Source organism: Curtobacterium pusillum (genome assembly GCF_007673235.1).
In the GTDB taxonomy this organism is placed as follows: Bacteria; Actinomycetota; Actinomycetes; order Actinomycetales; family Microbacteriaceae; genus Curtobacterium; species Curtobacterium pusillum_C.
This window is the reverse complement of the sequence record NZ_VDZH01000002.1, coordinates 1-56,056: the sequence shown is the minus strand read 5'-3', so window position 1 is coordinate 56,056 and position 56,056 is coordinate 1. Positions and strand designations below refer to the sequence as shown.

At 69.2% G+C, this 56,056-nt stretch carries 58 protein-coding genes and 1 rRNA gene (1 of these 59 cut by a window edge); 25 read left to right on the top strand and 34 right to left on the bottom strand.

The window, feature by feature from the left end; translation table 11 throughout:
- Both FS532_RS04895 and FS532_RS04890 read left to right on the top strand, forming a co-directional pair.
- Positions 1–174, top strand: partial view of a nucleotidyltransferase family protein gene (locus FS532_RS04895; RefSeq protein ID WP_144750977.1) — the 3' portion only. The gene continues 138 nt to the left of window position 1, outside the view; the window shows 174 of its 312 coding nt (coding positions 139–312); its start codon lies off the left edge, out of view; it ends in the stop codon at positions 172–174.
- A gap of 49 nt (positions 175–223) precedes the next feature.
- Positions 224–508 carry a HepT-like ribonuclease domain-containing protein gene (locus tag FS532_RS04890; protein ID WP_222121939.1) on the top strand — a complete coding sequence of 95 codons (285 nt, stop codon included), beginning with the start codon at positions 224–226 and terminating at the stop codon, positions 506–508.
- A gap of 69 nt (positions 509–577) precedes the next feature.
- Here FS532_RS04890 and FS532_RS04885 read toward each other — a convergent pair whose 3' ends face one another.
- From FS532_RS04885 to FS532_RS04870, 4 genes are read right to left on the bottom strand one after another with little or no spacing between them, the layout of a single operon-like run.
- Positions 578–2,512: a beta-L-arabinofuranosidase domain-containing protein gene (locus tag FS532_RS04885; protein ID WP_144750975.1), complete on the bottom strand. Its 1,935-nt coding sequence runs from the start codon at positions 2,510–2,512 to the stop codon at positions 578–580.
- On the bottom strand, positions 2,509–3,492 hold the full coding sequence (locus FS532_RS04880; RefSeq protein ID WP_144750973.1) for a carbohydrate ABC transporter permease: 984 nt from the start codon (positions 3,490–3,492) through the stop codon (positions 2,509–2,511). Before FS532_RS04880 ends, FS532_RS04885 begins: the two co-directional genes overlap by 4 nt.
- Positions 3,489–4,439 carry a carbohydrate ABC transporter permease gene (locus FS532_RS04875; RefSeq protein ID WP_144750971.1) on the bottom strand — a complete coding sequence of 317 codons (951 nt, stop codon included), beginning with the start codon at positions 4,437–4,439 and terminating at the stop codon, positions 3,489–3,491. The genes FS532_RS04880 and FS532_RS04875 overlap by 4 nt, the downstream gene beginning before the upstream one ends.
- Positions 4,436–5,731, bottom strand: coding sequence for an ABC transporter substrate-binding protein (locus FS532_RS04870; protein WP_186321917.1), 1,296 nt, complete (start codon positions 5,729–5,731; stop codon positions 4,436–4,438). Before FS532_RS04870 ends, FS532_RS04875 begins: the two co-directional genes overlap by 4 nt.
- Before the next feature lie 159 nt (positions 5,732–5,890).
- Here FS532_RS04870 and FS532_RS04865 point away from each other — a divergent pair, with 159 nt between their 5' ends.
- Together FS532_RS04865 and FS532_RS04860 are read left to right on the top strand one after the other, a co-directional pair.
- Positions 5,891–6,889: a LacI family DNA-binding transcriptional regulator gene (locus FS532_RS04865; protein WP_186321916.1), complete on the top strand. Its 999-nt coding sequence runs from the start codon at positions 5,891–5,893 to the stop codon at positions 6,887–6,889.
- A complete protein-coding gene (locus FS532_RS04860) occupies positions 6,859–7,803 on the top strand; it encodes a phosphotransferase family protein (RefSeq protein ID WP_144750965.1) in 945 nt (314 codons plus the stop codon). The genes FS532_RS04865 and FS532_RS04860 overlap by 31 nt, the downstream gene beginning before the upstream one ends.
- Here FS532_RS04860 and FS532_RS04855 read toward each other — a convergent pair.
- Entirely contained in the window at positions 7,781–8,548 is a 768-nt protein-coding gene (locus tag FS532_RS04855) for a serine hydrolase domain-containing protein (protein WP_186321915.1), read from the bottom strand. The genes FS532_RS04860 and FS532_RS04855 overlap by 23 nt on opposite strands.
- Before the next feature lie 144 nt (positions 8,549–8,692).
- Here FS532_RS04855 and FS532_RS04850 point away from each other — a divergent pair, with 144 nt between their 5' ends.
- From FS532_RS04850 to FS532_RS04840, 4 genes are all read left to right on the top strand, one after another.
- A complete protein-coding gene (locus FS532_RS04850; protein ID WP_186321914.1) occupies positions 8,693–9,046 on the top strand; it encodes an SdpI family protein in 354 nt (117 codons plus the stop codon).
- A gap of 285 nt (positions 9,047–9,331) precedes the next feature.
- The gene (locus FS532_RS18625; RefSeq protein ID WP_186321913.1) at positions 9,332–9,493 is read left to right on the top strand and encodes a hypothetical protein; all 162 of its coding nucleotides are present in this window, start codon (positions 9,332–9,334) and stop codon (positions 9,491–9,493) included.
- Positions 9,494–9,739: 246 nt separating this feature from the next.
- The gene (locus FS532_RS04845; protein ID WP_144750959.1) at positions 9,740–10,366 is read left to right on the top strand and encodes a hypothetical protein; all 627 of its coding nucleotides are present in this window, start codon (positions 9,740–9,742) and stop codon (positions 10,364–10,366) included.
- A gap of 27 nt (positions 10,367–10,393) precedes the next feature.
- On the top strand, positions 10,394–10,612 hold the full coding sequence (locus FS532_RS04840) for a hypothetical protein (protein ID WP_144750957.1): 219 nt from the start codon (positions 10,394–10,396) through the stop codon (positions 10,610–10,612).
- A gap of 81 nt (positions 10,613–10,693) precedes the next feature.
- On the opposite strand, the gene FS532_RS04835 is transcribed toward FS532_RS04840, so the two are convergent.
- The gene (locus FS532_RS04835; RefSeq protein ID WP_144750955.1) at positions 10,694–11,083 is read right to left on the bottom strand and encodes a GNAT family N-acetyltransferase; all 390 of its coding nucleotides are present in this window, start codon (positions 11,081–11,083) and stop codon (positions 10,694–10,696) included.
- 138 nt (positions 11,084–11,221) lie between these two features.
- Here FS532_RS04835 and FS532_RS04830 point away from each other — a divergent pair, with 138 nt between their 5' ends.
- Both FS532_RS04830 and FS532_RS04825 read left to right on the top strand, forming a co-directional pair.
- Complete coding sequence (locus tag FS532_RS04830) at positions 11,222–11,680, top strand: MerR family transcriptional regulator (protein WP_144750953.1); 459 nt, start codon at positions 11,222–11,224, stop codon at positions 11,678–11,680.
- The gene (locus FS532_RS04825; RefSeq protein WP_186321960.1) at positions 11,598–12,068 is read left to right on the top strand and encodes a VOC family protein; all 471 of its coding nucleotides are present in this window, start codon (positions 11,598–11,600) and stop codon (positions 12,066–12,068) included. The genes FS532_RS04830 and FS532_RS04825 overlap by 83 nt, the downstream gene beginning before the upstream one ends.
- Before the next feature lie 48 nt (positions 12,069–12,116).
- Here the strand turns inward: FS532_RS04825 and FS532_RS04820 are convergent, their stop codons facing one another.
- The 3 genes from FS532_RS04820 to FS532_RS04810 form a co-directional block, all read right to left on the bottom strand.
- The gene (locus FS532_RS04820; RefSeq protein ID WP_144750949.1) at positions 12,117–12,587 is read right to left on the bottom strand and encodes a GNAT family N-acetyltransferase; all 471 of its coding nucleotides are present in this window, start codon (positions 12,585–12,587) and stop codon (positions 12,117–12,119) included.
- Positions 12,588–12,692: 105 nt separating this feature from the next.
- Positions 12,693–13,322: a DUF1345 domain-containing protein gene (locus FS532_RS04815; RefSeq protein WP_144750948.1), complete on the bottom strand. Its 630-nt coding sequence runs from the start codon at positions 13,320–13,322 to the stop codon at positions 12,693–12,695.
- A gap of 41 nt (positions 13,323–13,363) precedes the next feature.
- A complete protein-coding gene (locus FS532_RS04810) occupies positions 13,364–14,308 on the bottom strand; it encodes a helix-turn-helix transcriptional regulator (RefSeq protein ID WP_144750946.1) in 945 nt (314 codons plus the stop codon).
- A 227-nt stretch (positions 14,309–14,535) separates the two neighbouring features.
- Here FS532_RS04810 and FS532_RS04805 point away from each other — a divergent pair, with 227 nt between their 5' ends.
- From FS532_RS04805 to FS532_RS04795, 3 genes are read left to right on the top strand one after another with little or no spacing between them, the layout of a single operon-like run.
- Positions 14,536–15,687, top strand: a complete 1,152-nt coding sequence (locus FS532_RS04805) for a glutathione-independent formaldehyde dehydrogenase (protein ID WP_144750944.1) — start codon at positions 14,536–14,538, stop codon at positions 15,685–15,687.
- A gap of 2 nt (positions 15,688–15,689) precedes the next feature.
- Positions 15,690–16,166, top strand: coding sequence for a hypothetical protein (locus FS532_RS04800; RefSeq protein ID WP_144750943.1), 477 nt, complete (start codon positions 15,690–15,692; stop codon positions 16,164–16,166).
- Positions 16,163–17,332, top strand: a complete 1,170-nt coding sequence (locus FS532_RS04795; protein ID WP_144750941.1) for a zinc-dependent alcohol dehydrogenase — start codon at positions 16,163–16,165, stop codon at positions 17,330–17,332. Before FS532_RS04800 ends, FS532_RS04795 begins: the two co-directional genes overlap by 4 nt.
- Positions 17,333–17,529: 197 nt before the next feature.
- Here FS532_RS04795 and FS532_RS04790 read toward each other — a convergent pair whose 3' ends face one another.
- The 6 genes from FS532_RS04790 to nrdH all read right to left on the bottom strand — a co-directional run bounded on the left by FS532_RS04790 (position 17,530) and on the right by nrdH (position 23,661).
- Entirely contained in the window at positions 17,530–18,309 is a 780-nt protein-coding gene (locus tag FS532_RS04790; protein WP_144750939.1) for an aminotransferase class IV, read from the bottom strand.
- A gap of 369 nt (positions 18,310–18,678) precedes the next feature.
- Positions 18,679–19,146, bottom strand: a complete 468-nt coding sequence (locus tag FS532_RS04785; protein ID WP_144750937.1) for a hypothetical protein — start codon at positions 19,144–19,146, stop codon at positions 18,679–18,681.
- A 546-nt stretch (positions 19,147–19,692) separates the two neighbouring features.
- A complete protein-coding gene (nrdF, locus tag FS532_RS04780) occupies positions 19,693–20,667 on the bottom strand; it encodes a class 1b ribonucleoside-diphosphate reductase subunit beta (protein ID WP_079237121.1) in 975 nt (324 codons plus the stop codon).
- A gap of 111 nt (positions 20,668–20,778) precedes the next feature.
- Positions 20,779–22,884, bottom strand: coding sequence for a class 1b ribonucleoside-diphosphate reductase subunit alpha (gene nrdE / locus FS532_RS04775; RefSeq protein ID WP_144750935.1), 2,106 nt, complete (start codon positions 22,882–22,884; stop codon positions 20,779–20,781).
- Between the two features lie 17 nt (positions 22,885–22,901).
- The gene (gene nrdI / locus FS532_RS04770) at positions 22,902–23,318 is read right to left on the bottom strand and encodes a class Ib ribonucleoside-diphosphate reductase assembly flavoprotein NrdI (protein ID WP_144750933.1); all 417 of its coding nucleotides are present in this window, start codon (positions 23,316–23,318) and stop codon (positions 22,902–22,904) included.
- Between the two features lie 109 nt (positions 23,319–23,427).
- Positions 23,428–23,661, bottom strand: a complete 234-nt coding sequence (nrdH, locus tag FS532_RS04765; RefSeq protein WP_017886897.1) for a glutaredoxin-like protein NrdH — start codon at positions 23,659–23,661, stop codon at positions 23,428–23,430.
- A 378-nt stretch (positions 23,662–24,039) separates the two neighbouring features.
- Between nrdH and FS532_RS04760 the strand changes: the two genes are divergently transcribed.
- Together FS532_RS04760 and FS532_RS04755 are read left to right on the top strand one after the other, a co-directional pair.
- Positions 24,040–25,245, top strand: coding sequence for an MFS transporter (locus FS532_RS04760; RefSeq protein WP_144750931.1), 1,206 nt, complete (start codon positions 24,040–24,042; stop codon positions 25,243–25,245).
- 127 nt (positions 25,246–25,372) lie between these two features.
- Entirely contained in the window at positions 25,373–26,191 is an 819-nt protein-coding gene (locus tag FS532_RS04755) for an aldo/keto reductase (RefSeq protein ID WP_144750929.1), read from the top strand.
- A gap of 7 nt (positions 26,192–26,198) precedes the next feature.
- Here the strand turns inward: FS532_RS04755 and FS532_RS04750 are convergent, their stop codons facing one another.
- Positions 26,199–26,399: a hypothetical protein gene (locus tag FS532_RS04750; protein WP_079237127.1), complete on the bottom strand. Its 201-nt coding sequence runs from the start codon at positions 26,397–26,399 to the stop codon at positions 26,199–26,201.
- 95 nt (positions 26,400–26,494) lie between these two features.
- On the opposite strand from FS532_RS04750, the gene FS532_RS04745 reads away from it, so the two are divergent.
- From FS532_RS04745 to FS532_RS04735, 3 genes are all read left to right on the top strand, one after another.
- Positions 26,495–27,340: a hypothetical protein gene (locus tag FS532_RS04745; protein WP_144750928.1), complete on the top strand. Its 846-nt coding sequence runs from the start codon at positions 26,495–26,497 to the stop codon at positions 27,338–27,340.
- 65 nt (positions 27,341–27,405) lie between these two features.
- Positions 27,406–27,927 carry a ribonuclease H family protein gene (locus FS532_RS04740; RefSeq protein ID WP_144750926.1) on the top strand — a complete coding sequence of 174 codons (522 nt, stop codon included), beginning with the start codon at positions 27,406–27,408 and terminating at the stop codon, positions 27,925–27,927.
- Positions 27,928–28,046: 119 nt separating this feature from the next.
- Positions 28,047–29,126: a hypothetical protein gene (locus FS532_RS04735; RefSeq protein WP_144750924.1), complete on the top strand. Its 1,080-nt coding sequence runs from the start codon at positions 28,047–28,049 to the stop codon at positions 29,124–29,126.
- Between the two features lie 201 nt (positions 29,127–29,327).
- Here FS532_RS04735 and FS532_RS04730 read toward each other — a convergent pair whose 3' ends face one another.
- Positions 29,328–31,907 (bottom strand): DEAD/DEAH box helicase, encoded by a 2,580-nt coding sequence (locus FS532_RS04730; protein ID WP_144750922.1) that lies wholly within the window; start codon positions 31,905–31,907, stop codon positions 29,328–29,330.
- A gap of 109 nt (positions 31,908–32,016) precedes the next feature.
- Between FS532_RS04730 and FS532_RS04725 the strand changes: the two genes are divergently transcribed.
- A complete protein-coding gene (locus FS532_RS04725) occupies positions 32,017–33,051 on the top strand; it encodes an LLM class flavin-dependent oxidoreductase (protein WP_144750920.1) in 1,035 nt (344 codons plus the stop codon).
- A 439-nt stretch (positions 33,052–33,490) separates the two neighbouring features.
- Here the strand turns inward: FS532_RS04725 and FS532_RS04720 are convergent, their stop codons facing one another.
- A complete protein-coding gene (locus FS532_RS04720; RefSeq protein ID WP_440130702.1) occupies positions 33,491–35,962 on the bottom strand; it encodes a glycoside hydrolase family 3 protein in 2,472 nt (823 codons plus the stop codon).
- 31 nt (positions 35,963–35,993) lie between these two features.
- Positions 35,994–37,262, bottom strand: coding sequence for an MFS transporter (locus tag FS532_RS04715; protein ID WP_260852569.1), 1,269 nt, complete (start codon positions 37,260–37,262; stop codon positions 35,994–35,996).
- A 130-nt stretch (positions 37,263–37,392) separates the two neighbouring features.
- Between FS532_RS04715 and FS532_RS04710 the strand changes: the two genes are divergently transcribed.
- Positions 37,393–37,983: a TetR/AcrR family transcriptional regulator gene (locus FS532_RS04710; RefSeq protein ID WP_144750916.1), complete on the top strand. Its 591-nt coding sequence runs from the start codon at positions 37,393–37,395 to the stop codon at positions 37,981–37,983.
- A gap of 106 nt (positions 37,984–38,089) precedes the next feature.
- Positions 38,090–38,953, top strand: coding sequence for an NAD-dependent epimerase/dehydratase family protein (locus FS532_RS04705; protein WP_144750914.1), 864 nt, complete (start codon positions 38,090–38,092; stop codon positions 38,951–38,953).
- A 3-nt stretch (positions 38,954–38,956) separates the two neighbouring features.
- On the opposite strand, the gene FS532_RS04700 is transcribed toward FS532_RS04705, so the two are convergent.
- Both FS532_RS04700 and FS532_RS04695 read right to left on the bottom strand, forming a co-directional pair.
- Positions 38,957–40,537, bottom strand: a complete 1,581-nt coding sequence (locus FS532_RS04700) for a DUF7059 domain-containing protein (protein ID WP_260852568.1) — start codon at positions 40,535–40,537, stop codon at positions 38,957–38,959.
- Positions 40,534–40,899, bottom strand: a complete 366-nt coding sequence (locus FS532_RS04695; protein ID WP_144750912.1) for an ArsR/SmtB family transcription factor — start codon at positions 40,897–40,899, stop codon at positions 40,534–40,536. Before FS532_RS04695 ends, FS532_RS04700 begins: the two co-directional genes overlap by 4 nt.
- A 111-nt stretch (positions 40,900–41,010) precedes the next feature.
- Here FS532_RS04695 and FS532_RS04690 point away from each other — a divergent pair, with 111 nt between their 5' ends.
- A complete protein-coding gene (locus tag FS532_RS04690) occupies positions 41,011–42,267 on the top strand; it encodes an MFS transporter (RefSeq protein ID WP_144750910.1) in 1,257 nt (418 codons plus the stop codon).
- A gap of 78 nt (positions 42,268–42,345) precedes the next feature.
- On the opposite strand, the gene FS532_RS04685 is transcribed toward FS532_RS04690, so the two are convergent.
- Both FS532_RS04685 and FS532_RS04680 read right to left on the bottom strand, forming a co-directional pair.
- Positions 42,346–42,777 (bottom strand): TIGR02611 family protein, encoded by a 432-nt coding sequence (locus FS532_RS04685; protein ID WP_144750908.1) that lies wholly within the window; start codon positions 42,775–42,777, stop codon positions 42,346–42,348.
- A gap of 151 nt (positions 42,778–42,928) precedes the next feature.
- A complete protein-coding gene (locus tag FS532_RS04680; protein ID WP_144750906.1) occupies positions 42,929–43,261 on the bottom strand; it encodes a TraR/DksA family transcriptional regulator in 333 nt (110 codons plus the stop codon).
- Positions 43,262–43,317: 56 nt separating this feature from the next.
- Here FS532_RS04680 and FS532_RS04675 point away from each other — a divergent pair, with 56 nt between their 5' ends.
- Both FS532_RS04675 and FS532_RS04670 read left to right on the top strand, forming a co-directional pair.
- Positions 43,318–44,349, top strand: a complete 1,032-nt coding sequence (locus FS532_RS04675) for an LLM class flavin-dependent oxidoreductase (RefSeq protein WP_440130701.1) — start codon at positions 43,318–43,320, stop codon at positions 44,347–44,349.
- A 110-nt stretch (positions 44,350–44,459) separates the two neighbouring features.
- Positions 44,460–44,906: a DUF2510 domain-containing protein gene (locus FS532_RS04670; RefSeq protein WP_144750902.1), complete on the top strand. Its 447-nt coding sequence runs from the start codon at positions 44,460–44,462 to the stop codon at positions 44,904–44,906.
- Between the two features lie 101 nt (positions 44,907–45,007).
- On the opposite strand, the gene FS532_RS04665 is transcribed toward FS532_RS04670, so the two are convergent.
- The 10 genes from FS532_RS04665 to FS532_RS19000 form a co-directional block, all read right to left on the bottom strand.
- A complete protein-coding gene (locus FS532_RS04665; protein WP_144750900.1) occupies positions 45,008–46,003 on the bottom strand; it encodes a site-specific tyrosine recombinase XerD in 996 nt (331 codons plus the stop codon).
- 31 nt (positions 46,004–46,034) lie between these two features.
- A complete protein-coding gene (locus FS532_RS04660; RefSeq protein WP_144750898.1) occupies positions 46,035–46,616 on the bottom strand; it encodes a DUF1349 domain-containing protein in 582 nt (193 codons plus the stop codon).
- Positions 46,613–47,188, bottom strand: a complete 576-nt coding sequence (locus FS532_RS04655) for an NUDIX domain-containing protein (protein WP_144750896.1) — start codon at positions 47,186–47,188, stop codon at positions 46,613–46,615. Before FS532_RS04655 ends, FS532_RS04660 begins: the two co-directional genes overlap by 4 nt.
- 94 nt (positions 47,189–47,282) lie before the next feature.
- Positions 47,283–48,998: a CTP synthase gene (locus tag FS532_RS04650; RefSeq protein ID WP_144750894.1), complete on the bottom strand. Its 1,716-nt coding sequence runs from the start codon at positions 48,996–48,998 to the stop codon at positions 47,283–47,285.
- Between the two features lie 82 nt (positions 48,999–49,080).
- Positions 49,081–50,775 carry a DNA repair protein RecN gene (recN, locus tag FS532_RS04645; RefSeq protein ID WP_144750892.1) on the bottom strand — a complete coding sequence of 565 codons (1,695 nt, stop codon included), beginning with the start codon at positions 50,773–50,775 and terminating at the stop codon, positions 49,081–49,083.
- Positions 50,772–51,698: an NAD kinase gene (locus tag FS532_RS04640; RefSeq protein WP_144750891.1), complete on the bottom strand. Its 927-nt coding sequence runs from the start codon at positions 51,696–51,698 to the stop codon at positions 50,772–50,774. The genes recN and FS532_RS04640 overlap by 4 nt, the downstream gene beginning before the upstream one ends.
- Complete coding sequence (locus tag FS532_RS04635) at positions 51,695–52,528, bottom strand: TlyA family RNA methyltransferase (protein ID WP_260852567.1); 834 nt, start codon at positions 52,526–52,528, stop codon at positions 51,695–51,697. The genes FS532_RS04640 and FS532_RS04635 overlap by 4 nt, the downstream gene beginning before the upstream one ends.
- Positions 52,521–52,670, bottom strand: coding sequence for a hypothetical protein (locus tag FS532_RS18620; RefSeq protein WP_186321912.1), 150 nt, complete (start codon positions 52,668–52,670; stop codon positions 52,521–52,523). The genes FS532_RS04635 and FS532_RS18620 overlap by 8 nt, the downstream gene beginning before the upstream one ends.
- 10 nt (positions 52,671–52,680) lie before the next feature.
- Positions 52,681–53,682, bottom strand: coding sequence for an HAD-IIA family hydrolase (locus tag FS532_RS04630; RefSeq protein WP_260852566.1), 1,002 nt, complete (start codon positions 53,680–53,682; stop codon positions 52,681–52,683).
- 1 nt (position 53,683) lies between these two features.
- Complete coding sequence (locus FS532_RS19000; protein ID WP_260852565.1) at positions 53,684–54,451, bottom strand: hypothetical protein; 768 nt, start codon at positions 54,449–54,451, stop codon at positions 53,684–53,686.
- On the opposite strand from FS532_RS19000, the gene FS532_RS18615 reads away from it, so the two are divergent.
- Positions 54,440–55,591, top strand: coding sequence for a hypothetical protein (locus tag FS532_RS18615; protein ID WP_186321911.1), 1,152 nt, complete (start codon positions 54,440–54,442; stop codon positions 55,589–55,591). The two genes, FS532_RS19000 and FS532_RS18615, sit on opposite strands and share 12 nt — an antisense overlap.
- A gap of 153 nt (positions 55,592–55,744) precedes the next feature.
- On the opposite strand, the gene rrf is transcribed toward FS532_RS18615, so the two are convergent.
- Positions 55,745–55,861 (bottom strand): 5S ribosomal RNA (gene rrf / locus FS532_RS04625).
- Positions 55,862–56,056 lie beyond the last annotated feature (195 nt).

The following is a 56,056-nucleotide window of genomic DNA, read 5'->3' as shown; positions in this document are numbered from 1 at the left end:
GACCTCGACATCATCGTCGATCTCGACCCGGGTGCGGGCAACGATCTCCTCCGCGTCTCCGGAATCGGCGAAGAGTTCCGCCGCGAGCTGCACATGGACGTCGACGTGGTCGCCGAATCCCTCCTCCGGGACGCAGTCTCATCGTCAGCAGCCAGGGACGCGACCGCGCTGTGAGTCGTTCGGCGGCAGATCGCCGTGAGGACATCCTCGCTGCCATCCAGCGATGTGCGTCGTACCGCCACACCTCGACGCAGATGACGAGGCGCTCGCGGCGATGGCCTACGATGCGATCCTCCGGAACCTCGCAGTCATCGGCGAGGCGGTCAAGGCACTCCCCGAAGCGGTCACCGCGGGCAAGCCCGGCGTCCCGTGGGCGGCGATCGCGGGGCTTCGCAACGTCGTGATCCACGAGTACTTCCGGGTGCGCTCGGACATCGTGGTCGACGTCGTCGACAACGAGCTGGCCAAGCTCGCTGCGACGCTTGCCGGGACAGATCTGGCCGGTTGAGCACGCCTCCGGTGTGAGCAGAGGTCTGGAGGCGCGGTGCCAGCTGGCACCGCGCCTCCAGTCCGTCGCTCAGCGGCCCGTTGGCTCGTCGACGTCGTCGACGTCGCGCCAGTTCCCGATGACCGGGAACTCGGTGACCCGCAGCCGGGCGGAACCGTACGGCACCAGCCGCAGGTCGTCGTCGGGCCCGTGGTCGAGCACCGGGCTGGGCGGCGGGACCTCCGCCTGCGCACCGGCCATCCGCCACTCGGTCGCCCGCGCTCCCGGAGCGTGCAGCACGACCGCCGCGCTCTCCCGGTCCCGCAGCGACCACGGCGCCGCGGGCACGGCACCACGGGTGACCCGCCAGTCGGCGGCGTCGCGCAGGTCGGACAGCGCCCAGTTCCAGGACTGCCGCGCGTGCACCTCCCACTCGCCGATGCCCGGAGCCCCGTCGTGCGACACCCACCGCTCGCCAGGCGAGTAGACCATCGTCAACGGGCCGAGCCGCACCGCTGCCGCCTGGCGTTCGCGTCGGACCACCCGAGCACGCATCGGCAGCACGAGGACCACGTCACCGGCGGACGACCAGTCCCGCGACAGCGTCACGTACCCGTCGACCGCGGTGTCCAGTGCGACGGCCACTCCCCCGACGGTCAGCGTCGCTTCGGTCGCCCACGACGGGATCCGGACCCGCAGGGCGAAGGGATCCGTCCGTTCGGTCGCCACCCGGATCGTTACGGTCTCGTCGAACGGGTACTCGGTGTCGACCGTGATCGCCACCGGGTCCTCCCCGACGGACGTCGACACCTCGGAGGGTGCGTACGCGACCACCCGCAGCCCGTCGTCGTCGCGCAACCACAGGTGCGACACGAACTTCGGCCACCCCTGGTGCAGGTTCGCCGTGCAGCACCCGAAGTGCGGTTCGAGGCCGAAGATCCCGGCGTCGTCGGACGAGAAGCTCCACTCCCGACGGGCCACCGACACCTCGACCTGGTTCGCCTGCTGGTGGTACTGGTGTCCGCGCATCTCAGGGTCGCTCGACGCCGGCAGCAGGTTGTACGCCAGGTTCTCGAGCCGGTCCCCGTCGATCGCCCGGCCGTACACCTGCGCGTGGACCTCCTGCGTGAACATCATCTCGACGACCTGGCACGTCTCGACCCCCGCCGTCGCGGCCGGTCCGCCGAGCCACTCGTCGCCGGAGAACCACCCGTGTGCCTGTCCGTGCCACCGGTCGAGGTTCCCGAACGCCGACTCCGTGCGGGCCGCGTGTCCGGCGAGGGCGCGGTCGCGGAGCGCGTCGACGGCGCCGGTCTTCAGCCCCATCGCGACGTTCGGTCCGTGCGTCCGGTGCGAGAACACCCGCGCGGCTCCCGTGATGAGGTCGCCGGTCAGGTAGTCGTCCCACCGGATCGTCTGCGCTGCGAGCACGTCGACGAGGTCGAGCAGCCACGCATCCCCGGTCTGCTCGTACAGCCACCAGACCGACAGCGCGTTGTCGGCGCCGCGGGCTCGACCCCAGGACGTCAGCGGACGCCCCGGCAGCGCGTCGAGCTGATGCCGGAAGTACCGTTCCAGGAACGGCTCGACCCGCTCGTCACCCGTCGCGTCCGCGTGCTGCGTGAGGACCTTCAGGGCGACCATCCGCGGCCACCAGTCGTCGTTGCCCGCCGGGCCGAAGAACCCGTCCTCGCGCTGCGACCCGAGGATCCACTCGATCCACGGCGTCGCGAGGTCGAGCAACCGCTGGTCGTGCAGCACGTGCGCGAGCGGCACCAGGCCGTCGAGGTAGTACGGCCCGCGCTCCCAGTTCTCGCCCGGCCCGCCGCGCCAACCGCTGTCCGGGCCGACGTCGGGCCAGAGCGCCTCGAGCTGCCCGGTGATGTTGTCCGCCTGCAAGCGGAGCTGGTCGAGCAGCCAGCCGCGGGGTCCGATGCTCCCGAGCGGCAGGGGCCGGTGCGGCCGACCGCCGGGTGCGGGAGCGTCGGCAGCGGTGCCGGTGGTCGGGGTGTCCGTGATGGTCATTTGATGGATCCTCCGATGAGACCTCTGGTGTAGTACCGCTGCAGTGCGAGGAACAGCACGACCACCGGCACGGTCGCCACGCAGGCGACGGCGGTGAGGAGCCCCGGGTCGATCACCGGGACACCGGGGATCTTGAAGGACGTGCTGATGCTCGACAGCGCGAGCGGGAGTGTGTACTTGCTGTCGGTCGACAGGAACGTGACCGAGCTGAGCAGGTCGTTCCAGCCGGCCATGAAGCCGAACAGTGCGGTGGTGACGAGTCCCGGCCACGCAAGCGGCAGCATCACCGAGCGCAGGATCCGCCCGGTGCCGGCGCCGTCGATGGCGGCCGCGTCCTCGAGCTCCGAGGGGATGCCGTCGAACGTGTTCCGCATGACGAACACCGAGAACGGCAGCTGGAGCGTCACGAGCACCAGCACCACGCCGGCGAGCGAGTCGAGCAGCCCGAGCTTGCCGAGCACGATCGACAGCGGCGTGAGCAGCCCTTGGAACGGCACGACGAGCGGCGCCAGCAGGAGCACGAACACGATCGTCGAGCCACGGAACCGGATCTTCGACAGCGCGTACGCGGCGAGCGTCGACACGATCGCGACGAGCACGGCGACCGAGATCGCGACCACGAACGAGTTGACGATGTTCTGCCGCAGGTCCACCGACGGGTCGAAGACCTTCGTGTAGTTCCGGAGCGTCAGCGTCGCGATCGACTCGAACCCGATCCCCCGTGCGTCGGCGTCCGCCGGCAGGAACGACCGGAACAGGATGTACAGGACCGGTGCGATGAAGAGGAGTGCGAGCACCGTGCCCACGACGACGTACGCGACGCCGCTCGCGTGCACCCGACGACGACGCGGCGGGGTCACGCCCGGCACGTCGGTCCGGCCCGGTCCCCCTGGCGCCTCCGGCGCATCCGGCCTGGAGGCGCGGCTCGCGTTCCGTCGCGACGCTGCGGTCGTCCGTCTGGTCACGTCGGTGGCGCTCATCGTTCGTCCTCCTGTCCGGTGGAGCGCAGGGCCCGCAGCTGGACGATCGCGATGACGAGGATGATCACGGTGAGGATCATCGACAGGGCGGCGCCGTAGCCGAGGTCGTAGCGGACGAACGACTGCTGGTACGTGTACATGACGGTCGTCGTGGTCGAGCCGCTCGGGCCGCCCTTGGTCAGGACGTAGAACTGGTCGAACACCAGGATCGAGCCGGACACCGCGAGCAGCATGCACAGCGCGAACTGCCGTCGGACGAGCGGGAAGACCACCGAGCCCTCACGGCGCCGCCACCCGGCACCGTCGATCTTCGCCGCCTCGATCACCTCGGTCGGCACGGCCTGCATGCCCGCCATCAGCAGGATCATCGCGACGCCCATCGACTTCCACACCGTCAGGACGATGACCGCCCAGAACGCCGTGTCGGGCGACGTGAACCACGCCGTGTCGCCGTTGGTCAGGCCGACCGAACGCAGCAGGACGTTGATCACGCCGGTCCCCGGCACGAGGAGCACGTTCGCCATGTACGCCGCGGCGGTGAACCCGATCACGACGGGCATGAAGAACGCCGTCCGGACGAAGGAGACGAGTCGACCCTCGCCACGGACCATCGTCGCGGCGGCGTAGCTCGCAGCCATCCCGAGCGGCACCGACACCACCGTGAAGAGCAGTGAGAAGCCGAGGGAGCGCCAGAACGCGGTGTCCTGGAACGCCTGCGCGTAGTTCGCGACGCCGGCGACGCTGACCTTGCCGAGCAGCGGCCAGTTCGAGAACGACATCCCGACGAGCAGCACCATCGGCACGACGAAGAACACGACCGCGAGGACGAGCGCCGGCGCCACGAGCACCCACGCAAGCGTCTGCCGACGACGACTCGCGGAACGCGGACGGGAGCGCTTCGCCCCGTCCGCGACCCCGGCGAGCGCCGAGGAGGTGACGGCTGTCACTGCCCGACCTGGCTGTAGGCCTGCTCGATGAGGGAGTTGGCCTGCTTCTCGGCGCTCGCGAGGGCCGTCTCCGCGTCGGCTCCCTGGAAGATGACCTTCTGGGACTGCTGCGCCCACGGGCCGTTCGGGTCGTTGATGACCGCGTTGTAGGCGATGCTCTTCGGGAGCTTGCCGATCGCGAGCGTGTCGACGATGTCCTTGGACCAGTCGTCCGTCGCCAGGCTCTTCGCCACCGTGAGGTCCGGTGCGATCCAGCCCTGGGAGAGGTCGATCTCGGCGGCCTTCTTCGAGCTGACGAGCCACTTCATGAGCGACCACGCGCCGTCTGCGTTCTTCGCACCCGCGGTCATGCCGATCTCGTCACCGCCGAGGAACGACCCGGAGCCGCCGTCCACGCCGGGGATCCCGACGGCGCTGCCGAAGTCGGCCTTCTTCGCGGTGAGTGTGTTCGCGCCGCCGAAGACGATGCCGACCTTGCCGTTCAGGGCGTTCTCCTGCCCGACGTTGCCCGGGTCCTGGTTCGGCTCGTCGGTCTTCTGCATGAGCCCGGACTTCCACATGTCCTGATACCAGTCGACCATCCCGACGAGGTTGTCGCTCGTGAACTCCGCCTTCTGGCTCTTGCCCGCCGCCGTCAGGACGCTGCCGCTCTTCGCCCAGGAGCTCGGGAACCCGGTCCACGCCTGCCCGACACCGCCGAGGGTCGAGAACCCGGTGACCCCGCCGCCGAGTGCCTGGATCTTCTCCGCCGCAGCCTTCACCTCGGCGAGGGACGTCGGCGGCTTGGTCGGGTCGAGGCCCGCCTTCTCGAACAGGGACTTGTTCCAGAACATCTGGGATCCGGTGAGCGCCACGGGCAGGGCGTAGTTCTTGCCGTCGAGGGTGCCGATCTCGACACCGGCCGGCGCGAGGTCGCCCTTGTTCGACAGGCTCTTCACCTTGTCGGTGACGTCCGCCAGCAACCCCTGGGTCGCGAGGAGCGGGGTGTTGACGATGTCGTAGCTGACGAGGTCCGGGACCGATCCCGCACGGGCGGAGTTCGCGAGCTTCGTGAGGTACTGGTCGGCCTGGATCGTGGAGAGCTTGACCTGCACGTCCGGGTTCGCCTTCTCGTAGGCCTTCACCTGGTCGGTCAGGTCGACGCCGCCGTCACGCTGCCAGAGCGTCACCGTGCCCTTCGCGGTACCGCCGCTGTCGGCGGTCCCGCTCGAGGAGCACCCGGCCAACCCGAGTGCGGCGATCGTCAGTGCGGCTGCCGCGATCGCGGACCGCCGGATCGTGGATGTCTTCATCGTCATCTCCCGCTGTGCAGCTCGCCGCATCGTTGCGGCAATGTTTGCTGTAGTTGCCGAAGGTAGAACGGGACGAAAGCCGTGTCAATGCTTGACGTCCGAATCGTGATGCGGCAAGGTTTGCCGAGTGCCGTACGCTCGCATCGCAAGGAGGACGCCGTGGTCAACCGACGTGAGGTGACGCTCGCCGACGTCGCCGCCCAGACCGGCGTCTCCGTCGGGACCGTCTCCAAGGTCCTCAACGGGCGCGGGCAGATCGCCGAGGGGACGCGGCAACGCGTCGCTGCAGCGGCGACCGAGCTGGGACTGAGCGTGCGCGCCGAGACGCGAGTCGTGCCTCCAGGCCGGTCCTTCCTGGTCGGGGTGCTCTCCACCGACGCCTACGGACGGTTCACCATCCCGATCCTCACCGGAGCCGAGGACACCTTCGGGCCGGGCGAGGTGTCGATGCTGCTCGCCGAGAGCCGAGGCGACCCCATCCGCGAGGCGCACTACGTGCAGACGTTCCTGAACCAGCGCGTCGACGGCATCGTCGTGACCGGTCGCTCGAGCGACCCGCGGCCCTCGATCACCGGACTGCTCGGGGTGCCCGCGGTCTACGCACTGTCGCCGTCCCTCGACCCGTCCGACGTCTCGATCGTGCCGGGCGACGAAGCAGGCGCCGCGCGCGCGATCGACCACCTGATCGGCTCCGGCCGTCGTTCCATCGCGGTCATCTCGGGCGCCCGTCGGCACACCGCCAGCTCGCACCGCGTCGAGAGCGCCAAGCGCGCGATCGCCGCCGCGGGGGCGACACTCGCCGGTGGGGACGCCCTGTACGGCGAGTGGAGCGAGCGGTGGGGGTACGAAGCCGCCACGCGACTGCTCGGCACCGAGTTCGACGGGGTGTTCTGCACGAGCGACCAGATCGCCCGCGGGGTCGTCGACTGCCTGCGCGAAGCGGGGATCGCCGTGCCGACGCAGGTCGGGGTCGTCGGGGTCGACAACTGGAGCGTCATCACCGATGCTGCGCGGCCGTCGATCACGTCGGTCGACCTCAACCTGCGCGAGGTCGGGCGGCAGGCGGCTGACCTGCTCATGCGGAAGATCGCCGGGGAGGTCGTCGAGGGCGGGGTCCGGACGGCGGAGTGCTTCCTCGTGCCGCGGCAGTCGACGTGATCTCGCTTGATGGCGTGCTCGCTGCTGCTGGTCTGCCGGCCGATGGGCACTACGAGGCGAAGGGCGGGTGGGTCAGTCGGGCGTGGGTGGGGTCGTCGTACGTCGTGCGGACGGGTCCGCTTTCTGCCGCGGGGGCCTATGAGCACGAAGCTTCCGTCGTGGCACTGCTCGAGGGGACGGACGTGCCGCACGCTCGGCACATCGCGCACGGGACCTCGGCTGAGGGTGCCTGGTACGTCTCCTCGCGGTTGCCAGGTCGAACGCTGCACGACACGTGGCCGACCGCCTCGGTCACCGAGCGTCGGTCGATCCTCCACTCGCTCGGGGACGCGTTGCGGGCGCTCCACGGAGTGCCGGCGCCGGCTGCTCTGATGCCGCCGTGGCTCCGTGATGCCCTGGCCGGAGGCTCCTGGCCGGCGTACCACCCGCCGATTGTTGGTGCGGCGATGGCGCTCGTCGAGGATGCCGGATCGTCCGCTTCTGTCCGCTCTTGGGTTTCCTCACACTTGCCGCTGTTCGACGCCGATCCGCACGTGCTCGTCCACGGGGATCTGCACGGGTCGAACATCATGGTCTACGACGGGAAGGTCACGGGGCTGATCGACTTCGCCGAGGCCGTGGCACAGCCGGCGGACGTCGAGCTCGACACGATCCTGCGGTGGTGTGCACGGCCGGAGGAGTTCCCGCCGACGCCGTCGTCGCGGGGGCTCGATGTGGCGTCGTTGGCTCCGGTGCGGGGGTGGTTGGAGGAGGCGTACCCGGAGTTGTTCGCGCGGCCGTCGCTCCCGGATCGGCTGGCGTTCTACGACCTGTGGGTGGAGTTGGCGATCTTCGGGCACCATCCGGATGCGGCGGTGCGGGCGGTGGCGGAGGGGCGGATCCGGCGGACGGTCAGCGGGTCAGTTCCTGCTTGATGAGTGCGGTGGCGATCTTGTCGGCGGCGTGAGGTGGTTTCGCGAGGGCGTGGACGACGGCGGTGACTCCGTCGGCTTCTGCTATCACCGCACCGGCCGCTCGTACCTCGCCGTTGATCCAGGTCGTCGCACCCTCGCGCTGCCAGCTCACTCGCCGTGCTGCTGGGGCGTCGTCCGCGAGGGCCCACTCGGCGTAGCGACAGAGGTCCTCGAAGGTCGACCACACGCCACCGGCTGCGGCGTACGGCGAGCCGGTCAGTGCCCACGGCGTGATGGTCTTCCTGAAGACCAACCTCGCGAGCACACGCTGGTCCGGATCGGGGTCGGTCGTCGCCGTGCGGATGTCCGCCGGCTCGAGGACGTGCTGGCGGACGGCTCCGAACCAGTCGCCGTGCACATGGTCGAGCACCTCACCGAGGAGCGCGTAGCCGAGGTTCGAGTAGACGTACGCGCCGCGGGGTGTGGCCGGGACCATCGCCGCGTGGTCGAGCGGTTGGCCGACCGTCGCCCGGTAGGGGTCGCCGAGCGGATTGTCGCCCATGCCACTCGGGAGGCGTGGGAGACCCGAGGTGTGGTGGACGAGGTCAGCGATCGTGATGCGCTTGTCGGGGAGCTGCGGGAGGAAGTCAGCGACGAGACGGTCGGCGTCGAGCGTCAGGTGGGCCGTGGTGCCGACGAGGCCCTTCGTGATGCTGCCCCACTCGACGAGGGAGCCGGTCGAGTAGGGGCCGTGGGCGTCGCGCACCGATCTCCAAGCCCCTTTCGTCCGGAGGCTGGCGCGCCACCGCCCCGATGTCTTCCGCGGATGCCGCACGCCCCGCCCCTTTCTCGAAAGCCGTCAGATCCAGAATATTGCCGTTCCTCCCGTCGGGGCGCTAGCGTTGGCCGCGTGGGTGGAGCAATGGTGTTCGCATTGGCATCCGAGATCGGTGCAGCAGTTCTCGTGACCTGGCTGACCTGGAGGGCCGCCAGCGGAACCTTGGCCCGGAACGACCTCGCCGGGGTGCGGACGCGGATCACGATGTCCAGCGATGCCGCGTGGCAGATCGGACATCGTGCAGCGCTGCGTCCGACGGTCATCGCCGGGGCGGTCACCGTGTTGTGGTGCTCCGTGAGCATCGGCGTTGCACAGCTCCGCACCCCGGTCTCCGTGATCGTTGCCGCCGTGGTGCTCGTCGGCGGCGCGCTCCTCTCCATCACGGTCGCCCATCGCGCGGTGCGCCGAGCATCACCCGATGGATGAGTAGCCCCGCCCGTCGGCGGCGCCACGCCACATTCAACCCGCCCGGTCGCAGTCGTTGGGATCCGACAACGCGCCGAGCCGTAAAGCAACGCAGACACACCGAAAGTGATCATCGACGTCCCCTGGCTGCTCACCGTGTGGCTCTTACTCCCCTCGATCGTCACAGCCTGGTGACTGGACAGCCATCCCGGAAGGCATGACAACGGCAGAAGTAGTAGGCAGCTGAAGCCCCTCGCGATCGCGCTCTTCAGCGCATGAGTCTGCGCGGCCATCGCCGGGATCATCATGAACGCACTCGCGATCCTCGACGTGGAGGACACCGAAGCAACGCAGCTCACGATGCCGTCATCGCCTTTCCTGATGCTCTGCGTTGTCAGCGTCATCGGCGGCGGGACGATCGTCACTGACATCAAGCAGCAACGCCGTCGCCGCTGGCGCAAGCAGTGAACGGTGAGTCGCAAGGACTTCCCGTGGCGCCGGACGCACCAGCGCCTGGATTCTTGCCAACCATCCCGTGATGGCGAGCCTGAAGCGATCCGGCAGAGTCTCGCCAACCGTCAACTCGAGAGGCGTCTATGCGGGCGACACACCCAAGAATATGTAGAGTTGCGCATCCAGAGTGTTAGGTGCAGGTTTGCATCACCGAGCATCGGTGCTCGGCCCAGCAACGCCGCTAGGGACAGGAGAATCCCAATGAAGCTGTTCACGCTCATGCCCGCACGCACCGCACTCGTTGCGTCTGCCACTGCGGCACTACTCGGATCCATGCTCGTGGCGAGCCCGGCGAACGCAGCCGAAGCAGCCCCGGCACCAGAGCCAGCGATCTCGGAAGCCACCGTGCAGTCGCTCTTCGACGCAACGAACCAGAAGACGCATCAGTTCGACGGCGCACTTGCACGGCAGCACGGTGTGGACCCTGCGCTCGTGGACTCGTACGCCACCGGATTCGCCGCAACGGGCGGCACCGTCGAGAACGCCACCATCGACAGCGCCCAGGTCGCGAAGCTGCGGTCGGCGGTCATCGGAAAACAGGCGTGCACCGGGAAGAACCGCTACGACTACACCGGCGCGCAGCTCAACGTGTACCTCAACAGCTGCAACACGAACGTGATGATCTCCGTCATCGGCGGCGGTGTGGGAGTCATCGGGACCATCGCCGGAATCCTCAGCCCCACCGGATTGCCTGCAGCGGCAGTCGGCGTCCTCGCCGGAATCCTCGCGGTTGCCGGAGCATTCCTCGGCGTGTGCGCCGCCAAGGGTCGCGGTACCGTCATCCACAACATCCCGCCGTCGACGATCACCTGGTGCAACTCGCAGTAGCAGCGGACCAGAGGAAAGGAGCTACCAATGCGATACCTCATCGCCGTCCTGCACACGTTGGCAGGCGCCACCGTAGGAGCAGCGATCACGCTCGCAATCGTCAGCAACGTCGCACTCCCGCACGGCAGCACCACATCGACACAGCTCACGATCCTCACGCTGCCACTGGCCGGCATCGCGATCGCCTGCGCAGCAGCTCTGATCGTTATTCAAAGCCCAAGGCGCACGAACCGGACACACGCCTGAAGCTCACGACAAGATGCCGGTCAGGCGCAACGAAAGACCCCCTCCGCTGAGGGGGTCTTTCGCGTACCGCAAGCGGATCGGCTACCGAGACAGACGCACGACCCTGACGGATGCCCCGCCGAAGGACTGCGTCTTCTCAGCTCCGTCGCGCTCGAATCCGTTGCGCCGGTAGGAAGCCTCGGCGCGGGGATTGTCGTCGGCCATCCACAAGAACGCCGCATCGTCGCCGACCGCGGCATCCAGGAGCTGCTGCCCTGCGCCCGATCCGTAGGCGGAAGCGAGGACGTAGATGCCCTCGAGCTCGCAGTGGGCGGGAGCAGACTCATCCCTGCCGGATCCCGCAGATGCCCAGCCGATGATCTTCTCTCCGTCGAGCGCAACGACTACGTCGGTGACCCCGTCAGCGATGATCGTGCGCCAGCCAGTCTCGCGTCGTCCCTGGTCGAGTGCCGCCAGGAACTCCGCAGGCATCAGGTGCGCGTAAGCCTCTCGCCACGCATGGATGTGGACGGCCGCAATCCCAGCGGCAGCCGATCGATCATCGGACACTGCTTCATCTGAGTTACCCGGATCGGACCCCGATCCGCTCCCTTGCCTCAAAATCGAAGTATGCGCATCGGAGATTTCGCGGCCAGGACTGGAGCAAGCGTGAGAGCGCTGCGCTACTACGAGCAACAGGGCTTGCTCGCACCGCAGCGGACCGCCGCCGGGCAGCGGGTGTACAGCCCACAGCATGAGAGCGCCCTCGCTACCATCCGCGACTTGCTCGCCGCTTGCTTCTGTAGCTCAGTGATCCGGGCACTCCTGCCTGCGCTGTCAGATCCGGTCATGTCATCCGAGCGACTACGGTCCACCGTCGATGCTGCCGAAACACGGCTCCGCAGTGAGAAACACGTGATCACGCAAGAACTTGATCGCCTGGCGGAACTGCGCATTCAATGGGGCCTTGCCCCTCACCCGCACGTCAGGAACGAGAGTGGGAGTCATGACGAATCCCACGACCCCGAAGCAGCTCCGTTTGATCATCGAGACCGACGACTTCGACGAGGCGGTCCGCTTCTACCGTGACACGCTCGGCATGCCCGAACAGGTCGCGTTTGCCACGGACGGCGATGACCGAGTTGCGATCCTCCATGCAGGAATCGCCACGATCGAGCTCGCCACTCCCACCCACGCGAGCAACATCGACGAAGTCGAAGGCATGCCACCGGCGCACCCCGGCGCTCCCGTGCTCCGGATCGCGCTGGAGGTGGAGGACACTGATCTCACCGTCGCTCGTACGACCGAAGCTGGGGCCGACCTTCTCGCCCCGTCGATCCGGACCCCCTTCCAGTCGAAGAACGCGCGTGTGCAGGGTCCTGCGGGGTGGCAGATCACGTTCTTTCAGGAACTCGAGACTCTGCAGGACCGTGGAGAGAGTCCCGGGTTCACGACTGACGACAGACGCGACCGGTAGACCAGCCCCTCGATGCAGAGCGGCCCAACGTGTCCGATAGGCGATCGCCTACCGGGCAGGGCCGCCAGGTACGGAGCTGAGAGCTGTGAGGTCGCGCATCCACGCCACTTCCCGCTCGAGCTGACCGGTTTCGGCAAAGAGGCGTACTTGCTGAGCGCCGGACAGCACGGCAGCGAGTTCGCCCCGGTCTGCCGGACCGAATCCGAGCTTCTGCCAGAAGGGTCCCGATCGGCGTGAGAAGAGCCACGCCCGCGTCGCGCCCAAGCGAGCTGCTTCCTCGAGGGCGAATCTCGCGAGACGGGTGCCGGCACCAGCGGCGCGCCGTGTGCTCGAGACTGCGACGCTCCGGATCAAGACGTCTGCACCGTCAGTGCTCGTTTCGTATCCGGTGCTGCCGACGATTTCTCCATCCTGGTCGCGCTCGACCCACACTCGCACGGCGGTCGAGTCGAGCCCAGCGATGGTGAGGTCAGCTTCGCTGAGGAACGCGCGGAGCTCCTGGACATCGTCGTTCGTCATCGGCCAGTAGGTGCTCTCGCACCACGCCGTCCGGTCAAGGACCGTCTACTGAAACAGCGACTGACGAGTACACGAGCATCTGCGATGGCGATGCCGCCGCTCTGCTCATCCTCCTTGCGTCAAACCGGTGATCAGATTGATGGCGACAGCGACCACGAAGGTGCCGAAGAAGTACGAGAGGAGCGCGTGGCCCATGGCGACGCGGCGCGATGGCGTCGATGATTGGGTGATGTTGCTCGCGCTGTACGCCATCCCGATCGAAAACGCCGTGTAGGCGAAGTCGCTGTAGGCCGGGGCCTCGTCCTGGTCGAAGTCGAAGCGGTGCCGGTCGTCGAGGTAGTACATCCTCGCGTACTTGAATGCGTACACCGTGTTGATGAGCGCCCAGGCGGCCACCACCCCGATGACAGCAAGGATCGCCGCCGCCGATCCGACGGGATCCTTCTGCTGGCTGCGGACGAGCGCCAAGACCACCAGGACCAGGCTGAGGAACGTGGCGGTGATGATGAGCGCGTCGACCAGCTTCCGGGACTCGTCCTCGTGACGGGCGAGGGAGCGGGTGTGTTCGGGATCGGCGGGCCACGCTCTGGACCACACCCACACGAGGAACACCGCGGAAGCGATCGTCCACCCCAGGAGCGGTGACAGGTCGGGGACCCCGAGGAGCGCGGCGATCCCTGCGATCACAAGACCGAGGACCGCTGCGACGGCGGCTTTCACTGACAGGTGGGACATGACACTGCCTTCCTGGTCGTTCCTTCGTCGTCCGGCCGCGCTCAGGCGGTCCCGGCTCGTGCGAGCGGCACGTAGAGGCCGGCACGCTCTGCACGCACGGCCGCGAGAGTCCGGGACGGGGCATCGAGCTTGACCAGGATGTGCTCGAGGTGCGCGGCGATCGTGCGTGGGGCCACCCGGAGCGCTCGGGCGATCTCGAGGTTGGAGCACCCCTCGATCACGTGCCCCAGCACCTCGAGCTCCCGCGGGGTCAGACCCCTGAGCCGTGGCGCCGGCGAGAGGACGACGACCCCGCACGCCACGGTGTCGAGGTCGCGTCCACACGGCAGCACCGTCACCCGCAGGTAGCCGTCCGGTGACTGTCGACTCCCGCGTGGCCACAGGAAGGAGGCGGGGTTCGACCATTCGCTGACGGCGTCCCTGGCGGCGGCGATCAGCGCTGATCCCGCGGTGAGGAGTTCATCATCGGCCAGGCCCGGAAGACCGACGACGCCCTGATCGGGTAGCAGGACGACTCCGGCTCGGGCTCCGCCGATCAACGACGTCGCAGCTTCGAGCGCTCGGATCGGGTCGATGCCTGCGGCGAGCCTCGGCAGGACTCGTGCGAATTGCCGGCGAACGGCCTGCGACGGCGGGTCGGTGCTCTGGAACAGCACCGTGACGAAGCCCACGTGTCGTCCTCCGTCCTCGAACAACGCGGCGGACGGCATGTCCGACAGGCTGGTGGGCGGCTGTGCCCGATCGGCGCCGGTCAGCTCGATGTCCCGGGCCATCTGGGGCCCGCTCAGGTAGCGGACGCTCGACGCTTCGAGGTCGGTGCTCGCGATCGACGTGTACCCGGCGCCACCCGGCTCGGCCAGGGCCATCCACGCGCCGTCGAAGGGGATCTGGTTCCGGAGTTCGTCGAGCATCGCCTGTGCGCGCTCGTGGACGGGGCCCGGACGCGTCGCGATCGCAGCGAGCTGGAGAGCGCCAGTTCGTGTCACGGGAGTCGACCTCCTCCGGACGACCGGTACCGGGTGTGGAGGAGCTGTCCGGTGACCGTCACCGCAAGGGCTACCACCGTGGTGCTGTCCACCGGCACAGTCGACCGCGAGCCGGGATGGGCATGTCTGCCGATGGTGTCTCGTCGCCGGACGACGTGACATGGACGTGTCGCGTGGCCGATCGGCCCGCGTCCCGCTCGAAGACGAGTCGCCCACAGGAGGACACAATGAGAGCAGTCGTGTACGAGGGGCCGCACAAGGTCACGGTGAAGGACGTTCCCGATGCGCGGATCGAGCGTGCCACCGACGTCCTGGTGCGTGTCACCACGACGAACATCTGCGGGTCCGACCTCCACATGTACGAGGGGCGCACCAGCTTCGAGACCGGACGGTGGTTCGGGCACGAGAACATGGGTGAGGTGGTCGAGGTCGGCGACGGCGTCGACAAGGTCGCGGTGGGGGATCACGTGGTCCTGCCGTTCAACGTCGCCTGCGGGCACTGCAAGAACTGTGAACGGGGACTGACCAACTACTGCCTCACCGCCCAGCCCGTGCCGGAGTGGGCGGGCGCTGCCTACGGGTTCGCCGACATGGGGCCGTGGGCAGGCGGCCAGGCCGAGCTGCTGCGGGTGCCGTGGGGCGACTTCAACTGCCTCCGGCTGGGAGAGGATGCGGAGGAGAAGTCCGCCGACTACGTGATGCTCGCCGACATCTTCCCGACCGGCTATCACGCGACGGAGATGGCGGGGGTGAAGCCCGGAGACCAGACCGTCATCTACGGTGCCGGCCCCGTCGGCCTGATGGCCGCGCTGTCGGCCACCATCAAGGGTGCGAGCAAGGTCATGGTCGTCGATCGGCACCCGGACCGCCTCCGGTTGGCGGAGTCCATCGGTGCGATCGCGATCGACGACTCGAAGGTCGATCCCGTGCAGGCCGTGCTCGAGCAGACGATGGGACTCGGTGCCGACAACGGCTGCGAGTGCGTCGGCTACCAGGCACACGACCCCAGCGGCCAGGAGCAGCCGAACCTCACGCTCAACCGCTTGGTCCAGTCCGTCCGGTTCACCGGGAGGATCGGCACCGTCGGCGTGTTCGTCCCGCAGGACCCCGGCGGCCGCGACGAGCTGGCGAAGCAAGGGCAGATCGCCTTCGACATCGGTCTGCACTGGTTCAAGGGGCAGACCATGGGCACCGGTCAGGCACCCGTCAAGAAGTACAACCGTCAGCTCCGCGACCTGATCGCGGCGGGCAAGGCGACGCCGTCCTTCATCGTCAGTCACGAGCTGCCGCTCGACGACGCTCCCGACGCATACCAACACTTCGACAACCGGGACGATGGGTGGACCAAGGTCGTCCTCAAGCCCGGAAAGGCGGCCTGACCATGGCGGACAAGGCGGACAAGGCGGCAGTGGCGGTTGGGCTCGGCGCGGCAGGAGTCGCAGCCGGACTCGTCGCGCGGTCCCTCGTGAAGAAAGACCGCGGATCGGACGGCGACGCTGCGCACCCGGAAGGGTGGAAGGCCGTCACCGTCCTCGGTGACGCGGAGGAATTCCGGAGTGGCGGCGAGTACCCCGAACCGTTGCAGCGTCTGGCGGCCTCGCTCGAGATCCGGATCGATCCGGCCCCCGGGGACGAGGGCTTCGAGGTCCACGCCCGGATCCGTCAGGGGGTCGACGTCGACGGGGACGGCGACCCGAACGCGGCGTTGCGTGCTGCGCTGCGCGATGCCAAGCAGGTCTTCGAGACCGGCGAGGTCCTGCGCGCGACGCCGAGGCCGCACGGGAAGCGTCCGCACACCCTCCTGGGTGGCGCGGTCGACGAGGCAGAAGACGATGCGAAGGGCGAGGGTGTGCTGTGAAGGCGCTGTGCTGGACCGGAGTCAACGAGCTCGTGGTGGAGAAGGTGGATGATCCGGAGATCCTCAATGCCCAGGACATCATCGTCAAGGTGACGCTGAGCACGACCTGCGGGTCGGACCTCCACCTGCTCGGCGGGTACGTCCCGACCATGCGTGCCGGCGACGTACTCGGACACGAGTTCATCGGCGAGGTCGTCGAGGTCGGATCGGCAGTGGCCGAGCACGCGGTAGGCGACCGAGTGGTGGTCTGCTCGTTCATCAGCTGCGGGAAGTGCTGGTACTGCAAGAACGAGCTGTACTCACTCTGTGACAACGGCAACCCGAACGCGGGGATCCCGGAGATGCTCTGGGGTCAGGCGCCCGGCGGCTGCTACGGATATTCGCACGCGCTGGGCGGGTGGGCCGGCAGTCACGCCGAGTACATCCGCGTGCCGTACGCCGACCAGGGCGCCTTCCACGTCCCGGACGGGGTCAGTGACGAGCGGGCGCTGTTCGCTTCCGATGCTGCCCCGACCGGGTGGATGGGAGCGGACCTCGGAGGCGTCGGCCCGGGCGACGTCGTAGCAATCTGGGGTGCCGGCGGCGTCGGACAGATGGCGGCACGCGCCTCGCTGCTGCTGGGCGCGGAGCGTGTGATCGTGATCGACCGCTTCCAGGAGCGACTGACGCAGGTCGAGCAAGTCATCGGCGCGGAGACCATGAACTACGAGACCAGCGAGGTGACGGCCGAGCTCCGCGAACTCACGGGCGGACGCGGCCCCGACGTCTGCATCGAGGCGGTCGGGATGGAGGCACACCGGGACGGCCCCGACTTCGCCCTCGACCAGGTGAAGCAGCAGTTGCGGCTGCAGACCGACCGGCCCACCGCCGTCCGGGAGGCCGTGTTCGCTGCGCGGAAGGGCGGCAGCCTCTTCGTGCTGGGCGTGTTCGGGGGCTTCGTCGACAAGTTCCCCCTCGGGGCGGTGATGAACAAGGGGCTCACGATCCGGTCCGCGCAGCAGCACGGACAGCGGTACATCCCGATGCTCCTCGAACGGATGGCACGCGACGAGCTCGTCACCGAGCACCTCGCGACGCACGTCATGCCGCTCGACGACGGACCCGCCGGCTACGCCATGTTCAAGGAGAAGACCGACGGGTGCGTGCGGGCGGTCTTCCGACCCTGACCCTCGCGGGAGCCGCTCCCCCTCCGCCCTCACAGCCCGAGGAGGAGCGGTTCCTTCGAGCGGGAGCTTCACCGCGTCCCGTGAGGGGATGGCTGACCGAACACCTCACTTCGGAGCCGGACCGACCTTCACCTCCATCTCCGACCACTCGGCGTCGGGGTCGTCTACAGGCGCGCGCCTGTGCAAGCGTCCGCTTCTCACAGGCGCTCCCACGGCACGTCTTGGTACAGACGCTCGAGCTTTGCAATGAGACGGGGCGCAGAGGGCAGCCGGTGTCGTCCGATGCGGGCCACGGGTGTGATGCCGACGGAATTCGCCGTGAAGGCACCGTCGAGGTGAGCGGCGGATTCGAGTGTGATCGGCCCACCTTGAGCAGGTGTGTGCGCTTGGTCGAGTCCTTCGTCCAACAGCTGCCACGTGATGCCGTGCAGCGAGGGGCCGTCGGGCCATACGACAGTCTCGTCGTCGAAGAAGCCGATGTTTGCGATGGTCGTCTCCGAGAGACGATCGTCGGGTCCGACGAGCAGTGCGTCGTGGTAGCCCTCGCGCTCGGCTTGCTCCCCGTAGCGGATCTGTGCAAACGATCCGACGTGCTTGAGGTGCGCGAAGGGACGAACGTGGCGCACGGGTAGGAGGGCTTGCGGTCTGGTGGTAGGTGCGACCGGTGGTCGGACCACGGTCATCACCCGCGGTACGCCGGGTTCCTGCTCGTAGAGGGTGACTCGCAAGTACGCATCGGCATGGTCCCGGACCGCAATGTGCATCCGCTCGCGGACGAGGCCCACGTCGAGCGCAGATCCGAAGAGTTCTAGGTGCGCGCTGGCGAGCCTCCTGAGGTGACGCTGGAGCCCTCTCGTCGCACCTTTTCGCACCTGCATTGCGGTGAAGTGCCCGTAGTTCACGAGTGCGGGATGCGCGAGCTGTTCGGGCGACGGGACGGCGCCGTCGACGAGGACCACAGGAGACGACACAGACATGCCACCACGCTACGGCCCGCCCGACGTCGAACCCTGATTCCGGAGCGTGAAGCATGGCGAAGTCCATGTCCGGTAGCCGATCCTTCACTGAGACGTCGGCAGCGGATGCTACCCGTCGGAGAGCCCGCCGCCGTCAAACTGCGTGCGCCGGCCGAGGCCTTCGTAGATGAAGTCGTCGGTATCGTCATCAATCGCCGATGAGACGTTGACCTCGTGCCCTCATGACGGTCCGCGGCGACGGCGAACGGGCGGTCACGATTTGCACGTGGTGTCTGACTGGTGCGCTGTGGTGCTTCGCGCCGTGAGCTCTCTCGCCAAGGCGACCTGCAATCGACCCAGCTTCGGCCCTGGTGAGGCGCAACGCGCCACCTAATACAGGCCCCTCACAACGGCCCTCAGTCGCCCAACTTCCATCGGATCGGTCCCGGTGAGGAGATGGTCACGCAGCAGCGTCATATCGTCGGCCCGCTCCAACACTGACATCTTCTCGCCATCCTCTTTGATGGCGCGAATTGAGCCGCTCCAAATCCTCCAGGTCGGGTTAGTCAGAAACCCGTTCTTCCGCAGGTCAAGTTCATCTTCGCAAAGCCGCAGTTCGTCGTAGATGTCTTTCAAAGTTGGTCGCTTGACAAGTCGGCCGTCTTCAACCTCAACTTCGATCCGGTCCTGGATAGCCCAGTAGCGCTCCACGTACCACTGCTCGGCATCGCGGAGGCGTTGCTTCCTCGCTTGGAGGAGAGGGAAGACGGCGAGCAAGATTCCGACTCCGCCGATCGCGGTCGCAGCGTTAGCGAGGTTCGGCAGCCACTGCACGACGATGGCGTTCCAGATGTTCACGCGCTCAGCTTACGAACGCGGCGGGGGACGTCAGTGCTGTCAGGTATCGGAGTGCCGAACCTCTCGCCGGTGCTCGGGCGGCGAGCGTTCGGACGGGGCAACGACAATGAACTCTGCCGTATGCAACTGAGCGAAGCGACTTGGATGCGGCCGGCTGTTTGCTCCAAACCCGCGCTTAACCACTTCCCGTGGCGAGATCATCGCTTGCCTTCCGCCGGACACCGCATGGGGAATTTGAGGTCATGATCCTCAGGGTTCGCCGGGGTAACCGTCCCCGCCCGACCCGGTGCTGTCGGAGTTGGAGCAGTCCCTCTTGAGTTCCATCCGCGCGGCGGCGGAGAAGACCTTACCGTGAGCTCGAACCTGTCCGTTAGCCGGTCCCCATGCGGACGCACCAGCCCACAACCTTCCATCAGAGGCGTGCTCGTCTCACATAGCTCGTCCGCATCGCTTCTCGATGAGGGGCCTCTATACGAACACGCAGCCGCCAACGCACAACGCCCCGCCAGCCGAAGCCAGCGGGGCGCTCCTCAGTGTGAAAGTGACCTAGAAGTCCCAGTCCTCGTCCTCAGTGTTCACTGCCTTGCCGATCACGTACGACGACCCCGACCCCGAGAAGAAGTCGTGGTTCTCGTCAGCGTTCGGCGACAGGGCGGAGAGGATCGCCGGGTTCACGTCCGTGATGTTCTTCGGGAACATCGGCTCGTAGCCCAGGTTCATCAGCGCCTTGTTGGCGTTGTAGTGCAGGAACTTCTTGACGTCCTCGGTCAGACCGACCTCGTCGTAGAGGTCCTGCGTGTACTGCACCTCGTTCTCGTACAGCTCGAACAGCAGCGAGAACGTGTAGTCCTTCAGCTCGTCGCGCTCAGCCTGGCCCAGCTGCTCGAGCCCCTTCTGGTACTTGTACCCGATGTAGTACCCGTGGACGGCTTCGTCGCGGATGATCAGGCGGATGAGGTCGGCGGTGTTCGTGAGCTTCGCCCGCGATGACCAGTGCATCGGCAGGTAGAAGCCGGAGTAGAACAGGAATGACTCGAGCAGCGTCGAAGCGACCTTGCGCTTCAGCGGCTGGTCGCCCTGGTAGTAGTCCATGACGATCTGGGCCTTCTTCTGCAGGTTCGGGTTCTCCTCGGACCAGCGGAAGGCTTCATCGATCTCGGGCGTCGACGCGAGGGTCGAGAAGATCGACGAGTAGCTCTTGGCGTGCACCGACTCCATGAACGCGATGTTCGTGTAGACGGCTTCTTCGTGCGGGGTGATCGCATCGGGGATGAGCGACACGGCGCCGACGGTGCCCTGGATGGTGTCCAGGAGCGTCAGGCCGGTGAAGACGCGCATGGTCAGCTTCTGCTCGGCCGGCGTGAGCGTGTTCCACGACTGCACGTCGTTCGACAGCGGCACCTTCTCGGGCAGCCAGAAGTTGTTGACGAGGCGGTTCCAGACCTCGACGTCCTTGTCGTCCTGGATGCGGTTCCAGTTGATGGCCTGGACCGAATCGATGAGCTTCAGCTTCTCGACCAACGCACGTTCCTTTGTAGAGATGGTGACTAAGTGACGGCCTGGAGGCGCGGTGCGGGCTGGCACCGCGCCTCCAGGCCAAGGATGATTGCGCAAGCAATCAGAGCGGAAGGCTCACAGCATGCAGCTGACGCAGCCCTCGACCTCGGTGCCCTCGAGCGCGAGCTGGCGCAGACGGATGTAGTAGATCGTCTTGATGCCCTTGCGCCATGCGTAGATCTGCGCCTTGTTGATGTCGCGCGTGGTCGCGGTGTCCTTGAAGAACAGCGTGAGCGACAGGCCCTGGTCCACGTGCTGCGTCGCCGCGGCGTACGTGTCGATGATCTTCTCCGGGCCGATCTCGTACGCGTCCTGGTAGTAGTCCAGGTTGTCGTTCGTCATGAACGGCGCCGGGTAGTAGACGCGACCGAGCTTGCCTTCCTTGCGGATCTCGATCTTCGACGCGATCGGGTGGATCGACGACGTGGAGTGGTTGATGTACGAGATCGAACCGGTCGGCGGGACGGCCTGCAGGTTCTGGTTGTAGATGCCGTGCTCCTGGACGGAGGCCTTCAGCGCGGCCCAGTCCTCCTGCGTCGGGATCGCGATGTTCGCCTTGGCGAAGAGCTCCTCCACGTGCGAAGTCGCGGGTGCCCAGACGGCGTCTGTGTACTTGTCGAAGAACTCGCCCGACGCGTACTTCGAGTCGCGGAAGCCGTCGAAGGTCTCGCCGGTCTCGATCGCGATCTTGTTCGACGCGCGCAGGGCGTGGAACAGCACCGTGTAGAAGTAGATGTTCGTGAAGTCGATGCCCTCTTCGGAGCCGTAGTAGACGCGCTCACGAGCGAGGTAGCCGTGCAGGTTCATCTGGCCGAGGCCGATGGCGTGCGACTTGTCGTTGCCGTCCTCGACGGAGCGGACCGACGAGATGTGCGACATCTGCGACACCGAGGTGAGGCCGCGGATGGCGGTCTCGATGGTGCGACCGAAGTCCGGCGAGTCCATCGTCAGCGCGATGTTCAGCGAGCCGAGGTTGCAGGAGATGTCCTTGCCGATCTCCTTGTAGGAGAGGTCCTCGTTGAACGTGGTCGGCGTGTTGACCTGCAGGATCTCCGAGCACAGGTTGGACATGTTGATCCGACCCTTGATCGGGTTGGCCTTGTTCACCGTGTCCTCGAACACGATGTACGGGTAACCCGACTCGAACTGGATCTCGGCGATCGTCGTGAAGAAGTCACGCGCCTTGATCTTCGTCTTCTTGATGCGCGGGTCGTCGACCATCGCGCGGTAGTTCTCGGAGATCGGGACGTCACCGAAGGGGACGCCGTAGACCTTTTCGACGTCGTACGGCGAGAACAGGTACATGTCCTCGTTGTTCTTCGCGAGCTCGAACGTGATGTCCGGCACGACGACGCCGAGCGACAGCGTCTTGATGCGGATCTTCTCGTCGGCGTTCTCACGCTTGGTGTCGAGGAACCGCATGATGTCCGGGTGGTGCGCCGACAGGTAGACGGCACCGGCACCCTGACGCGCACCGAGCTGGTTCGCGTAGGAGAAGGAGTCTTCCAGCAGCTTCATCACGGGGATGATGCCGGAGGACTGGTTCTCGATCTGCTTGATCGGGGCGCCGGCCTCGCGGATGTTGGAGAGGAGCAGGGCCACGCCGCCGCCGCGCTTCGAGAGCTGCAGCGAGGAGTTGATGCCGCGCGAGATCGACTCCATGTTGTCCTCGATGCGGAGGAGGAAGCAGGAGACGAGCTCGCCGCGCTGGGCCTTCGCGGTGTTGAGGAACGTCGGGGTCGCGGGCTGGAAACGGCCGGCGACGATCTCCTCGACGAGGTCGATCGCGAGCTGCTCGTTGCCCTGCGCGAGGCCGAGGGCGGTCATCACGACGCGGTCCTCGAAGCGCTCGAGGTAGCGCTTGCCGTCGAACGTCTTGAGCGTGTAGCTCGTGTAGTACTTGAACGCGCCGAGGAACGTCTGGAACCGGAACTTCTTCGAGTACGCCAGGTCGTTGAGCTTCTGGATGAACTCGAGCGAGTACATGTCGATCGTCTCGCGCTCGTAGTACTCGTTCTCGACCAGGTAGTCGAGCCGCTCCTTCAGGTTGTGGAAGAAGACGGTGTTCTGGTTGACGTGCTGCAGGAAGAACTGCTTGGCGGCCTCACGATCCTTGTCGAACTGGATGTTCCCGTCCGCGTCGTAGAGGTTGAGCATCGCGTTGAGGGAGTGGTAGTCCATCCCCGTCTGCGGCGACGTCAGATCGACGTCTGCAACTGCTGCGTCCAAAATGCATCCAATCCTGAGTTGACCGCCGACACGTCGTCAGGGGTCCCGAAGAGTTCGAATCTGTAGAGAACGGGGACGTTGCACTTCTGTGCGATGACGTCCCCCGCGAGGCCGTAGGCCTCACCGAAGTTCGTGTTGCCGCCGACGACCACACCGCGGATGAGCGAGCGGTTGTGCGCGTCGTTGAGGAACTTGATGACCTGCTTGGGGACCGCGCCCTCGCCGTTGCCGCCGCCGTAGGTGGGCAGGAACAGCACGTAGGGCTCGTCCACGTGGAGGAACGGGTCGCTCGGGTAGAGCGGGATCCGGTCCGCGTCGCGGCCGAGCTTCTCGACGAAGCGCGCGGTGTACCCGGACACGCTGGAGAAGTAGACCAGTCGGCTCATGGTGCCCCTCCGGGTGAGAAGGTGCGGACAGACGGACCGTGGGGTGTCCGGGGTGGTGATCCGAGCCTCCTGAACGAGCTCGGGGCACCACCCGCGGACGTGCGGCGCGTTACGCCAGTTCGGCGCTGAGCGTCGCGATCTTGTCGGGGCGGAAGCCCGACCAGTGGTCGTCGTCGGTGACGACGACGGGGGCCTGCATGTAGCCGAGGCTCTTGACGTGCTCGAGTGCGGCCTCGTCCGTGGAGACGTCGTGCACTTCGTACTCGATGCCCTTGTTGTCGAGGGCCCGGTACGTCGCGGTGCACTGGACGCAGGACGGCTTGGTGTAGACGGTGACGGCCATGTTCTCCCCTGGTTTCTTGCTGGGTGGTACGTGCTGTGGAGGTGGTGCTGATGCTGGTCCGCAGCCGTGGTCCGGGAGGGGCCGCTGCGATGGCTCCACACTACATCTAGTGGCTGGCGGAGTCACCGACCACAAGAGGAAGTGTTACAGCCATGTAGTTCTCCACAAGCTCCTCCACAGTGTGAACAGCTCGGAGAGGCCCGTGATTCCGCCATTCTCCGGCCGACCACCGACACTTCCCCACACCCGTGGACAGGTTCGATCCACATGTGTGGAATCAGCGCGTCGGCGTGTCGCGGATGCCTCGCGAGCGGACCGCCGTCCACACCTCCCCCGGACGGGTGACACCCCCTGCCGTCCGGTCCGTACACTCGTGTCGTGAGCACGTACGGCCCCCTCCTGAAGACCCCTGGCGTGGGTCGTGTCGTCGCCGCGCAGCTCACCGCACGCTTCCCGTTCGGGATGCTGTCGCTGGCCTACCTGCTGCACGTCGAGCACGTCTTCCACTCGTACGGCGCCGCGGGTCTCGTGCTCGCGACCACGAGTGTCGGCCAGGCGCTCGCGGGTCCGCTCACCAGTCGGTGGATGGGTAGCTGGGGCATGCGCCCGGTCCTCGTCCTGACGAGCATCTTCGCGCTCGTGAGCATGGGCGTGATCGCCTTCGTGGTCATGCCGCTCTGGGGGTACGTGGTCGTCGGGTTCATCGGCGGCCTCGCGGTCCCGCCCGTGCAGCCCGCCGTGCGCACCATCTACCCCAAGATGGTGACCTCGTCGCAGCTCACCCCCCTCTTCTCCCTCGACGCGAGCGCGCAGGAGCTCATCTGGGTCGCCGGCCCGGTCATCACCACGTTCGTCGCGACGCAGGTGGGCACCGTGCAGGCGATCGTCCTCGCGATGGTGTTCCTGGTCGTCGGTGGCGCCTGGTTCATCGGCTCCCCCGAGCTCGGCCGGGTCCGCATCCCCCGGTCGAAGCGCGCGTTCGGCGTCGTGCTGAAGCGGCCGTCCGTCGTCGTGGCGACCCTCACCGGACTCCTCCTCATCGGGGCGTGCGCCGCGGTCGAGGCGAGCGTCACGAGCGTCTTCGGCGAGGGCAGCCCGAACGCCGGCATCGTCCTGGCCGTCTTCGCGGTCGGTTCGCTCATCGGCGGTCTGACGCTCGGCCACCGCCCGATCTCGCGGAACACCCTGTGGACGCGCATGTCGATCGTGTTCGTGGGGCTCGCCCTGGCCGTCGGCGGCACGAACTTCTGGTGGCTCTGCCTCGCACTCGTGATCGCGGGTGCGGGCATCGCCCCGGCCCTCGCAGTCATGTTCGGGTCGGTGTCCGCGACGGTGAAGTTCTCCGACACGGCCGAGGCCTACGGCTGGATGGGCACCGGCCAGCTCATCGGTGCCGCGGGCGGCTCGGCGGTCGCGGGCTTCCTCATCGACAGCCACGGAGCCTCCGGCGGCATGATGGTCAGCGCCGTGATGGCCGCCGTCGGGGTGGTCCTGCCCCTCGTCACGAAGCGGTGGCTCCCCGACCTGCGCGGTCGCGACGCGAGCCCCATCCCCGACACCGAGCCGGTGACCATCCCCACCTGACCCCGGTCGTCGAAACACGCGCGTTTCGACATCCCGCGCGTCGATCGACGCGCGTCACGTCGATCTCGTGGCGTGAAACCGGCCTGGAGGCACGGCGCGCGCCCGCAACGATCGGCAGGATGGGTGCATGGTCACCTCAGTCCCCCTCCGCGACGGCGCATCGATCCCCGCGATCGGCTTCGGCGTCTACAAGGTCGACGACGCCGAAGCCGAGACGGCCGTCGGTCTGGCGCTGGACGCCGGCTACCGGCACGTCGACACAGCCGAGATGTACGGCAACGAGACCGGCGTCGGGAAGGCGATCCGTGCCTCCAGGCTGGACCGTGACGACGTCTTCGTGACGACCAAGGTGTGGAACGACCACCAGGGGCGCGACGCGACCCTGCGGGCGTTCGACGGCAGTCTCGAGCGGCTGGGACTCGACGCGGTCGACCTCTACCTCATCCACTGGCCGGCCGCCGCGAACGACCGGTACGTCGAGACCTGGCGGGCTCTCGTCGAGCTGCGCGAGTCCGGCCGGGTGCGCAGCGTCGGCGTCTCGAACTTCCAGGTGCCGCACCTGGAGCGGATCATCGGCGAGACCGGCGAGGTCCCCGCGCTCAACCAGGTCGAGCGGCACCCGTGGCTGCCGCAGCGCGAGCTCATGGCGTTCCACGAACAGCACGGCATCGTGACGGGTGCGTGGTCGCCGCTCGGACGCGGTCGGCTCATCGAGGAACCGGTGCTCACTGGCATCGCGGACGCCCACGGGGTGAGCGTGGCGCAGGTCCTCGTGCGGTGGAACGTCCAGCAGGGGGTGGTGGTGCTGCCGAAGTCGGTGACGCCGTCGCGCATCCGCTCGAACCTCGACGTCGACGGCTTCGTGCTGAGCGACGATGACCTGGCGGCGATCGCGTCGCTCGAGTCGGGGCGGCGGACGGGGTCGCACCCGGACTCGGTGTCGTGAGGGCGCGCTAGGGCCGGCGGTCCTCCTCCGACTGCCACGGCAGGTGCAGGTCGCCCGGTTCGGGCTCGACGTCGCCGGCGTCGTCGGAGCCTCCCGTCCCGGGAGCAGCGACCACCTTCGACGGATCGATGCCGTCCTGCTCGAGGTCGTCGTCGGTGCGGGCATCGGTCGGTTCGGGACCGGGTTCGTTCGGTGCGAGGTCACTCATGCCGTGCACGGTAGGCGCTGTGTCCCGAGTACCAGTTCGGTCACGACGGCTGTCTTCCCCACACGCCCCCGTTACGATCTCGGCGAGAGGGAACGATGCGAGGAACACGCACCGCGACGACAGCGGTCATCGGCACGGTACTGACGGGGCTGCTGCTCACGGGATGCACGGCGTTCGGCGGGGACGACAGCGTGCCGAAGCCGACCCGGGCGGCCGAGGACGCCACCGGCCAGACGCCGAAGCCGGACTCGACGCCCGGCACGGAGCACGTCGCGTCGAAGCAGATCGTCCCGGCGGGCACCGTCGTCGCCGAGACCGATGCGGTGTCGAAGAGCGGGGACACCAGCATCCACGTCCGGGTGGTCGCCGACGACCACGGCCGGTTCGAGGCGCAGTTCTCGGACTACCGGACGACCGAACCGCAGCCGATGACGGTGGAGTTCCGTCGTGCGGCGAAGTACGGCGACTACTGGGACAACGGCGCCATGGGTCAGGCGACCTGGGGCGGGGACGCTCCCGTCCCGACAAGCGTGACCCTGCGGACGGCTGGGGCGTACCCGGACTGGCTGCGCTACGTCGTGCTCGTTCCTGCTGCGTCCGCATCCGGTGACGACTCCGATCGCCCGTGGGCGGGATCCGTCCTGGCGGTCGGTGCCCTGCGGTGGAAGATCCCCGCCCCGTTCCCGGACCTCCACGTGACCGTGGGCAAGGACCGCCCCGGCGCGTACGGCTACGTGTTCGGCAAGGACGGCAAGGTCCTCTCCGACGGCGGCACTCCGTCGACGTACCAGGTCGCCCACGGTGACGAACAGACCACGGTGGCGGAGCGCTTCGGCATCACGATGGCGGAACTCCGCTGGCTCAACCCCACCATGAAGGTGCGGGACAACGGCTGGATCTACGAGGACACCATCCTCAACCTCGACCCCGCCACGCGCTGAGCACTGCGGGGTCGGTGCGGTCCGTTACGGTTGACCAGCACTCGCCACACGCAGGAGGTCCCACCGTGACGATCGTCGCCGCAGCAGACGGCTCAGCCCTCGGCAACCCCGGCCCCGCAGGCTGGGCCTGGTACGTCGACGACGACCGCTGGGCCGCGGGTGGATGGCCCCGAGGGACGAACAACCAGGGCGAACTCACCGCCGTGCTCCAGCTGCTCCGCGCCACGAAGGACACCGGGGAGCCGTTGCACATCCTCTGCGACAGCCAGTACGCGATCAAGGCGTGCACCGAGTGGCTGGCCGGGTGGAAGCGGAAGGGCTGGCGGAAGGCCGACGGCAAGCCCGTCCTGAACGTCGAGATCATCCAGGAGCTCGACGCCGAGCTGCAGGGCCGCGCGGTCACGTTCGAGTGGGTCCGCGGTCACATGGGGCACGAGATGAACGAGGCGGCCGACGTCCGCGCCCGGGGTGCCGCGACCGCCTACCAGAACCGTACCGAGGTGCCGACCGGGCCCGGGTGGCCCGGCACCGACGTCGCCCCCGCGCCGGAGCCGGTGCAGGTCGAGCCGCCCGCCACCCTCTTCTGACCTCTGCGGACCGCTGTCGACGTCGTCAGCGGTTGCATTGTCGAGACTGCCAAGCGGAGTGTAATATTCTGCATCTTGAGTGCCAAACGGTATTCATCAGCAGAAAGTGTCCTCCCAGAATGATGCACCCCTCGAAGAAGCACGTCGCCCTCACCGTCACTGGTGCCACGGGGCTCGTGATCGCCTCCCTCATCACCGGCCCGGCGATGGCCAACGCCGCCACCCCAGCCGACGCCGTCGCCAGCGCCACCACGTCGACCGAGCGTCCGAAGCTCGTGGTCGACGCCGTCGGCAACGGTTCCGTCACGGTCACGGTCACGGGGACGCCCCGCACCCTGGTCCGCTTCCAGGACGACACCGGCCGCACCACCAGCACGATGATCCGCCCCGACGGTTCGAACACCGTCACCATCCGCGTCGACGCCGACCGAGTCACCGACTTCCAGGTGACCGCAGTGTCGAACGGCGAGCCGACGACGTTCGACTGGTCAGTCGACGGACGCGGCGGCGTCGCCGACCCCGGAACCCCTGGCGACCCGGAGGTCCCGGTCACGCCGGGGGACGGCCCGTCGGTCGACCTGGTCCGGTACGCGGGCGACTGGGCGACGATCAGCGTCTCGGGCAAGCCGGGGCAGGCGTACGGCGTGACCGATTCTGCCGGACGATGGGTCGGCAGCGGCGTGCTCGGCAACTCGCCGAAGAACGTCTCCGTCCAGGCCACCGACGGCACCAAGACCGAGTACACCGTCTCCGTCAGTGAACAGAACACGGTCGTCGGGACCACGAAGATCACCCTCGACCGCACCGGCGACACCACGCCGGTCACCCCGGAGCCCGAGATCCCGGTCACGCCGGTCACCCCGGAGCCCGAGGTCCCGGTCACGCCGGTCACCCCGGAGCCCGAGGTCCCGGCGACGCCCGATCCGGGTACCGACCCCGAGGCTCCCGCCGACCCGGAGACCCCGTTCATCGGTGACGTCTCGGTCGGGGCGGTCTCCAACGGCCGGGTCGCGGTCACCGTCAGCGGTCCGATCGGCGCACAGTGGATGATCACCGGTGAAGGCGACTCCTACGTCACCGGCGGCTTCGTCGAAGGCCACAGCACCACCCGGACCATCGTGGTCGGCTCCGGCTCGGTGAAGACGTTCACGCTCCACATGCAGGGCGGCACGAAGACCTTCACGGTCGACGCTCGGTAGTACCAGCACGACACGACGCCCCGGACCGGATGGTCTGGGGCGTCGCCTCGTCTCGGTTGCAGTGGCCCAACAGGTCAGTACGTCCCGTCGCGACGGTGCCCTGCACCTGGTCGTACCGATGGGACTTCCGCTCTCCGGGGTCGGCTCGCACCCAAGCGCTCGTGCCCGGGGTCGAACCGCCCGCCACCCTCTTCTGACGGCTCAGTCGACGTCCACCTCGGCCCACCCGTCGAACCGCCCGATCTCGGTGACCCGCACGACCGCTTCTCCGGCTTCGTCGGACGCATCGAGGTCGATCGTCGCCGAGAACCCGAAGTCCTTGTCACCCGAGGGGTCCGCGAAGATCTGCCGCGCGCGCCAGACCCGAGGGGAGCCAGCTTTGCCGACGGCCCCGGCCTCGTCCAGCACCAGGTACTGCATCGACCGCGCGTCGGCATCCGTCCCGACCTCGTCGTGCGCGTCGTAGTACTCCTCGAGCACGGCGTCCCAGGCGTCCTCGTCGAAGCCCGCGGCCCCGTCCAGCGCAGCGAGTCCGGCGACGTCGTCCGCCGCGGCGAGCAGCACCCGCTGGAACAGGGCGTTCCGGACGAGCACCCGGAACGCCCGCGGGTTCCCGGTGAGTCGCGAGGGCTGCGGCGGTGCGATCTCCTCGTGTTCCTCCGACGCGAGCAGGACGTCTCCGTTCAGCAGCGCCTCCCACTCGTCGACGAGCGACGAGTCGGTCTGCTTGACGACCTCGCCCAGCCACTCGATCAGGTCGTCGAGCTCCGGGGTGCGCTGCTCGTCGGCGATGGTCTGCCGCATGGTCCGGTACGCGTCGGACAGGTACCGGAGGACGAGTCCCTCGGAGCGGGTGAGCTGGTAGAACCGCACGAAGTCGCCGAAGGTCATCGCCCGCTCGTACATGTCCCGGACGACGGCCTTGGGCGAGAGCGCGAAGTCGAGCACCCACGGCTGCTCGGCGGCGTAGGCCTCGTACGCCGCTTCGAGCAGCGGCGCGAGCGGCTTGGGCCACGTGACCTCCTCGAGCAGCTCCATCCGCTCGTCGTACTCGATGCCCTCCTGCTTCATCCGGGCGACGGCCTCACCGCGCTCCTTGAACTGCTGCTGCGACAGGATCGCCCGGGGGTCGTCGAGGGTGGCCTCGACGATGGACACCATGTCGAGTGCGTAGGTGGGCGACGAGGGGTCGAGCAACTCGAACGCGGCCAGCGCGAACGGCGAGAGCGGCTGGTTGAGCGCGAAGTTCGGCGCGATGTCGACGGTCAACCGGTACTCCCCGTCGACCTTCTCGATGACCCGGGCGTTGATGAGCGTCCGCGCGATCGTCAACGCTCGCCGGGCCATGGCGAGCTGCCGCGCCCGCGGCTCGTGGTTGTCGAAGACGAGTGCCCGGACGTCTTCGAACGCCGAACCGCCGCGCGCGACGACGGAGAGCACCATCGCGTGCGTGATGCGCATGCGCGAGACCATCGGCTCGGGTTCGGCCGCGATGAGCCGCTCGAACGACGCCTGTCCCCACGAGACGAACCCCTCGGGCGCCTTCTTGCGCTTGATCTTGTTCTTCTTCTTCGGGTCGTCGCCGGCCTTGGCGAGCGACCGTGCGTTCTCGATGTCGTGCTCGGGCGCCTCGGCCACGACGTCGCCCTCGGTGTCGTACCCGGCACGTCCGGCGCGACCGGCGATCTGGTGGAACTCACGGGCGGAGAGCTGCCGCATCTTCGTGCCGTCGAACTTCGTCAGCCCGGTGAGCAGCACCGAACGGATCGGCACGTTGATCCCGACGCCCAGGGTGTCGGTGCCGCAGATCACGGGCAGGAGTCCGCGCTGGGCGAGTTGCTCGACGAGCCGTCGGTACTTCGGCAGCATGCCGGCGTGGTGGACGCCGATGCCGGCCCGGATGAGTCGTGACAGGGTCTGCCCGAACCCGGCACTGAACCGGAAGCCCGCGATCGCGTCGGCGATCTGATCACGACGATCGCGATCGGCCACGCGCGCGGACATGAGCGCCTGCGCCCGTTCGAGCGCCGCGGCCTGCGCGAAGTGCACGATGTAGATCGGTGCCTTGCCCTCGTCCAGCAGCCGCTCGACGGTCTCCTGCACGGGCGTCATGACGTACTCGTACTCGAGGGGCACGGGGCGCGAGACCCCGGTCACGCGGGCGGTGGGGCGTCCGGTCCGCCGGGACAGGTCGTCGGCGATGGTGGTGACGTCGCCGAGGGTCGCGGACATGAGCAGGAACTGCGCACGCTCGAGCACGAGGAGCGGCACCTGCCACGCCCACCCGCGGTCGGGGTCGCCGTAGTAGTGGAACTCGTCCATCACGACGACGTCGACATCAGCGCCGGGTCCCTGCCGGAGTGCGAGGTTCGCCAGGATCTCCGCGGTGCAGCACACGATCGGGGCGTCGGCGTTGACGCTCGAGTCACCGGTGACCATGCCGACGTTCTGCGCACCGAACAGTTCGACGAGCTGGAAGAACTTCTCGGAGACGAGCGCCTTGATCGGTGCCGTGTAGTAGCTCCGCTTGCCCTCGGCGAGCGCGGCGAAGTGCGCCCCGGCGGCGACGAGGGACTTCCCGGTGCCGGTGGGGGTGCTCAGGACGACGTTCGCGCCGGACACGAGTTCGATGACGGCTTCGTCCTGCGCCGGGTACAGCGGTCGTCCGCCCTCGGCGGCCCACGCGGCGAAGGCCTCGTAGACCTCGTCGGGGTCGACGGCGCCGCCGTCGGCGGCCGGCAGTGCCGCGACGAGCGGTGGGAGCGTGGTGACGTCCGTCATGGGTCCATCCTCCCAGGTGGGTGGTGACCAGGAGACGGACGGGAGGCACGGTGCGGGCCCGCCCCGCGCCTCCAGGCCCAGCTTGGATGCGTCCGCATAGACTCGCGTCGTGCGCGAACTCGGCTTCCTCTCCTTCGTCCCGAACCACCGCGGTACCGCGGGTGCGGCCGCCGCACTCGAGGACGGGCTCCGCCTGTTCGAGACCGCCGAGGCACTCGGCTACGGAACGGGCTGGGTGCGCGGACGCCACTTCGAACCGTTCCTGACGAGCCCGATGACCTTCTTCGCCGCGGCAGCCCAGCGCACGCGCACGATCGGTTTCGGCACCGCCGTGCTCGGTATGCGCTACGAGGACCCGGTGCGTCTCGCCGAGGACGCCAGCACGGTGGACCTCCTCAGCGGCGGCCGCGTGCAGCTCGGCATCAGCACGGGCATCGCCGGGTACGGGCCGATCCTCGACCCCGTGTTCGGCGGCTCGGAGCGGAGTTTCCGCGACGAGGCCGAAGCCCGCGCGGCACGCCTGCTCGAGGTCCTGGACGGCGACCCGCTCGGCAGCGCCGGGAAGGGCTACGAGAGCATCTCGGCCGGCGCGGACCTGACGCTGCAGCCGCTCAGCCCGGACCTCCGCGGCCGGGTGTGGTGGGGCGGCGGCAGCATGGGCACCGCGGTCCGCACGGCCGAGAAGGGGCTGCTGCTGCACTGCTCGACCCTGAACACCGAGGACACCGGCGCACCGTTCGCCGAGGCGCAGGCGGCGCAGATCGCGGCGTACCGGAACCGGTTCGCCGAGCTCCAGGGCGCTGGCGAACACACCGGGCGCACACCGAAGGTGGCCGTGGGCCGCATCGTCGTCCCCCTGCTCGACGACCACGACCGTGCGGTGCACGAGGAGTTCCTGACCGGGTACGCGAGCGGCATGGACGACGAGGGCCGACCACTGTCGGGCACCCCGCCGTTCCGGTTCAGCAAGGTCCTCTCCGGCGAGCCCGCGGCCATCGTCGACGCCCTGCTCGCCGATCCCGCCGTGACGTCGACGGACGAGCTGGTGATCACCCTGCCCGCGAACGGCGACGCGGCGTCGCACGAACGCATCCTGCGCATCGTCGCCGAGGAAATCGCCCCGGCGGTGCGCGAGGGACGCTGAGCTCCGGCCGAGCAGGGCATCCGGCGGGCCCGCAGCGGGGATGGTGAGGCTCCCGGGAGCCCTGCCGGATGGCCATCTCGTCCCTGATCCGTACGGGATGACGTCCTCATCGTTCCACCTACCGGGCGGTTTGTCACACGAAACCGCGGATTGTGGACCTATTTCCTGACACATTGTCAGCAGTTTGTTCGACTGAGCAGAAACGATCAGCGGAAGTCAACCGGTTGTCCTGCGCCCGCCGAAGACGAATGCGCCCCCGCGCGGACGCGGGGACGCATTCTGGACGCACCAGGATCACCAGGGCTCCATCGGCCGGATCAGGAGGCCGTGTCGCTCACATGACGACCCCGTCTCGGTGCGCGCGCCGACGGTAACCAGCCGCCTGGCGCAGATCGATGTTACTGAATGAACATCGACCGAGCGCGGAAACCGGACGACTTCAGTCCAGATCGACCTGAACTCTGCCGGATTCGGCCATCACCGATGCGCCGACGTGCAGCGTGAAGGCTCCGGACTCGTAGGCCCAGGCGCCGTCCCAGTGTGCGAACGCCCGGGCCGGGACCTCGATCGACACCTCGGTCGACTCGCCCGCACCGAGCCGCACCGGGGCGAAGCCGACGAGCCAGCGCACCGGACGGTCGACCGCCGAGGACTCCCGCGACGCGTACACCTGCACGACGTGCTTGCCGGCACGGTCACCGGTGTTGGCGACCGTCGCGGTCACGATCACCGCGTCGCCCTCGCGCACCGTCGGCGTCGCCGTGACGCCGTCGATCGTCCAGGTCGTGTAGCCGAGGCCGTGGCCGAACGGGTACGCCGGCTCGATGCCGGCACGGAGCCACGCCCGGTAACCGATGTGCACGCCCTCGTCGTAGGACACCTTCCCGTCGACCGGGGTGACGTCGAGCACGGGGACGTCGGCCATCGTCGCCGGCCAGGTGGTGGGCAGGCGCCCGCCCGGCTCCGTCGCACCCGTGAGGACGTCGGCGACCGCGTTGCCGTACTCCTGCCCGCCGAACCAGGTGAGCAGGACCGCAGCGACGTCGTTCCGCCACGGCATCTCCACCGGCGAACCCGCGTTCACGACCACGATCGTGTTCGGGTTGGCCGCGGCGACCGCGCGGACGAGGTCGTCCTGGTGCCCGGGGAGTGCGAGCGAGGTGCGGTCGTAGCCCTCGGACTCGACCTTCGAGTTCGTGCCGACCACGACCACGGCGACGTCCGCGCCGGTGGCCGTCGCGACGGCGGCGTCGATGAGGACCGACGGGTCCTCGTCGGACGGCTCGGTGCCGAACTGGTACGCGAGCACACCGCCGAGGGTCTCGTCCTGGATGACGTCGTACTCGATCCGGATCGCGACCTGCTGGCCTTCCGTCACGGACACGGGGACGGAACGCGCCGGCGGGTTGAGGAACGCTGCACCGAGCTGGTCGCCCTCGAACGGGACGTCCTCGTCGAGCACGAGCTCGCCGTCGATCCACATGCGGGAGCGCCCGGCAGCGCCGATGCCGATCCGGACGGTGCCCGTCGAGGGCGCCGTGTAGGTCGTCGTGATGTCGAGCCGGTCGGCCTCGCGCGTCGGGGCGTCGCCGCCGAACCAGAACAGCGCGGTGGCGCGGCGGTCCTCGACGTACAGCTCGGTTCCGTCGCGCACGAACGCGACGCGGGCACCGGGCTCGCCGGTCCCGGGGTTCGTGATGGTGGACAGCGGGAACTCCGCGATGCCCTCCTGCACGACGGCGCCGATCTCGTAGTCGACCGTGGCCCCCGGGAACGCCGAGCGGATCCCGTCGAACGGCGAGACGACCTGCGACGGCACGACGGTGGCCGAGCCGCCGCCCTGGGTGCGGGCCTGGTCGGCGTTGTGGCCGATCACCGCGATGCGCGACACCGCGGGGGCATCGAGCGGCAGGACGCCGGTGTTGCGGACGAGGACGGTGCCTTCGGCCTCGGCCTCGCGGACGAACGCGATGCCGTCCTCGACGTGCACCGGCGACGCGGCGACCGGCTCGAAGCCCTCGAGCGCGCCGACGCGGGCGGCGAGGGTCAGGATCCGACGGACCTTGCGGTCGATCGCGGCCTCGGGGACGTCGCCGGAGCGTACGGCGTCGAGGAGGGGCCCCTCGCTCCACCACTGGTTCGGCCCGGGCATCGCGACGTCCTGCGACGCCTTCGCCGAGTCGACCGAGCGGACGCCGGTCCAGTCGGAGACGACGATGCCGTCGAAGCCCCACTCCGAGTTCAGCGGCGTCTCGAGCAGCTCGTTCTCGGACGCGGTGACGCCGTTGATCGAGTTGTAGGACGACATGATCGCCCAGGCGTGCGCCTCGGTCACGGCCTTCTCGAACGCGAGCAGGTACAGCTCCCGCAGGGCACGGTCGCTCACCTCGGTCGACGCGGTGAAGCGGTCGGTCTCGTAGTCGTTCGCGATGTAGTGCTTCGGCGTCGCGGCGACGCCGTTCTCCTGCACGCCCTCGACGTAGGACGCCGCCAGGTCGCCGGTGAGCACCGGGTCCTCGCTGAACGCCTCGAAGTGCCGACCGCCGAGGGGCGAGCGGTGCAGGTTGATGGTCGGGCCGAGGACGACGTCGACGCCCTTGCGGCGGGCCTCGACGGCCGCTGCGGCGCCGTAGCGCTTCGCGATCGCGCGGTCCCACGACGCCGACAGGGCGGTCGCGGACGGCAGGTTCAGCGACGGGTCGCGCTCGTCCCAGACCTCGCCACGGACGCCGGAGGGGCCGTCCGACATCAGGATGCGGCGGAGCCCGATCTTCTCGATCGGCCAGGTGGTCCAGAAGTCACGTCCGGTGAGCAGCTGCACCTTCTCCTCGGTGGTCAGCTGCTCCAGGAGCGCGTCGATGCGCTCCGCCAGCGGACTGGAGGCGGTGCTCACGGTCTGCAGATCAGTCACGGTGATCGGTCCTTTCGTGGGTCGACGGGCGTCAGCGGACGCCGCGGATGCGGGACACCGAGACGATGCCGAGCAGTCCGACGACGGCGCCGGTGATGAAGAAGCCGCTGTAGCCGCCGGTCAGGGCGATCACGCCGGGGGCGGCGGCCGGGACGATCGACTGCGGCAGGGCCTGCGCGATGTTCACCACGCCGAGGTCCTTCGCGTTGTCCTGGTCGGAGGGCAGGACGTCGGTGATGAGGGCGAGGTCGACGGCGTAGAACACGCCCATGCCGGCACCCATGACGAACTCGCCGACGAGGACCATGCCGAGCGACGGCGCGAGCGCGATGATCACGAGGCCGACGACCCCGACGATGCCGGCGACCGCGACGAAGAGCTTGCGGCGGCCGAGCTTGTCCGACAGCCACCCCGCGATCAGGGAGGTCAGCACGATGCCGACGACGTTCCAGAGCGTGCCCTGGAACACCGCGTTCGCGAGGTTCGACTGGTTCACGCCGATGTCGTCCCGCAGGAAGTAGGTGAGGTAGCTGACCGCCGTGTACTGCGCGGCGACCATCATGAAGCGCGTCAGCCAGGCCCAGCCGAGGTCCGGGTGCTTCACGGGGTTGAAGACGAACGAGCCGAAGAGCTGCCCGATGCCCAGCTTCGAGGTCGGGCGGTTCGTCAGCACACGGTCGCGGAACAGGAGCGCGTAGAGCACCACGACGACCGACCCGATCGCGCCGGGGACGATCATCTGCGTCGCCGAGGTCGAGAAGAGCTGCACGAGGAACGTGCCGCCCACGAGTGCGAGGTTCTGCGCGAGGCCGAGCAGTGCTGCGACCCGACCGCGCTGCGAGCGCGTGACGTGGTCCGGCATGACGGCCGTGAGTGCCGCGATCGTGGCGTTGTAGGCGATCTGCGCGACGCCCCAGCCGATCACGAGCACGACGGTGGAGGACGTCGTCGCGACGACCACGAGGGCTGCGAACCCGACCACGGTGCCACCGATGATCCACGGACGACGCATGCCGAGCCTCCCGGCGGTCCGGTCGCTGAAGCGACCGGCCAGGGGGTTGGCGACCATCGCGGCGAACGCGCCGATCCCGAGCGCGAGCCCGAGCACGCCCGCCTGGTTGTCCGGCGCGATCTCGGCGACCTTGAGCGCCATCGCGACGAGGACCGGGGGCAGCAGGGCGATGTACAGACCGAGCATCGCGATCGGCATGCCGAGCGTGTACATGAGCGGCGCACCTCGACCGCGCGTGGGCGCGACTGCGGTCGGGGTGTCGGAAACGGTCAGGGCGTCGTTGGCCACTGCAACCTCCATCGGGTACGCCACCGTCGTCGGCGACTCGCACGCCTTCCTCGGCGGCTCACGCCACCGTACCACCAAAACCAATCACTGCTAGGTTTTCTGGACGGACTCCGGGCGGTACAGTCCTGCCATGGCACGACGGGGTTCGTACGCGAAGGGCATCGCGAAGCGTGGGGAGATCCTCACGACGGCGCTCGAGCTCGTCGCGCAGCAGGGCTTCCGGCGCACGAGCATCAAGGACATCGCCGACGCCGTGGGGCTCACCCAGGCCGGGCTGCTGCACTACTTCGACTCGAAGGACGAACTCTGGGTCGAGATCCTCCGCCGACGCGACGAGATGGACCTGCAGCACGACTGGCACGCCGACGACCCCGCCGAGCTGCTCGCGGCGATCGTGCGGCACAACGCCGAGGTGCCCGGACTCGTGCAGATGTTCGTGAACCTCTCCGCTGCGGCAGCGACGGACCCGGAGCACCCCGCGCACGAGTACTTCCGGCAGCGCTACGAGCGCAGCCGGAAGGACCTGTCCGCCGACTTCCGCGCCATGCAGGAGGACGGTCGGCTCCGCTCCGACGTCGACGTCGAGGAGCTGACGAGCGTGCTGCTCGCGGTCTCGGACGGCATGCAGATCCAGTGGCTCTTCGACCCGACCCGCGACATGGCCGAGCACGTCGAGCTGGTCGCGCGGCTCGCGATCGCGCAGGCGGTCCCCTCCACCTAGCCCGGAGGCGCGGCGCGCGTCCGACGGACAGGTACCGCCAGAGCCTGGTTGCGTCCAGGGCACGCACGGCAGGATGGAACTCCCGACGACGATGTGGAGCAACGCGATGACGCGTGTAGTGGTGACCGGTGGCAGCGGCAAGCTCGGACGAGCGGTGGTGCGCGACCTCGACGCGCACGGGTACGACGTGGTCCTGCTCGACCGCGTCCCCTCCCCCGACAAGCCCGAGCGGGTGCAGTTCGTCCGCACCGACCTCGGTGACTACGGCCAGGTGCTCGGCGCCTTCACCGGTGTGGACGACCGGTACGACCACGTCGACGCCGTGGTGCACCTCGGCGCGATCCCCGCGCCGGGCCAGGTGCCCGACGTCGCCCTGATCACGAACAACGTCACGGCGTCGATCAACGTCTTCCACGCCGCACGTGCCGCGGGGATCAAGAACCTGGTGTGGGCGTCGAGCGAGACCCTGCTCGGCATCCCCATGGGCGAGCACCACCCGCCGTACCTGCCCGTCGACGAGGACTTCACCGTCCGCCCGAAGTCGTCGTACTCCCTCGGCAAGGCCGTCGAGGAGGAGATGGCCCGGCACTTCACCCACTGGGACCCCGAGCTGAAGATGATCGGCCTGCGGTTCTCGAACGTGATGGACGAGACCGACTACCCGGCGTTCCCGTGGGACGCCACCCCCGAGGCGAAGACGTTCAACCTGTGGTCCTACATCGACTCCCGTGACGGTGCCCAGGCCGTGCGCCGAGCCGTCGAGGCCGAGCTCACCGGGTTCGAGGCGTTCGTCATCGCCAGCCCGGACACCGTCATGGACACCCCGACGATCGAACTCGTCGACCGGTACGTGCCGGACATCGAGCGTCGCGCGGACATCGACGGTGTCAGCTCACTGCTGTCGTCGGAGAAGGCCCGTGAGCTCCTCGGCTACGCCCCTGAGCACAGCTGGCGCGACCACCGCGCCTGACGCTCAGGCCCGGGGCGCCAACAGGCCGTCGAGCACCAGGTCACGCGCGGCCGGCAGCAGGTCCGCCGCGAGTGCCTGCTCGTCGACGCCCGTGATCTGCGCGAGCGCCCCGACGATCGCGGCCACCGACAGGTCGCCGTCGCAGGCCCCGACGAACGCGGCGAGCGCCGTGTCGGCGTCCACACGACGACCGAGCCCGCCGCCCTGCACGAGGGTCATCACGGTGGGGTCGTCGTTGCCGGGCCAGTAGTGGCGCTCCTCGGTGACGTCGCCCGCCACCACGAGGTGCGCCGATGCCAGCGCGACGTCGTCGTGCGCGGCCAGCCACGCGGCCGCGTCGAGCGCGCGCGCCACCGTCGCGCCGAGCCCCGCGGGGTTGGAGCCGAGCGTCTCGGGGACGCGCTCGAAGCGGCGGAGCTGCACCGCGCCTCCCGGCAGGGGCTTCCGGACCACGACGTAGCCGAAGCCGACGCCGGTGACCCGGCGGTCCTGGAAGTCGTCGAGCCAGGCGTCCACCAGGTCGTCGAACTCCTCCGTGCCGGGCTTCGTGCCGCCGTCGCGGATCCAGGTCTCGGCGTAGGCGGCCGGGTCCTGCCGCTCCCGCTCGAGCACCCACGCGTCGAGCCCTCGTCCGTCGGCGTCGGCGTCCTCGAACCAGGAGCGCACGCGGTCGAGTCCGTCGACGCCCCAGTGGTACTCCCAGTTGCCGAGGAGCTGCGCGGTCCCGCCGGGTTCCAGGTGGTCCGTCAGGCCGCGGAGGACGGTCTCCACCAGGGCGTCACCGACCATGCCGCCGTCGCGGTACTCGTACGAGGGGACACCCTCGCGGCGGGGCGTGATGACGAACGGCGGGTTCGACACGATGCGGTCGAAGCGCTCCCCCGCGACCGGTTCGAACAGCGAGCCGTACCGGAACTCGATCCCGTCGACGCCGTTGAGGTCCGCGTTGAACCGGGCGATGTCGAGCGCGCGGTGCGAGATGTCGGTCGCGACCACCTGGTCGGCGAACCGGCGCGCGTGCAGGGCCTGGATGCCGCAGCCGGTGCCGAGGTCGAGCACCCGGCCGACGGGCACGGGGACCTGCAGGCCGGACAGCGTGGTGGTCGCCCCGCCGATGCCGAGGACGTGCTCCTCGCCGAGGGCCGTGCCGAGTGCGAGTTCCCCGAGGTCGGAGACGATCCACCAGCTGCCCGCGCCGAGGTCGTCGACGAAGGCGTAGGGGCGGAGGTCCACGGTCGGTCGGACGGCCGCGTCACCGTCGCCGTCCGCCCGGACGAGCCCGGCGGCGGCGACGGCCGCGACTCCGGTCGTCGCGAACGCACGCTCGGCGTCGGGCCGCGACACGGGGAGCCCGAGCACGAAGAGCGTGGCGAGGGTGGTGAGCGCCGTCGTGTCCCGAGCGGCGAGGGCACGGAGCGCCGCCACTCGTGAACCGCGGTGCAGCGAGGCGGCGGCTTCGGCGCCCCACAGTGCATCGACCCGCTCGACGGTGAACCCGGCGTCGGTCAGGTCCTGGCGCAGCGCATCGGTGACGGCGGCGTCCGCGACGATCGTCGGCAGGGTGTGGGCGTCGGTGGCGCTCACGCGGGGACGTCCTCGCGCATGAGTGCCGCGGGGACCTGCCACGCGAACACCAGGTCGAGCAGGCCCGGGAAGCGCTGCTGCACGTCGTCGATGCGCACGCGACTCGACCGGGTGAGGCCCTCCTGCTGCTGTTCGAGGAGCCCGGCCTCGCGCAGGACGCGGAAGTGGTGCGTCAGCGTGGACTTCGGCCGGTCGATGCCGACCCACCCGCAGCTGCGGATCCCGCCGGCGGCGTCCACGAGGTACCGGTGCAGGATCGCGAGCCGGATGGGGTCGCTCAGGGCGTCCATGACGACGGGGAGGTCCATCTCCGCCACGGACGGTTGCGGCAGGTGTTCGGGGGCATCCACGGGCGCGGGCATGGACGGGACGCTACCACCGTTCGGCTCGTAGTACGACTTGCGTCGTACAGCACGACTCGATACTGTACGACTCTCTTCGTACTGTCCCGTTCGCAACGGAAGGTGGCGCACATGGCGCAGTCAGCTCGCTCGGTCGCCGGGTTCTGGATCCTCGCGGCGATGCTCCTGGTGTCCGTCGCCTCGTCCGCGGTCCCCTCGCCGATCTACCCCGTCTACGCCGCCGAGTGGCACCTCACGCCGCTCATGCTCACGGGGGTGTTCGCGATCTACGTCGCCGGCCTGCTCGCGAGCCTGCTCGTCGCCGGCCGCCTGTCGGACCACGTCGGCCGCAAGCCCGTGCTCGTCGTCGGCGGACTCGGCGTCGCGCTGTCGCTCGGGCTCTTCGCGATCGCGGACGGCGTCGGCGCACTCATCGTCGACCGCATCGTGCAGGGAGTCTCGGTCGGCCTGCTCATCGGCGCGCTCGGTGCCGCCCTCATCGACAACTCCCTCGAGCGGTTCCCGAACCTCGCCGGCGTCCTGAACGGTGTCATCCCGCCGATCGCCCTCGCCACCGGGGCCATGTCGAGCGGCGCCCTCGTGCAGTGGGGTCCCGCGCCGGAACAGCTCGTCTACGTGCTGTTCGGGGCGCTCCTCGTGCTCATGGTCATCGCGCTCGTGGTCGTCCCCGAGCGGGTCACCCGACGACCCGGAGCCCTCCGCTCCCTCGCGCCGCGCATCAGCGTCCCCCGGTCCTCGCGCCGACTGTTCCGCAGCGTCGCCGGCTCCCTCGTCGCCAGCTGGGCCCTCGGCGGGATGTTCCTGTCGCTCGTCCCCTCGGCCCTCGGAGCGGTGTTCGGGATCACGAACCACTTCGCCGCCGGAGCCCTCATCGCCGTCGTCACCGGCGTCGGCGCGCTGACGGGGCTCGCGACGCAGCGGATGGACGCCCGCCGCGCGGTCATGGTCGGACTCGTCGCCCTCGTGCTCGGACCGATCGTCACCGTCGCGTTCGTGATGGCGCACTCCCTGCCCGGACTGGTCGTCGGCAGCGCGATCGCCGGCGTCGGCTTCGGCGCCGGGTTCCAGGCACCGCTGCGGATGCTCCTCGCGACCGCCGCCCCGACCCACCGCGCCGGGCTCCTGTCGACGATCTACGTCGTGAGCTACCTGGCCTTCGGCGTCCCGGCCGTCATCGGTGGCCTGCTCGAGCCGACGGTCGGCCTCGTGCCGGTCATCGCCGGGTACGGCGCGTTCATCGTCCTCGCCGCCGCGGTCGCCCTCGTGCTGCAGCTCGTGTCGCGGGACGCCGCCGTGGTGGAGGAACAGGCCGCCGAAGTCCTCGAGCGCACCTGCACCGGCTCGATCCGGGTGGCGTCCGCCGACTGAGCGGCGCGCGCACGTCGCACGCGGCCGGCTCGCCGGACCCGCGGTGTGCGAGGGCGCGCGACGCGCGCGCGTCGCGCGTCAGTGGCCGGGGCGAGCGCGCTTGCGGACGCCGACACTGCGGTGGGCGTCGGCGTGTGCGGCATCGACGTCCGCCTTGCCCCGGTCGGCGGCGTTCCGCAACCACTGCGGCCCGTGCGCCTTCGCCCAGTCCCAGAAGCGGTGCAGCTGGGCTCGGAGCCACGTGATGATCTTGTGGAAGAAGTGGAACTCGCTCGCGAGGATCGTCAGCCCGATGAACACCACGAGCCACCCGGGCCCCGGCAGCGGGACGAGGATCAGCCCGATCACGACGACCAGCCCGCCGACGATCCCGACGAGCACCTTGTAGAAGAGGTGCAGGTGCGGCCGGGCGTGGATCCAGGCCCGGACGTCGTGGAACCACTGGAACCGGCGATGCGGCGCCTCGGCGCGTTCGACCGCGTCGGTCCGCTCGTTCGGGTCGCCTTCCATGTGCGGAAATGTAGGGCGCGCGGCTGGGAATCCTCGGCGCGCGCGGTGGACGCGCGGTGCGTTCCGAAGGCGGCGCGGATCCGGACTGGAGGCGCGGGGCGGGCCCGACCCGCGCCTCCAGTCCGTCAGCTGGTGACCGTCTACGGGCCCGTCATGCGTGGGCGACGCACGTCGCTGCCCACGGGACGGCGTCGAGCCGAGCCTCCGGGATCGGCTCGCCGCCGACCGCGCAGCGCCCGTAGGTTCCCGCGTCGAGCCGCGCGAGCGCGGCGTCGACCAGCCGGAGCCGCTCGCGCGCGTCGTCGCGCACCGCGCCGAGCGAGCCACGCTCCCAGGCGAGGGTCGCACCCTCCGGGTCGTGCTCGTCGTCGGAGTTGGCGTCCAGCCGGGCGTCGCTGACGTCCCGCATGCTCCGCTCGACGTCCGCGAGGAGCCGCTCGTTGCGCACGCGTTCCGTCTCGAGCGCCTGCCGGGGATCGTCCATGCCGGACACCGTAGTCGTCACGGAATGGCCATGCGGTCGAATACGTTCGTATCGACATGACGAAGATCGGGTTCCTGTCGTTCGGACACTGGCGCGACGTGCCGGGCTCCAAGGTGCGCAGCGGCCGCGAGGCCCTCGTGCAGGCGATCGACCTCGCGGTCGCCGCCGAGGAAGCAGGCGTCGACGGCGCGTACTTCCGCGTCCACCACTTCGCCCCGCAGCAGGCCGCACCGTTCCCGCTGCTCTCCGCGATCGCCGCCCGGACCAGCCGCATCGAGATCGGTACCGGCGTGATCGACATGCGGTACGAGAACCCGCTGTACATGGCCGAGGAAGCGGCAGCGGCCGACCTCATCTCCGGCGGACGGCTGCAACTCGGCGTCTCCCGTGGGTCACCCGAGACCGCTCTCGCGGGTTACCAGCAGTTCGGGTACGTGCCGGACGCGTCCGACGAGAACGGTGGTGACATGGCGCGGACGCACACCGACGTGTTCCGCCGGGCGATCGCCGGGGAACCGATGGCGAACGCGAACCCGCAGATGACCGGCTCGGTCGGCTCGCTGCCGATCTCCCCGCTGTCCGACGGGCTCGGCGACCGCATCTGGTGGGGCGCCGGCACACGGGCGACCGCCGAGTGGACCGCCGAACAGGGCATGAACCTGATGTCGTCGACCCTGCTCACCGAGGACACCGGTGTGCCGTTCGACGAGCTCCAGGCCGAGCAGATCGAGCGCTTCCGGTCGACGTGGGAGCAGATGGGGTGGGAGCGGACCCCGCGGGTCTCGGTCTCGCGCAGCATCATCCCGATCGTCGACGACGAGTCGCGGCACTACTTCGGCGTGCGGGCGCAGGTCGAGGGGCAGGACCAGGTCGGGCACCTCGACGGAGGCCTCGCCCGGTTCGGTCGCTCGTACATCGGGTCGCCGGAGGACCTCGTGGCGGAACTCGCGGCTGACAAGGCCGTACGGGCGGCGGACACGGTGCTCGTCACGGTGCCGAACCAGCTCGGCGTGGACTTCAACGCCCGGCTCCTCGCCGCGGTGAAGGACGTCATGCGCGAGGTGGACGCGGCGCCCGTCCCCGCGTGAACCGCTCCGGGTGTCGGCACTTCTGCTGACACCCGGCCTGGGACTGTGGCCGGTTTCCGCACTCCCGTAGCGTCGAGGGGCACCATCCACCGCACCTCGAGGAGCTCCCCGTGACGCTGCCGGCCGCCGGCTGGTTCCCGGACCCGCAGGACGCCAGCCGCCTGCGCTGGTGGGACGGTCACGCCTGGGGAGCCGCCACCCGCGTGTTGCCGAGCCGTACCGAGCCGATCGTCCCGGTCGCCGTCGCGCCGGTGGGTCCGTCGTTCTCGGTGCAACCGGCAGCGGTCCGGACGGGGTCCTGGGCGTCCGGCGGTTCGGGCGTGCACCGGTTCAGCGCGTTCTCGTCGCTCGCCGTCCTGTTCGCCGCACTCTCGGTGGTGATGAACCCGTGGGGCGTGTGCAGCGCCGCCGCGATCGTCACCGGCTTGCTCGCCGTGGTGTGGCCGGGTGCGACCGGCGGCTGGCGCGTCCTCGCCCGGAGTGCTTCGGCGAGCGCCCTGGTCCTCGGGGTGGCGACCGCCGCGGTGGCCGCGTCGTCCCAGTTCCACCTGTTCTGACGGGTGCGCCCGGTCTGGCGGCCCGTCGACTGAGCAGAAATCGTCGAGTCCACTGCGTCGACCCGACGATTTCTGCTCACTGGACGAGCCCGCCCGCGCCGCTACCGCCGGGCCCGCGGGTGCGACGTCTGGTACACGTCCCGGAGCATGTCCGCCGTGACCATCGTGTAGATCTGCGTCGTCGCGACGCTCGCGTGCCCGAGCAGTTCCTGCACGACACGGACGTCGGCCCCGCCCTCGAGCAGGTGCGTCGCGAACGAGTGCCGGAAGGTGTGCGGCGACACGTGCTCGGCGAGCTCAGCGCGTGACGCCGCCGCCTGGATCACGAGCCAGGCGCTCTGCCGGGACAGCCGCGCTCCCCGGGCGCCGAGGAACAGCGCCGGAGTCGATGCACCTCGCGCCGCGAACACCGGCCGCGCCCGCACGAGGTACGCGTCGATCGCGGCCCGGGCGTAGCTGCCGAGCGGGATCACACGCTGCTTGTTCCCCTTGCCGGTGACCTTCACCACGGAGAGCTCCCCGCCGGCGTCCGACAGCGTCGTGACGTCGTCGACCGAGAGCCCCACGGCCTCGGAGATCCGCGCCCCGGTGGCGTAGAGCAGTTCGAGCAACGCCTTGTCCCGCAGTCCGACGAGATCGTCGGCCGCGCCGTCCGCGGAGCCGGTCGACGCCGCGGCGAGCAACCGCTCCATGTCGTGCACGGAGATCGCCTTCGGCAGCCGCATCGGCGCCTTCGGCGGACGGACGGTCGCCCCCGGGTCGAGCTGCAGCCAGCCCTCCCCCGCCGCGAACGCCGTGAACGAGCGCACGGAACTGAGCATCCGCGCGACCGACCGGGGCGCCAACGCGCCCGACGGTCGGGTGGCTAGGTACGTCACGAAGCCGGCGAGGTCGGCACGGCCGATGCGCCCGACGTCGTCGAGCACCGCGGAGCCCCCGGCCCGGTCGGCTCCGTCCGACTCGATGACCGGAGCGGTCGCGATCCAGGACGCGAACGTCCCGAGGTCTCGCCGGTACGCCGACAGGGTGTGCTGCGAAAGCCCGCGCTCGATCGCGATGTGCCGCAGGTAGGTCTCCGTGGCACGGTCGAGGGGCATCACCCCGAAAGGCTAACCGGCACAGCGCCCGTCAGTGCAGCGCGGCGTCCGGCTCGCCCACCCGGTACCCGGTGAACGTCACCGTCAGCCCGCTGCGCGTCGGCGCGGCACAGAAGAGCCCCGCTGCCACCACCGCGTCGGGCGCGAGCGGTGCGACCCGGACCAGGCGTGGCTCCTCCCCGTCCGCCCACGCTCGGATCGTCACGGCGTCACCGTCCCGGCTCGCCCGGACCGTCACCGTCCGTCCGACCCACTCCGGCACCGGCGCGACCGACCAGTCCGACACCCCGTGCGTGACGACGGCACCGACCTGCGGCTGTCCGTCGGAGACCTCGACACCCGCCTTGATCCACGTCCGCTCGTCGACGCGGAGGAAGACGCCGGCCTGGTCGAACTGCTCCGCGTAGTCGAGCACGAACGACACCTCGACCGAGAACGCCCCGTCGGCGGGCTGGAGCAGCGCGTGCTCGGAGTCGTGGACGAACCCGTACGAGGTGGTGCGCCAGGCGTCACTGCCCTCGAGGGCCGTGACCCGGAGCGTCGCACCGTCGAGCTCGGCGGCCTGGGGCTCGTGCGTCCAGCGCGCTGCCGCGACGAACGCCGGGAGACTCACGACGCGCGCCGCTCGGCAGCGTCCACCGCGAGCACGGCCACGACGAGCCCGGAGTTGTGCAGCCGTCCGTCGAGGATCGCCTCCACCAGCTCGGCCCGCGGGACCCAGCGCTTCACGATGTCGGCCTCCTCGGCCTCGCGGTCGAAGGCCGTCGCGGTGGGTCGGACGCCGCGGGCGCGGAAGACCTGCAGGAACTCGTCGCTCCCGCCGGAGGACGTGTTGTACGTGACGAGGTGCTCCCACTCGTCGGCCTCGAGGTCGGCCTCCTCTGCCAGCTCGCGCTTCGCCGCGGTGAGCCGGTCCTCGCCCTCCATGTCCAGCAGGCCCGCCGGCAGCTCCCAGTCGCGCACGCGGACGGGGTGCCGGTACTGCTGGATGACGAGGACGCGGCCCTCGGAGTCCTCGGCGTAGACGGCGACGGCACCCGTGTGGTCGATGTACTCCCGCACCATCGTGTCGTCGTGGTACGCGATCGTGTCGCGTCGGACGTCCCAGACCGCCCCCTCGTAGACGACGGTGGAGTCGGTGACCTCGAAGGAGGCGGGTTCGTCGGAGAGGGGCGCGTCAGTCACGCGACCATCCAAGCACGCGCCGCTGACGCGACCGCAGACGGACTGGAGGCGCGGTGCCAGCTGGCACCGCGCCTCCAGTCAGAGACCACGCGCGTTACGCGACCTGCTCCTCGTTCTGCGGGTCGAACAGGCTGGACGCCTCGTGCCGCGTGATCGCGGCCTCGACGAGGCCCGCGAACAGCGGGTGCGCGTTCGTCGGACGCGAGCGCAGCTCCGGGTGCGCCTGCGTGGCGATGTAGAACGGGTGCACGTCGCGCGGCAGCTCGACGTACTCGACCAGGGTGCCGTCGGGCGACGTGCCCGAGAACACCAGGCCGGCGTCCGCGATCTGCTGGCGGTAGGTGTTGTTCACCTCGTAGCGGTGACGGTGGCGCTCGGAGGCCTCCGGCGCACCGTACAGCTCCGCCGCGAGCGAGCCATCGGTGAACGACGCCGGGTACAGCCCGAGGCGCATGGTGCCGCCCAGGTCGCCGCCGGCGATGATGTCGACCTGCTCCGCCATGGTCGCGATGACCGGCGTCGTGGTCTCCGGGTCGAACTCGGTGCTCGACGCGTCGGTGAGGCCGGCCTCGTGCCGGGCGTACTCGATGACCATGCACTGCAGGCCGAGGCACAGGCCGAGCGTCGGGATGCCCTGCTCACGGGCGAAGCGCAGCGCGCCGAGCTTGCCCTCGATGCCGCGCACGCCGAACCCGCCGGGGACGCAGATGCCGTCGACGTCACCGAGGTGCTTCGCAGCGCCCTCAGGCGTGGTGCAGTCGTCCGACACGACCCACTTCAGCGTGACCTTGGCGTTGTGCGCGAAGCCACCCGCACGGAGCGCCTCCGTGACGGACAGGTACGCGTCCGGGAGGTCGATGTACTTGCCGACGAGGGCGATCGTGACGTCCTTCTTCGGCTCGTGCACCGCGTGCAGCACCGGGGTCCACGCGGTCCAGTCGACCGCGCCGGCGTCGAGATGGAGCGCATCGACGATGACCTGGTCGAGGCCCTGGTTGTTCAGCAGCGTCGGGAGGTCGTAGATGGACGGCACGTCCACCGCGTTCACCACGGCGTCCTCGTCCACGTCGCACATCAGGGCGATCTTGCGCTTGTTCGCGTCCGACACCGGGCGGTCGCTGCGCAGCACCAGGGCGTCGGGCTGGATGCCGATCGAGCGGAGCGCGGCCACGGAGTGCTGCGTCGGCTTGGTCTTCTGCTCACCCGAGGCGTTCATGAACGGCACGAGCGAGACGTGCACGAAGAACACGTTGTTGCGGCCGAGCTCGTGCCGCACCTGGCGTGCCGACTCGATGAACGGCTGCGACTCGATGTCGCCGACGGTCCCGCCGACCTCGGTGATGATGACGTCGGGCTGCGGGTCGTTCTGTGCCTGCTCGCGCATCCGCCGCTTGATCTCGTCGGTGATGTGCGGGATGACCTGCACCGTGTCGCCGAGGTACTCGCCGCGTCGCTCCTTGGCGATCACGGTCGAGTACACCTGGCCGGTGGTCACGTTCGCGGCCTGCGACAGGTTGATGTCGAGGAAGCGCTCGTAGTGCCCGATGTCGAGGTCCGTCTCCGCACCGTCGTCGGTCACGAAGACCTCGCCGTGCTGGAACGGGTTCATGGTGCCCGGGTCCACGTTGAGGTACGGGTCCAGCTTCTGCATGACGACCTTGAGGCCTCGTGCCGTGAGGAGGTTGCCGAGGCTGGCCGCCGTGAGGCCCTTGCCGAGAGACGAGACGACCCCGCCGGTCACGAAGATCTGCTTCGTCACCTTCGGGGTCGCGCTCGAAGAATTGGTTCCGCCGCTGAGAGTGTCCGCCACGGGATTCCATCGTACGTCAGAACTGCCGGGAGGCGCGACCTCGGTTCGCCGTGGGCGTTGCGTCGGGCGTGTGGCCGGCCCGTCAGGCCTTCTGGCCGGCGACGTCGAGCAGCTCGCGTGCGTGCTCGATACCGCTGGCGCTGTCGCCGAGGCCGGACAGCAGCCGCGCCATCTCCTGCAGACGGTCCTCGCCCTCGAGTCGGCGCACGCTCGACGACGTGACCGCACCGCTGGCGTCCTTCACGACGTTGAGGTGGTTGTTCGCGAATGCCGCGACCTGCGCCAGGTGCGTCACGACGATCACCTGCGTCCGCTCCGCGAGCTTCGCCAGACGCCGACCGATCTCGATCGCAGCCGCACCACCCACCCCGGCGTCGACCTCGTCGAACACGAAGGTCGGGACGGTCGTGGTGCCCGCCATGACGACCTCGATCGCCAGCATGACGCGGGAGAGCTCGCCACCGGAGGCACCCTTGCTGATCGGTCGCGGGTCCGTGCCGGAGTGCGGCTGCAGCAGGATCGACACCTGGTCGCGTCCGTGTCGGCGGTAGTCGCCCGCGTCCGAGACCTCGACCACGAGGGACGCGCCGGCCATCGCGAGCGTCCCCAGCTCCGCCGTGACCCGCTTCGCGAGGTCGTTCGCCGCCTTGGTGCGTGCCGTCGTCAGGGTGGCGCCGGCGGTCTCGAGTGCCTGGAGGTCCTGCTCGACGGCCTGCTGCAACGTGGCGATGCGGTCGTCGTCGCCGTCGAGCTCGAGCAGCCGGTCGCTCGCCCGCTGCCCGTACGCGATGACGTCGTCGATCGTTTCGCCGTACTTCCGCGTGAGCCCGGCGAGCAGTGCCCGACGCTCGTTGATGAGTTCGAGGTCGTGCCCCGCGTCGGGTTCGAGCGACCCGAGGTAGCTCGACAGGCTCGCGGAGGCCTCCGTCGCCTGGATGCCCAGTTCCGTCAGTTGTTCGAGCACCGGCTGCAGCTCCGCGTCGGAGCCGGCGACGCGTTCGATCGCGCGGCGAGCGGACTCGACCAGTCCGACGACGTCGTGCACGCCGTCGAGGGACTCGCTCGACAACGCCTCGTGCGCGAGCCCCGCGGACAGCCGGATCTCCTCGAGGTTCCCGAGCCGCTCGGCACGCTCGGCGAGCTCGGTGTCCTCGCCGGGCTGCGGGTCGGCGGCCTCGATCTCGTCCGAGGCCGCGCGGATGCGTTCGGCTTCGGCCACGCGGTCGTCGCGGTCCCGCGTCAGTGTCTCGAGCTCGCCGGCGTGCTGCTGCCAGGCGTCGTACGCCGTGACGTAGCGCTGCAGGGCCTTCTCGAGCGCCGGACCACCGAACCCGTCGAGGGCGGCGCGCTGCGCGGTCGCCGAGGTCAGGCGGATCTGGTCGGACTGCCCGTGCACCGTCACCAGCTGGTCGGCGAGCTCTCCGAGCACCGCCACGGGGGCGCTGCGGCCGCCGACGGTCGCACGGCTGCGCCCCTCGGCTGACACCGTGCGCGTGAGGATGAGTTCGCCGTCCTCGACCGCGCCGCCGGCGTCCTCGACCCGTTCGGCGACGGCGTCGTGCTCCGGCACGTGCCAGCGGCCCTCGACCACGGCGCTCGAGGCACCTCGGCGGACGGAGCCCGCGTCGGCACGTGCGCCGAGCAGGAGGCCGAGCGCGGTGACGATCATCGTCTTGCCCGCGCCGGTCTCGCCCGTCACGACGGTGAAACCGGGGCCGAGCTCGAGGGTCGTCTCACCGATGACCCCGAGGTCGGAGATCTGGATCTCCTCGATCACAGGTCGTCCTCGTCGTCCGTCTGCGGCCCGCGCCACCCGGCGACGGGCAGCTGGAACTTCGCGACGAGACGGTCGGTGAAGGGAGCGTCCTTGAGGCGCGCGACCCGCACGGGGTCCGGCGACCGTCGTACCTCGACACGTGCACCCGGCGGGAGGTCGTGCGTGCGCCGACCGTCGCACCACAGCACACCGACGCCGCTGGTCCGCCGCAGGACCTCGATCGCGAGGGTGCAGTCCGGCCCGACCACGATCGGACGGGCGAACAGGGCATGGGCGCTCAACGGCACCATCAGCAGCGCGTCGACGTCCGGCCAGACGATCGGGCCGCCGCCGGAGAACGAGTACGCCGTGGAACCGGTCGGGGTGGACACGACGACGCCGTCGCAGCCGAACGACGACAGCGGACGACCGTCCACCTCCGTCACGACCTCGAGCATGCGTTCCCGGGAAGCCTTCTCGATGGTCGCCTCGTTCAGCGCCCACGAGGAGTAGACGACCTCGTGCCCGACGACGACGTCGACCTGCAGGGTGACGCGTTCCTCGACGTGGTACTCGCCGGAGAGAGCCCGCTCGACAGTCGCCCGCAGGCCGTCCCGCTCGCTCTCGGCCAGGAACCCGACGTGGCCGAGGTTCACCCCGACGATGGGCGCCCCGGTCCCGCGGACGAGCTCGGCCGCGCGGAGGATGGTGCCGTCGCCGCCGAGGACGATGACGATCTCGAGCTGGTCGGACTGGACGTCCACGCCGAGGATGTCCACCTGGCCGACCGAGGCCTCGGCCCGCCGGATGTCGGCGTACTCGTCGAAGGGCATCACCGGGACGAGGCCGGCGGCGTGCAGGAGGTCGCAGACCTCTACCGCGGCGTCGATGGAGTCCCGGCGGCCCGTGTGGGACACCAGGAGGATGTGCCGGTCGTCGCTCATGCTGTCCCTTCCGCCAGTGCCGTCGCGCGGTCGATCCATTCTGTCGGATTGGCACCGACACCACGCTGGAAGCGCGCCAGGTACTCGTGGTTGCCGTGGGTCCCGACGATCGGCGAGGCGGCGACGCCGGTCGTTCCGAGGCCGAGGTCCCAGGCGGCCCAGAGCACGTTCATCAGCGCATCACTGCGCAGCGCGGGGTCGCGCACGATGCCCTCGCGGACACCGCCGCGACCGACCTCGAACTGCGGCTTGACGAGCAGGACGAAGTCGTCCGCCGGCACCGCCTCGGCCAGGGCGGGCAGCACGATCCGGAGCGAGATGAACGAGAGGTCGCCGACCACCAGGCTCGTCTCACCGGCAGCGGGGTCGAGCGCCGCGTAGCCCTCGGCGGTGAGGTTCCGCGCGTTGACGCCCTCGACGACCGCGACACGGGTGTCCAGGGCGACGACGGGGTCGAGCTGACCGTGACCGACGTCGAGCGCCACGACGCGACGAGCACCACGCGACAGGAGCACCTGGGTGAACCCACCCGTGCTCGCACCCACGTCGAGGACCACGCGGTCGGTCGGGTCGACGCCGAACGTGTCGAGCGCACCCACGAGCTTGCGCGCCGCCCGGGAGACCCACTCGTCCTCGGTGTCGACCTCGATCGGAGCAGCCGGCTCGACCGGGGCCGACGGCTTCACGACCGCCGTCCCTGCCACCGTCACGCGGCCGGCCTGGATCAGCTTGGCAGCTGCCGTGCGGGACTTCGCGAGCCCGCGGGCGGCCACGAGGGCGTCGAGTCGGACGGCCGACGAGACCTGTCCGACCACGGAGTCGTCAGGCACTCGCGGTGCCACCACTCTCGAGCCGGGTGCGAAGCTCGTCGTGGAGCGCGGAGAACGCGTCGGCGCGATCGGGCAACGGGAGCGCCTCGACCGCAGCGGTGCGCTGGGCGAAGTCGTCGGTTCCCTGCTCGTCGTTCGGCACGTCGCCCACGCTACTCGCCGCCGTACAGCTTCGGGTCGACGTCGAGGCCGTAGATGGCGAGCCCGGACTCCCAGATGAGTGCGGTCCCGGCGCGCAGCAGGTCGATCGGGTCGCCGTCGTCGAGCACCCGCACGACGTGACCGCGCATCGCGACCGTGACGTCGCCGACGGTGGCGTAGCGCGTACCGTCCGGGTCCTCGCGCCGGATCGTCACCGGGTACGGCTCGGACAGGCCCCGGAGGTCGGCGAGGATGAACGTCGGACGCGAGCGCTGGTCGGCCGCGAGGACCTGCTTCGCCTTGTCGATGCCGGTCAGGACGAGGACGCTCGGGATGCCGGCGTCGTTCGCCCCCTTGATGTCGGTGTCGAGTCGGTCGCCGATGAACAGCGGGTGCTCGCCGCCGAAGCGTGCGACGGCCGCGTCGAAGATCGGTCGCTCGGGCTTGCCCGCCACGACCGGCATCCGGCCGACGGCCTGGTGCACGGCGGACACGAGCGTTCCGTTGCCCGGAGCGATGCCGCGCTCGACCGGGATCGACCAGTCCATGTTCGTCGCGACCCAGGCGATCTCCGGGTCGGCGAGCGCGAACGACGCCTCGGCCAGGTGCGTCCAGCCGAGGTCCGGCGAGAATCCCTGGATGACGGCCGCCGGAGAGTCCTCCGCACTCGTCGTGACCGTGAAGCCGGCGGCCTCGACGATGCTGGTCAGTCCGAGGCCACCCGTGACGAGGACCGTCGAGCCCGCGGGCACGAGGGTCTCGAGCAGGCGGACGCCGGCCTGCGACGAGGTCACGACGTCGTCCTCGGAGACCTCGAGCCCGTAGCGCTCGAGGTGCTCGGCCACGTCGACCGGACGACGAGAGGCGTTGTTCGTGATGTAGCCGACCCGCGCGCTCAGCGATGCACGGGTCAGCGCCTCCACCGCGTGCGGGATCGCGTTGCGGCCGCGGTACACGACGCCGTCGAGGTCGGTGAGGACGACGTCCACACCGTCCGTCGGCGGCTTCGGCACGTCAGTCTGCTGCGGATCCGTCGACGTCGGTGGGGTTGTCGTCGTCGAGTTCGCCGGGCTCGTCGCCTGCGGGCTCGTCGTCGCCCGGCTCGTCCCCGAGGGGCTCGTCGGGTTCGACGGGCTCGTTGGCGAGTTCGGCGTCGGGCTCGTCATCGACTGCTCCGGCGAGCTCGTCTCCTTCGACTTCGAGCGTTTCCTCGACCACATCAACTGTCTCCCAAGCGTTCTCGTCGGCGACCTCGGCGAGGGCCTCGGCAGCGCGATCGACACGGGCCCACCACTCGTCGGCCTCGTCCTGACGACCGAGCTCCTCGAGCGTGGCCGCGTAAGCACTGTAGAGGGCCGGCGACCAGGTGTACGCAGTGGACGGGTCGAGCTGTGGAATCTCCAGCTCACCGAGTGCGGCTGTGGGATTCCCGAGGTCGAGCCGGGCGCCGGACATGGCGATCGCCAGCTCGACCTGCACGGGGGTGTCCAGCGCAGCGCGGTCCACGGACCGGCCGAGCTCGAGCGCGCGCTCCGGGCGACCGAGGCCCCGCTCGCAGTCCACCATCATCGGCAGCTGGTCGTTGCGACCCGAGATGCGACGGTAGGTGCGCAGCTCGCGGAGCGCCGTGGCGAAGTCGCCCAGGCGGTACGCGGTGATCGCGGCGGTCTCACGCACGACACCGACGCGGCCGGCGCGGCGGGCGGCGCTCAGCGCGTGCTGGTTCGCGGTCTCCGGGTCGTCGTCGACGAGCATCGCCGCAGCGACGAGGTGACGGGCCACCCAGTCGGCGTTGTCCTTGCTGAGGGTCTTCAGCTCGGCGCGAGCGACCTTGTCGAGGTCACGCGCGTCGATCTCCTCCGGGATCTCCGGGTCGTCGTGGCGCGGGCGGATCGACTTCGTACCGTACGGGTCACGGTCTTCCCAGTCGTCGCGCGAGGACTCACCGAAACGAGCACCGGCGTGACGGCTGCCATCACCGAAGCGCTGGCGGTCGTCGCGTCCTCCGCGGTCACGGTCGGGTCCGCTGCGGAACGGACGGTCCCCGTCGCGTCGGGGCCGGTCGCCGTCACGTGCGGGACGGTCCGAACGGAACGGACGGTCACCATCACGGCGCGGACGGTCATCGCTGCCGCTGCGGAAGGGACGGTCCCCATCACGACGGGGACGGTCAGAGCCGCCACGGAACGGACGGTCACCATCACGACGGGGACGGTCGTCGTTGCTGCGGAAGGGACGGTCGCCGTCACGGCGCGGGCGGTCGTCGTTGCTGCGGAACGGACGGTCGCCATCGCGACGAGGACGATCGCCATCACGCGCCGGACGGTCCGAACGGAACGGACGGTCAGAGCCACCGCGGAACGGACGGTCCCCGTCACGACGGGGACGGTCGTCGTTGCTGCGGAACGGACGGTCACCGTCACGACGCGGGCGGTCAGCGTCACGGGCGGGACGGTCCGAGCGGAACGGACGGTCGCCGTCACGACGCGGACGGTCGTCGTTGCCGCGGAACGGACGGTCTCCTCCACGAGGACCGTCACCACGCGGCGGACGGCTGGAGTCGTCCCGATCGCCTCGCCACGCGGGACGCCGGCCCCCGTCGCGGAACGACCGGTCACCGTCACGGAACGGACGGCCACCATCGCGCGAAGGGCCGCCGCTGCGTGCCGGGCGATCACCGTCACGACGAGGGGCATCACGACGGTCGCCCTCACGCCGTTCGAAGTCACGAGGACCGGACGACCAGCGGTTCCCGCCGTCGCGTCGAGGACCCCGGTCGCCGTCACGGCGAGGCCGGTCTCCGCGGTCGCCGTCGTTCCGTCGCTGATCGTCGTCGTTCGCCACCGTTGCTCCTCATTGCGTGCCCGAACTCGTGCCCGGGCAATCGTCCGCTGTGTCGTTGTGTTGGCGCCGCATCGGTGACCCGTTGCTCGTCACCCAGTCCATCACGAACCAGCGCACGAGTCGAGTGACCCACGGCAGAAACAGAAGTAGCCACCGGCCTCCCGAGAACGAGGGTCTCCCCTGCGAGTTCTCGATGGAGGGCCGATGGCCACATCTTTCTATCTAAATTAAGTCCGGCGGCGTCCTACTCTCCCACAAGGTCCCCCTTGCAGTACCATCGGCGCTGAGAGGCTTAGCTTCCGGGTTCGGAATGTGACCGGGCGTTTCCCTCTCGCTATGACCACCGGAACACCTTCGACCCAATCGCTTGGAATCAGAAAGCTGTTCCGCGCATGCGCGGTGTTCAGTTTCTTGTTCCCGATCGTCTGTCGGGAACCACAAAGTGGACGCGAGCCCCACACCCGAAAGTGTGGGAAATAATTGTGTTGTCAAGTCTTCGGCTTATTAGTACCGGTCAGCTCCACGGGTCGTTAGTCCCCGCTT

Excerpts from the sequence above, each read along its gene's own strand:
- nrdE (WP_144750935.1), bottom strand. The coding sequence starts at position 22,884 with ATGGACTACCACTCCCTCAACGCGATGCTCAACCTCTACGACGCGGAC.
- FS532_RS04845 (WP_144750959.1), top strand. The coding sequence starts at position 9,740 with ATGAAGCTGTTCACGCTCATGCCCGCACGCACCGCACTCGTTGCGTCT.
- FS532_RS04755 (WP_144750929.1), top strand. The coding sequence starts at position 25,373 with ATGGTCACCTCAGTCCCCCTCCGCGACGGCGCATCGATCCCCGCGATC.
- FS532_RS04870 (WP_186321917.1), bottom strand. The coding sequence starts at position 5,731 with ATGAAGACATCCACGATCCGGCGGTCCGCGATCGCGGCAGCCGCACTG.
- FS532_RS04710 (WP_144750916.1), top strand. The coding sequence starts at position 37,393 with ATGGCACGACGGGGTTCGTACGCGAAGGGCATCGCGAAGCGTGGGGAG.
- FS532_RS04790 (WP_144750939.1), bottom strand. The coding sequence starts at position 18,309 with ATGTCTGTGTCGTCTCCTGTGGTCCTCGTCGACGGCGCCGTCCCGTCG.
- FS532_RS04830 (WP_144750953.1), top strand. The coding sequence starts at position 11,222 with ATGCGCATCGGAGATTTCGCGGCCAGGACTGGAGCAAGCGTGAGAGCG.
- FS532_RS04695 (WP_144750912.1), bottom strand. The coding sequence starts at position 40,899 with ATGCCCGCGCCCGTGGATGCCCCCGAACACCTGCCGCAACCGTCCGTG.
- FS532_RS04745 (WP_144750928.1), top strand. The coding sequence starts at position 26,495 with ATGCGAGGAACACGCACCGCGACGACAGCGGTCATCGGCACGGTACTG.
- FS532_RS04690 (WP_144750910.1), top strand. The coding sequence starts at position 41,011 with ATGGCGCAGTCAGCTCGCTCGGTCGCCGGGTTCTGGATCCTCGCGGCG.
- FS532_RS04640 (WP_144750891.1), bottom strand. The coding sequence starts at position 51,698 with ATGAGCGACGACCGGCACATCCTCCTGGTGTCCCACACGGGCCGCCGG.
- FS532_RS04825 (WP_186321960.1), top strand. The coding sequence starts at position 11,598 with ATGACGAATCCCACGACCCCGAAGCAGCTCCGTTTGATCATCGAGACC.
- FS532_RS04705 (WP_144750914.1), top strand. The coding sequence starts at position 38,090 with ATGACGCGTGTAGTGGTGACCGGTGGCAGCGGCAAGCTCGGACGAGCG.
- FS532_RS04820 (WP_144750949.1), bottom strand. The coding sequence starts at position 12,587 with ATGACGAACGACGATGTCCAGGAGCTCCGCGCGTTCCTCAGCGAAGCT.
- FS532_RS04730 (WP_144750922.1), bottom strand. The coding sequence starts at position 31,907 with ATGACGGACGTCACCACGCTCCCACCGCTCGTCGCGGCACTGCCGGCC.
- FS532_RS04835 (WP_144750955.1), bottom strand. The coding sequence starts at position 11,083 with ATGCCTGCGGAGTTCCTGGCGGCACTCGACCAGGGACGACGCGAGACT.
- FS532_RS04735 (WP_144750924.1), top strand. The coding sequence starts at position 28,047 with ATGATGCACCCCTCGAAGAAGCACGTCGCCCTCACCGTCACTGGTGCC.
- FS532_RS04890 (WP_222121939.1), top strand. The coding sequence starts at position 224 with ATGTGCGTCGTACCGCCACACCTCGACGCAGATGACGAGGCGCTCGCG.
- FS532_RS04750 (WP_079237127.1), bottom strand. The coding sequence starts at position 26,399 with ATGAGTGACCTCGCACCGAACGAACCCGGTCCCGAACCGACCGATGCC.
- FS532_RS04880 (WP_144750973.1), bottom strand. The coding sequence starts at position 3,492 with ATGAGCGCCACCGACGTGACCAGACGGACGACCGCAGCGTCGCGACGG.
- FS532_RS04675 (WP_440130701.1), top strand. The coding sequence starts at position 43,318 with ATGACGAAGATCGGGTTCCTGTCGTTCGGACACTGGCGCGACGTGCCG.
- FS532_RS18625 (WP_186321913.1), top strand. The coding sequence starts at position 9,332 with ATGAACGCACTCGCGATCCTCGACGTGGAGGACACCGAAGCAACGCAG.
- FS532_RS04885 (WP_144750975.1), bottom strand. The coding sequence starts at position 2,512 with ATGACCATCACGGACACCCCGACCACCGGCACCGCTGCCGACGCTCCC.
- FS532_RS04680 (WP_144750906.1), bottom strand. The coding sequence starts at position 43,261 with ATGGACGATCCCCGGCAGGCGCTCGAGACGGAACGCGTGCGCAACGAG.
- FS532_RS04800 (WP_144750943.1), top strand. The coding sequence starts at position 15,690 with ATGGCGGACAAGGCGGACAAGGCGGCAGTGGCGGTTGGGCTCGGCGCG.
- FS532_RS04840 (WP_144750957.1), top strand. The coding sequence starts at position 10,394 with ATGCGATACCTCATCGCCGTCCTGCACACGTTGGCAGGCGCCACCGTA.
- nrdI (WP_144750933.1), bottom strand. The coding sequence starts at position 23,318 with ATGAGCCGACTGGTCTACTTCTCCAGCGTGTCCGGGTACACCGCGCGC.
- FS532_RS04805 (WP_144750944.1), top strand. The coding sequence starts at position 14,536 with ATGAGAGCAGTCGTGTACGAGGGGCCGCACAAGGTCACGGTGAAGGAC.
- nrdH (WP_017886897.1), bottom strand. The coding sequence starts at position 23,661 with ATGGCCGTCACCGTCTACACCAAGCCGTCCTGCGTCCAGTGCACCGCG.
- FS532_RS04815 (WP_144750948.1), bottom strand. The coding sequence starts at position 13,322 with ATGTCCCACCTGTCAGTGAAAGCCGCCGTCGCAGCGGTCCTCGGTCTT.
- FS532_RS04665 (WP_144750900.1), bottom strand. The coding sequence starts at position 46,003 with ATGCCCCTCGACCGTGCCACGGAGACCTACCTGCGGCACATCGCGATC.
- FS532_RS04685 (WP_144750908.1), bottom strand. The coding sequence starts at position 42,777 with ATGGAAGGCGACCCGAACGAGCGGACCGACGCGGTCGAACGCGCCGAG.